The 48,154-nt window shown below is 57.3% G+C and carries 36 protein-coding genes (1 of these 36 cut by a window edge); 8 read left to right on the forward strand and 28 right to left on the reverse strand.

Going from position 1 to position 48,154, the window contains the following annotated elements:
- The 3 genes from asnS to NKJ21_RS18380 all read left to right on the forward strand — a co-directional run.
- Positions 1 to 66, forward strand: partial view of an asparagine--tRNA ligase gene (gene asnS / locus NKJ21_RS18370; RefSeq protein ID WP_012542310.1) — the 3' end only. 1,335 nt of this gene lie to the left of the window's left edge; the window shows 66 of its 1,401 coding nt (coding positions 1,336–1,401); its start codon lies off the left edge, out of view; the stop codon is at positions 64 to 66.
- A 591-nt stretch (positions 67 to 657) separates the two neighbouring features.
- The gene (ompK35, locus tag NKJ21_RS18375) at positions 658 to 1,737 is read left to right on the forward strand and encodes a porin OmpK35 (protein ID WP_008805872.1); all 1,080 of its coding nucleotides are present in this window, start codon (positions 658 to 660) and stop codon (positions 1,735 to 1,737) included.
- Between the two features lie 187 nt (positions 1,738 to 1,924).
- On the forward strand, positions 1,925 to 3,115 hold the full coding sequence (locus NKJ21_RS18380) for an amino acid aminotransferase (protein ID WP_023339853.1): 1,191 nt from the start codon (positions 1,925 to 1,927) through the stop codon (positions 3,113 to 3,115).
- A 76-nt stretch (positions 3,116 to 3,191) separates the two neighbouring features.
- Here NKJ21_RS18380 and NKJ21_RS18385 read toward each other — a convergent pair whose 3' ends face one another.
- The 7 genes from NKJ21_RS18385 to cmoM all read right to left on the reverse strand — a co-directional run bounded on the left by NKJ21_RS18385 (position 3,192) and on the right by cmoM (position 13,951).
- Positions 3,192 to 3,839: an MBL fold metallo-hydrolase gene (locus tag NKJ21_RS18385; RefSeq protein WP_008805870.1), complete on the reverse strand. Its 648-nt coding sequence runs from the start codon at positions 3,837 to 3,839 to the stop codon at positions 3,192 to 3,194.
- Between the two features lie 13 nt (positions 3,840 to 3,852).
- The gene (locus NKJ21_RS18390) at positions 3,853 to 4,404 is read right to left on the reverse strand and encodes a YcbK family protein (RefSeq protein WP_004201403.1); all 552 of its coding nucleotides are present in this window, start codon (positions 4,402 to 4,404) and stop codon (positions 3,853 to 3,855) included.
- A 303-nt stretch (positions 4,405 to 4,707) separates the two neighbouring features.
- Entirely contained in the window at positions 4,708 to 6,498 is a 1,791-nt protein-coding gene (gene ldtD, locus NKJ21_RS18395) for a L,D-transpeptidase (protein WP_012542312.1), read from the reverse strand.
- A gap of 200 nt (positions 6,499 to 6,698) precedes the next feature.
- The gene (mukB, locus tag NKJ21_RS18400) at positions 6,699 to 11,147 is read right to left on the reverse strand and encodes a chromosome partition protein MukB (RefSeq protein WP_172870632.1); all 4,449 of its coding nucleotides are present in this window, start codon (positions 11,145 to 11,147) and stop codon (positions 6,699 to 6,701) included.
- Complete coding sequence (gene mukE / locus NKJ21_RS18405; protein ID WP_032735144.1) at positions 11,147 to 11,851, reverse strand: chromosome partition protein MukE; 705 nt, start codon at positions 11,849 to 11,851, stop codon at positions 11,147 to 11,149. Before mukE ends, mukB begins: the two co-directional genes overlap by 1 nt.
- Positions 11,832 to 13,154, reverse strand: coding sequence for a chromosome partition protein MukF (gene mukF, locus NKJ21_RS18410; RefSeq protein WP_008805866.1), 1,323 nt, complete (start codon positions 13,152 to 13,154; stop codon positions 11,832 to 11,834). Before mukF ends, mukE begins: the two co-directional genes overlap by 20 nt.
- Positions 13,151 to 13,951, reverse strand: coding sequence for a tRNA uridine 5-oxyacetic acid(34) methyltransferase CmoM (cmoM, locus tag NKJ21_RS18415; protein WP_044612970.1), 801 nt, complete (start codon positions 13,949 to 13,951; stop codon positions 13,151 to 13,153). Before cmoM ends, mukF begins: the two co-directional genes overlap by 4 nt.
- 121 nt (positions 13,952 to 14,072) lie before the next feature.
- On the opposite strand from cmoM, the gene elyC reads away from it, so the two are divergent.
- Positions 14,073 to 14,852, forward strand: coding sequence for an envelope biogenesis factor ElyC (gene elyC, locus NKJ21_RS18420; RefSeq protein ID WP_008805864.1), 780 nt, complete (start codon positions 14,073 to 14,075; stop codon positions 14,850 to 14,852).
- Here the strand turns inward: elyC and NKJ21_RS18425 are convergent.
- From NKJ21_RS18425 to NKJ21_RS18485, 13 genes are all read right to left on the reverse strand, one after another.
- The gene (locus tag NKJ21_RS18425; RefSeq protein ID WP_008805863.1) at positions 14,829 to 15,722 is read right to left on the reverse strand and encodes a YcbJ family phosphotransferase; all 894 of its coding nucleotides are present in this window, start codon (positions 15,720 to 15,722) and stop codon (positions 14,829 to 14,831) included. The two genes, elyC and NKJ21_RS18425, sit on opposite strands and share 24 nt — an antisense overlap.
- Positions 15,723 to 15,859: 137 nt before the next feature.
- Positions 15,860 to 16,606, reverse strand: a complete 747-nt coding sequence (gene kdsB, locus NKJ21_RS18430; RefSeq protein ID WP_012542315.1) for a 3-deoxy-manno-octulosonate cytidylyltransferase — start codon at positions 16,604 to 16,606, stop codon at positions 15,860 to 15,862.
- Positions 16,603 to 16,785 (reverse strand): protein YcaR, encoded by a 183-nt coding sequence (ycaR, locus tag NKJ21_RS18435; protein WP_012542316.1) that lies wholly within the window; start codon positions 16,783 to 16,785, stop codon positions 16,603 to 16,605. The genes kdsB and ycaR overlap by 4 nt, the downstream gene beginning before the upstream one ends.
- A gap of 63 nt (positions 16,786 to 16,848) precedes the next feature.
- Positions 16,849 to 18,078: a winged helix-turn-helix domain-containing protein gene (locus NKJ21_RS18440; protein WP_012542317.1), complete on the reverse strand. Its 1,230-nt coding sequence runs from the start codon at positions 18,076 to 18,078 to the stop codon at positions 16,849 to 16,851.
- 54 nt (positions 18,079 to 18,132) lie between these two features.
- Complete coding sequence (gene lpxK, locus NKJ21_RS18445) at positions 18,133 to 19,113, reverse strand: tetraacyldisaccharide 4'-kinase (RefSeq protein ID WP_016160566.1); 981 nt, start codon at positions 19,111 to 19,113, stop codon at positions 18,133 to 18,135.
- Positions 19,110 to 20,858, reverse strand: coding sequence for a lipid A ABC transporter ATP-binding protein/permease MsbA (msbA, locus tag NKJ21_RS18450; protein WP_004201387.1), 1,749 nt, complete (start codon positions 20,856 to 20,858; stop codon positions 19,110 to 19,112). Before msbA ends, lpxK begins: the two co-directional genes overlap by 4 nt.
- Before the next feature lie 36 nt (positions 20,859 to 20,894).
- Complete coding sequence (locus NKJ21_RS18455; RefSeq protein WP_254733116.1) at positions 20,895 to 23,159, reverse strand: ComEC family protein; 2,265 nt, start codon at positions 23,157 to 23,159, stop codon at positions 20,895 to 20,897.
- A gap of 205 nt (positions 23,160 to 23,364) precedes the next feature.
- Positions 23,365 to 23,652, reverse strand: coding sequence for an integration host factor subunit beta (gene ihfB, locus NKJ21_RS18460; RefSeq protein WP_004100704.1), 288 nt, complete (start codon positions 23,650 to 23,652; stop codon positions 23,365 to 23,367).
- A gap of 151 nt (positions 23,653 to 23,803) precedes the next feature.
- The gene (rpsA, locus tag NKJ21_RS18465; RefSeq protein WP_002898162.1) at positions 23,804 to 25,477 is read right to left on the reverse strand and encodes a 30S ribosomal protein S1; all 1,674 of its coding nucleotides are present in this window, start codon (positions 25,475 to 25,477) and stop codon (positions 23,804 to 23,806) included.
- A gap of 133 nt (positions 25,478 to 25,610) precedes the next feature.
- Positions 25,611 to 26,294, reverse strand: a complete 684-nt coding sequence (cmk, locus tag NKJ21_RS18470; RefSeq protein WP_012542319.1) for a (d)CMP kinase — start codon at positions 26,292 to 26,294, stop codon at positions 25,611 to 25,613.
- 174 nt (positions 26,295 to 26,468) lie between these two features.
- Positions 26,469 to 27,752 carry a 3-phosphoshikimate 1-carboxyvinyltransferase gene (aroA, locus tag NKJ21_RS18475; RefSeq protein ID WP_008805857.1) on the reverse strand — a complete coding sequence of 428 codons (1,284 nt, stop codon included), beginning with the start codon at positions 27,750 to 27,752 and terminating at the stop codon, positions 26,469 to 26,471.
- 73 nt (positions 27,753 to 27,825) lie between these two features.
- Positions 27,826 to 28,914 (reverse strand): 3-phosphoserine/phosphohydroxythreonine transaminase, encoded by a 1,089-nt coding sequence (gene serC, locus NKJ21_RS18480; RefSeq protein WP_254733119.1) that lies wholly within the window; start codon positions 28,912 to 28,914, stop codon positions 27,826 to 27,828.
- 188 nt (positions 28,915 to 29,102) lie between these two features.
- The gene (locus NKJ21_RS18485; protein WP_012542321.1) at positions 29,103 to 29,795 is read right to left on the reverse strand and encodes a DUF421 domain-containing protein; all 693 of its coding nucleotides are present in this window, start codon (positions 29,793 to 29,795) and stop codon (positions 29,103 to 29,105) included.
- A gap of 116 nt (positions 29,796 to 29,911) precedes the next feature.
- Here NKJ21_RS18485 and ycaO point away from each other — a divergent pair, with 116 nt between their 5' ends.
- The 4 genes from ycaO to pflA all read left to right on the forward strand — a co-directional run bounded on the left by ycaO (position 29,912) and on the right by pflA (position 36,181).
- Positions 29,912 to 31,672 (forward strand): 30S ribosomal protein S12 methylthiotransferase accessory factor YcaO, encoded by a 1,761-nt coding sequence (gene ycaO / locus NKJ21_RS18490; protein WP_012968619.1) that lies wholly within the window; start codon positions 29,912 to 29,914, stop codon positions 31,670 to 31,672.
- Between the two features lie 385 nt (positions 31,673 to 32,057).
- On the forward strand, positions 32,058 to 32,915 hold the full coding sequence (focA, locus tag NKJ21_RS18495; RefSeq protein WP_008805853.1) for a formate transporter FocA: 858 nt from the start codon (positions 32,058 to 32,060) through the stop codon (positions 32,913 to 32,915).
- A 51-nt stretch (positions 32,916 to 32,966) separates the two neighbouring features.
- Positions 32,967 to 35,249 carry a formate C-acetyltransferase gene (pflB, locus tag NKJ21_RS18500; RefSeq protein ID WP_008805852.1) on the forward strand — a complete coding sequence of 761 codons (2,283 nt, stop codon included), beginning with the start codon at positions 32,967 to 32,969 and terminating at the stop codon, positions 35,247 to 35,249.
- 191 nt (positions 35,250 to 35,440) lie between these two features.
- Positions 35,441 to 36,181, forward strand: coding sequence for a pyruvate formate lyase 1-activating protein (pflA, locus tag NKJ21_RS18505; RefSeq protein ID WP_002898145.1), 741 nt, complete (start codon positions 35,441 to 35,443; stop codon positions 36,179 to 36,181).
- Between the two features lie 165 nt (positions 36,182 to 36,346).
- Here the strand turns inward: pflA and NKJ21_RS18510 are convergent, their stop codons facing one another.
- The 8 genes from NKJ21_RS18510 to ftsK all read right to left on the reverse strand — a co-directional run.
- Entirely contained in the window at positions 36,347 to 37,495 is a 1,149-nt protein-coding gene (locus tag NKJ21_RS18510) for an MFS transporter (RefSeq protein WP_008805851.1), read from the reverse strand.
- Positions 37,496 to 37,770: 275 nt separating this feature from the next.
- Positions 37,771 to 38,634, reverse strand: coding sequence for a dimethyl sulfoxide reductase anchor subunit family protein (locus NKJ21_RS18515; RefSeq protein WP_022066091.1), 864 nt, complete (start codon positions 38,632 to 38,634; stop codon positions 37,771 to 37,773).
- A gap of 1 nt (position 38,635) precedes the next feature.
- Positions 38,636 to 39,253 (reverse strand): DMSO/selenate family reductase complex B subunit, encoded by a 618-nt coding sequence (locus NKJ21_RS18520; protein WP_004201375.1) that lies wholly within the window; start codon positions 39,251 to 39,253, stop codon positions 38,636 to 38,638.
- 10 nt (positions 39,254 to 39,263) lie between these two features.
- Entirely contained in the window at positions 39,264 to 41,702 is a 2,439-nt protein-coding gene (dmsA, locus tag NKJ21_RS18525; RefSeq protein ID WP_042947159.1) for a dimethylsulfoxide reductase subunit A, read from the reverse strand.
- Between the two features lie 200 nt (positions 41,703 to 41,902).
- Complete coding sequence (gene serS / locus NKJ21_RS18530; protein ID WP_008805848.1) at positions 41,903 to 43,195, reverse strand: serine--tRNA ligase; 1,293 nt, start codon at positions 43,193 to 43,195, stop codon at positions 41,903 to 41,905.
- A gap of 91 nt (positions 43,196 to 43,286) precedes the next feature.
- Positions 43,287 to 44,630 carry a replication-associated recombination protein RarA gene (gene rarA, locus NKJ21_RS18535; protein WP_012542326.1) on the reverse strand — a complete coding sequence of 448 codons (1,344 nt, stop codon included), beginning with the start codon at positions 44,628 to 44,630 and terminating at the stop codon, positions 43,287 to 43,289.
- 8 nt (positions 44,631 to 44,638) lie between these two features.
- Complete coding sequence (gene lolA, locus NKJ21_RS18540) at positions 44,639 to 45,250, reverse strand: outer membrane lipoprotein chaperone LolA (RefSeq protein ID WP_046882316.1); 612 nt, start codon at positions 45,248 to 45,250, stop codon at positions 44,639 to 44,641.
- Between the two features lie 122 nt (positions 45,251 to 45,372).
- On the reverse strand, positions 45,373 to 48,154 hold a 2,782-nt coding region (gene ftsK, locus NKJ21_RS18545; protein WP_254733122.1), incomplete at its 5' end, for a DNA translocase FtsK.

Genomic DNA, 48,154 nt, shown 5'->3' on the forward strand with positions numbered 1-48,154 from the left:
ACCGGCGTGCAGAACGTCCGCGATGTCATTCCGTTCCCGCGTACCCCGCGCAACGCGACATTCTAAATTTTTCTGACATAAACCTGAAAGGCCAGCGCAAGCTGGCCTTTTTTTATGTCAATTACTGTTAGCAAAATTCAACAAACTTAAACATCAAGGCCTGGAAATCACATTTATGTTACGCACTGTTTCGGTGCACACCGGTGATGCAGATCGCACTTTATGTTCATATCAGAGCAAAGCCCCTGATAAATTTGCTCATTTTTTAACCATGCGCCGCACGTCTTGCCAAGACAGAGGCTGAATAAAAAGAAGACGAATTCAACACATAAAATGAACGAATTGCCGCTTATCCAAATTAATCATAAATAATTCATATAGATAGATAAGCAATGACGTTTTACCTCATCAGGTGGAACGGAATTTTGATTAAGTTCACAAAGTTCCCCTAAATACACATTTAGTTACATGATTTTTCGTTTTGTTACTCATATGAGATATTCGTAGCATTTTCCGGCTAGCGAAACGTTGTCGCGGATGGAAAGATGCCTTCAGACACCAAACTCTCATCAATGGTTCTGTAAGTTTTTATTGACAGAACTTATTGACGGCAGTGGCACGTGTTCATATAAAAAATATTAATGAGGGTAATAAATAATGATGAAGCGCAATATTCTGGCAGTGGTGATCCCTGCCCTGCTGGTAGCCGGTGCAGCCAACGCTGCAGAAATCTATAACAAAAACGGCAACAAACTGGACTTCTATGGGAAAATGGTCGGCGAGCACGTCTGGACCACCAATGGCGACACCAGCAGCGACGATACCACCTATGCCCGTATCGGCCTGAAAGGCGAAACTCAGATCAACGATCAGCTGACCGGTTACGGCCAGTGGGAATACAACATGGATGCGTCCAATGTTGAAGGTTCCCAGCCGACGAAAACCCGTCTGGCGTTCGCGGGTCTGAAAGCGGGCGAATACGGTTCATTCGACTACGGCCGTAACTACGGCGCGATCTACGACGTCGAAGCAGCAACCGATATGCTGGTTGAATGGGGCGGCGACGGCTGGAACTACACCGACAACTACATGACCGGCCGTACCAACGGCGTGGCAACCTACCGTAACTCTGACTTCTTTGGTCTGGTTGACGGCCTGAGCTTCGCGCTGCAGTACCAGGGTAAAAACGACCACGACCGTGCGGTTCGCAAGCAGAATGGCGACGGCTTCAGCACCGCAGCCACTTACGCGTTCGACAACGGTATCGCACTGTCTGCAGGCTACTCCGGCTCCAACCGTAGCGTCGATCAGAAAGCTGACGGCAATGGCGACAAAGCCGAAGCCTGGGCAACCTCTGCAAAATATGACGCCAACAACGTCTATGCAGCGGTCATGTACTCTCAGACCTACAACATGACTCCGGAAGAAGATAACCACTTCGCGGGCAAAACCCAGAACTTTGAAGCTGTCGTACAGTATCAGTTCGACTTCGGCCTGCGTCCGTCCATCGGTTACGTGCAGACCAAAGGTAAAGACCTGCAGTCACGTGCTGGCTTCTCCGGCGGCGATGCGGATCTGGTTAAATACATCGAAGTGGGTACCTGGTACTACTTCAACAAGAACATGAACGTCTACGCTGCGTATAAATTCAACCAGCTGGACGACAACGATTACACCAAAGCGGCTGGCGTAGCCACCGACGACCAGGCGGCCGTGGGTATCGTTTACCAGTTCTAATCTGCAGTACACCCCTTCGTGATATGCCTTCAAAGCAGGACTTCGGTCCTGCTTTTCTGTATTCGTGAGGCAAAGATCGTATCTTTCGAAAACCTTCTCGCTTTTTGTCGCAAACGGTTGGCAATTCGTTATTCTCCCGTTAACCTGATAGCGGATTTCCCTTCAGTAATCACAATGGAACCTCGTCATGTTTGAGAACATTACCGCCGCCCCAGCCGACCCGATTTTAGGTCTGGCCGATCTGTTTCGTGCCGATGACCGCCCTGAAAAAATTAACCTCGGAATTGGTGTTTACAAGGATGAAACCGGTAAAACACCCGTTCTGACCAGCGTCAAGAAAGCAGAGCAGTACCTGCTGGAAAATGAAACGACTAAAAACTATCTGGGCATCGATGGTATTCCTGAATTTGGTCGCTGCACCCAGGAGCTGCTGTTCGGTAAAGGCAATGCGATTATCGCTGATAAACGCGCCCGTACTGCGCAGACCCCAGGCGGTACTGGCGCTCTGCGTGTCGCGGCTGACTTCCTCGCCAAAAACACCGACGTGAAACGCGTGTGGGTGAGCAACCCAAGCTGGCCGAACCACAAGAGCGTGTTTACCTCTGCCGGGCTGGAAGTGCGCGAATATACCTACTACGACGCCGCTAACCATGCGCTGGACTTTGAGGGTCTGCTGGCCAGCCTGACCGAAGCCCAGGCCGGCGACGTGGTGCTGTTCCACGGCTGCTGCCACAACCCGACCGGTATCGATCCGACGCTCGACCAGTGGCAGCAGCTGGCTCAGCTGTCAGTGGAAAAAGGCTGGCTCCCGCTGTTTGATTTCGCCTACCAGGGCTTCGCCCGCGGTCTGGAAGAAGATGCTGAAGGTCTGCGCGCCTTTGCTGCGCTGCACAAAGAGCTGCTGGTCGCCAGCTCCTACTCGAAAAACTTTGGCCTGTACAATGAGCGCGTCGGCGCCTGCACGCTGGTCGCCACCGATCAGGAGGCCGTGGACCGCGCATTCAGTCAGATGAAATCGGTGATCCGCGCCAACTACTCCAACCCGCCTGCGCATGGCGCCTCCGTGGTCGCCACCATTCTGAGCAACGATGCGCTGCGTGCGATCTGGGAGCAGGAGCTGACCGATATGCGCCAGCGCATCCAGCGTATGCGCCTGCTGTTCGTCAACACCCTGCAGGAGAAAGGCGCGAGCCGCGACTTCAGCTTTATCAGCCAGCAGAACGGCATGTTCTCATTCAGCGGCCTGACTAAAGAGCAGGTGCTGCGCCTGCGTGAAGAGTTCGCCATCTATGCGGTTGCTTCCGGACGTATCAACGTGGCCGGGATGACGCCTGACAATATGGCGCCGCTGTGCGAAGCCATCGTCGCAGTACTGTAAGCGACAGCGTGCTCTAAGCGAGATAAAAGAAAAAGGCCGCGAATGCGGCCTTTTTTATGTGTTCGCGTCATGTCTGTTACCAGACCGGCATCTCATCCTGCAGGAACGGGTTGTTACGACGTTCCTCACCCAGCGTCGACAGCGGACCATGGCCGGGAATAAAGGTCACGTCATCGCCCAGCGGCAACAGCTTATCCTTAATGGCCGCAATCAACTGTCCATGGTCGCCGCGTGGAAAATCGCTGCGCCCCACCCCGCCTTTAAAAATCACGTCTCCGGAAATGAGCAATCGGGAAGCGTCATCAAAGAAGACAACGTGACCCGGCGTATGGCCCGGACAGTGCAGTACCTGCAGCGCCACATTCCCTACATTGACCACATCGCCTTCATTGAGCCAGCGATCCGGACGCAGCGGCTGGCAATCCTCCAGGCCGAACATCCGGCTTTGCGCCGGCAATCCTTCCAGCCAGAACTCATCTTCTTTTTCCGGACCAATAACCGGTACGCCATAATGCTGCGCCAGTTCCGCAGCGGCGCCGACGTGATCGAGATGGCCATGCGTCAGCAGGATCTGCATCAGCGTGACGCCCGCCTCCGCCACCACCGCTTTGATACGTTCAGCATCGCCGCCAGGATCGACCAGCGCCGCCAGGCGGGTTTGTTCGCACCAGATGAGAGAACAGTTCTGCGCGAACGCGGTAACCGGAATAATACGATAGTTCATGACGCTCCTTTCGTTACCAGTGCCTTACGGGACCGGTATCAATATGCACAAAGTTACTACGTGGGTAATATCCTACACCACCTGCGCGCATAGATAACGCCGCTTTGCGAATATTGCTTAACGAAATACCTTCAATATGGAAATCCATTGCCTGCCCCTTGGTGTGATAGCTGTGTTTTGCCACACCACGGCTTCGTGCGCGAAGCTCATCATTGGTATCGAGGGAACGATAACCAGAAATAAGCTGGACAGGTTTGTTGGTGCCAAGCAATCCCTGCAACCGATAAAGATGATCGAACAGATTTGGATCGATGGACTTAATTTTATTCGCGCGGTAATCACGGAAAAAATGATTAAGTCTTGCTAATTCATCCTGAATATAGCCTCTGCCATCGAAAAACTCCGCCTTGAGCGATTCACCGGTATGCAGGTTATTCAGCGTCAAAATACGCGGACGGGGGGTCGAGAGGGTGGCAAATGCCGGCGCAGGGAGAATGGCGGCAGCACCCAGCGCAGCACCACCCAACGCCAGCAATCTGCGGCGATTAGCGTCAAATTTGTCCATGATAATCAGGTCTACAGTCAATGAATCGTTATATACTTTTTCCGCATCGCGCGAGGCTAACCGCCAGCTCGCCATCGCTCGCCACAGCCGTGATGCTGTCCGGCAAAGGAGAGCGTTCGCGCTGACCGCGCTACGCATTGAGCGGAATGATATGTATATGCACTTCTGGCGCACGAAAGGCACCTTACCGGGCATTATTGCCAACGTCAAGGCAGCCTCACCCCAGGAAAATCGGGCGCTGCAGAGGAGCAGCGCCCTTTTTTACCCAGTGCTAGGACAACAAAATCCATTGAACTACTTCATTTACCTGATTAATTGTTCAGCTTTCGTCAGAATTTGTGCACTGGATCGCGCGGTGAGATCGTAATTGTAAATATCTGTTCGATATTGTGTACGTCCATCAGCGTCCACAAAAGCCGTTAAGTAATATAAATTCACCGGTATATTTTGCCGAATATTGACATAGCGCGTGTCCCCTTGCTTCAGGGCATCGGAAATACGCGTGTCGTTCCAGCCCGCGTCCTGCAGCAACATATTGGCCAGCTCCGAGGCCTTATTGACGCGTACGCAGCCGGAGCTGAGCGCGCGAACATCTTTCTGGAACAGATTATGGTTCGGCGTATCGTGCAGATAAATAGCATCTGAACTCGGCATATTAAACTTGTAGCGGCCCAGTGAGTTACGCGCTCCAGGCGCCTGCTGAAAACGGAACGGTAAATTATTCTCGGTGATGGTCGACCAGTCGACCCGATAAGGATCGATGGTCTCTTTACTGTTCCAGCCGCGCATCACGGTGTAGCCATGCTGCTCCAGATAGCCTGGATTGTTACGCACCTTCGGCAGGATATCTTTGCGCGCCAGCGTCGGCGGCACGTTCCACGGTGGATTGACCACCACGTTGTTCAGCGCGCTGCTCATCATTGGCGTTTTGCGGTCCGGACGCCCGACGATCACCCGCGAGGCCAGCACCTGGCTGCCATCCTGGTAATAGACCAGCGAGAAAGCGGGAATATTCACCATAATGCCGGTCGACAGTTTGCCCGGTAGCAGGCGTAAACGCTGAATATTCAAGGCCAGCACCCCCGCACGCTGCGCGGAAGAGACGTTGAGCCAGTCGCGGGTGGACTGGCCAATGACGCCATCCGCACCCAGCCCCTGCATGGCCTGAAAGCGCTTAACCCCCTCCACCAGCTGGCGATCGTACACGCCGCGCGCCGCGGGTTTGCTCTTTTTCTTCGCCGACGGGCTCACCACATCGCCGGGCAGAACGATATTGGCGGTATTGTCCAGCATCCCGGTACGCTGGAGGATCTCGCGCAGGGCACCGATATCATTGCTCCATTCGCCGGGGCGCAGCGAGCCGCTACCGGTCATCTGCGGCCACGGGCGAGAATCAGCCACCAGCGCCAACAACGACTGGTGCATGGCCTCATACTGCGGATGATGCGGCGCCAGGCCAGCGATAAACGCTGGCAGGGAGCCATTGTCCAGCGCCAGCTGCCACTGGTTAATCACCGATAGCGGCGGGGTCGCCATCTTGTACGGCGTCGAGCTATATAGCCAGCGGGTCCCCTGGGTGGGGATGCCGCTGATAAAGTGCAAATAGCCCATCATGGCATCCGACAACACCACATCGCGCGCCATGCCGCTGACGGCGGGATCGGTCAGCAGGCTGACCCAGGTGGTAAACTGCGGCTGAAAACCGGCGATGGCGATCTCCGCCAGCTGCTGCTGGAACGCCTGCACCGCCTCGCGGTTCTCCCACATCGGTTTCATATCCCTGGCGGCGTACAGCGACACCAGCGGATTGATAAAGACAGGTTTGTACCCTGCCGGCAACAGCGCCTCGATCTGGGCGCGACTGTTTGCGGCCGCCTCCATCGACAGCGGCTGCTCACCGGCCAGCTTCGCGACCGCCGGCGATTGCCCATCGCTTTGCGTCAGCGCGACGGAAAGCTCTCCAGGCGTAGCGGAGCTATCACCAGGTACGACTTCAGGCTCTGCGGCCTGGACATTGAACAGCGGAGCAAATGCCAGTGCCAGGCTCAGGCTGAGCGCTGACAATGGACGACCATACCGTTTCTTTAGCAACATCCCTTGCCCCCTGTTGTCACACATTGCCGCCCACAAATTAGTGGGCTTTATCACAGTATATAAAGACGAAAAGGCTTTTGCCTTACCTAATGTAAAGAAGCTTAAAGATTATACCACCCAGACATACCAGGCTGGATAGCAAAAAGGGCAACTTAACGTTGCCCTTTTCAGCGCTTAGCCGCCAGAATTTAGCCGCAGCCTCAGGAGGCGTCGGCCGTTCCCGGCAGTGCTTCCGGTACCGGTGCGGCAAAACCGCGCAGGCCGACAACGTGTACGTGTTCGTGATTATTAAACACTTTACGCACCAGTTTATAGGTCGTGCCTTTTTCCGGGCTGATATTTTCCGGCGCCGCGATAATCAGCTGCATCTCCAGACGTTCGCACAGCTCGAACAACGTGGCGATGGAGCGGGCGTCGAGACGCGCCGCTTCATCGAGGAACAGCAGACGGCAAGGCGAGATATCCTTGCCGCGCAGGCGACGAGACTCATCTTCCCAGCTCTGCACCACCATTACCAGAATCGACATCCCGGTACCGATCGCTTCCCCGGTCGACAGCGCGCCGGACTCCGCGCGCAGCCAGCCGTCGGAGCCGCGGTTAACTTCCACTTCCATCTCCAGATAGTTGCGGTAGTCGAGTAGCTCTTCGCCGATGGTTTGCGGCGTGCGCTGCCCCATGTCGATCTGCGGGTTGAGGCGCTGATACAGCTTGGCCAGCGCTTCCGAGAAGGTCAGGCGATTGCTGTTAAACAGATCCTGATGTTGCTCATGCTGTTCAGACAGGACATCCAGCAGCGTCGAGTGGGTCTCGCGCACGTTGACGTTCAGACGCACGCTGTTGACCTGGCCGAACGACACGCTCTGCAGCCCCTGGTTGAGCATCCGGATACGGTTCTGCTCACGCTGAATGGTTTTGCGAATAATGTTCGCCACGCTGCGGGAACTGATCGCCAGCTTCTGTTCGCGGTTGGTCAGCTCTTCGGTCAGACGACTGAGCTCGATCTCCATCTGCTCGATCGCTTCCACCGGGTCATCGGTACGAATAATATCCTGACGGATACGCTCGCGCAGATGCTGATAGACGGCGACGAAGAACTGGATTTTGCGCTCCGGACGTTTCGGATCTTCCGAAATACGCAGCACGTCGCGCAGATGTTCGTTATCGGCGACCGCCAGACGCAGCGCACCGAGCGCCTTATCCGACATCGAACGCAGTTCGTCGGCAGAGAGATAGGCCAGTTCGCGGCGATGCAGACGACGTTCGACGCCATTGTCTTTCACCAGACGCATCACCGCGCACCAGCCCGCCTTGGCGCTGACAACCTGCTCACGCATTTCGCAGTAATCGCGTTCCAGCTTGCGCAGTTTACGGGTCAGGTTGTCCATTTCCGCTTCGCAGAAGGTCAACGCTTTTTCCAGCTGATTGCGACGGGAGCGGTTGTTGCTCAGCTGCGTGTGCAGCTCGTCACGACGCTGACGCGCGCGCTCTTCCGCCCCGGCATCGGCACGCACGCCGATATCCTGCAGCTCTTTATACAGATCGTTGAGCAGCTCTTTTTTGGTGTCATACGAGCTCTTCAGCGACGCCAGCACCTGGTTGTACTGGTTCAACTGCGCAACGTGGCTACGCATCGCTTCGCGCGCGCGGCTACGCTCAGATTCCGCTTGTTGCAGACGCTGGCGCAGCTTCTCGTTGAGATCGCTGTTGCCACTGAGCATCTCCGCCGAATCGGAGTAGCTGAAGTGGGCCCGGCGCTGCACGACTTCCGCCAGCGCAAAGGCCTGCTGACGCGCATCGCGCTGGGTTTGCTGCGCATAGGCGTAATCTTCTTTCAGCTGCTCAAACTGCTCCGGATCGCTCTGCAATACCGAGACGATCGGCTCCAGCTTCGCCAGCTGATTGCCATGCTGCTGAATAAAGCGCACTGCCTCCTGCGCTTCGTCCAGACGTTCCTGGATCTCGTCCACGCGGTCAGCCAGCGTATCATCCGCCAGCAGGTTCAGGCGCGGCAGCAGGCGGTTGAGCGCCGACACGCCCTCTTTCGCCTGCTCATACTGCACGCGGTTCTGTTGGTTATCGCTCTCATGGGCGTTCAGCGCACGCTCCAGCTCGCCGCGGCGGCTGTTAAGCTTGCGGATCTCTTCTTCCGGATCGTCCTCGAAAGCCACCGCCAGATGGCTGCCAATGAAGCGGCTGAAAGCCTGGTGAAGACGCTGGGTTTTCTGCACGTCGAACGACAGGGTCGCGAAACGCTCGGAGAGACTCTCACGCTCAGCATGCAGTGTTTCGATGCGATTTTCGCGCGCCGCGCGACCAAACAGCGGCAGCGTTGGGAAACGTGAATAACGCCACTGGCGGTCGGCAATCTTCACCACCACCGCTTTTTCCAGCTCGTCAACGCTGAACACGCTGTCGTCGAAGGACTGCGGATCGCCTTCGATCAGATACAGGTCTTCCGGACAATCTTCCAGCCCTTCGAGCTGCTCCGCCACCTGCGACAGATCCGGCACCACGATCGCATGGCGCGATGGGCCATACAGCGCGGAGAAGTACGGCGCATCTTCGAGGCTAACGTCGTCATAAATTTCCGACAACAGGACGCCGCCAAAGCGCTCCGCCAGCGCGTTCAGACGCGGGTCTTCAGAGCCGCCCGGCTGACTGAGTCGCTCGATCTCTTCGTCGATGGCACGCTTGCGGGCGCCGACCTCGTCACGTTCAACGATAGCCTCACGCTCACGCTCCAGCAGCTGCTGCAGGTATTCGGTGACCTCCTGGCCGGACTCAAACTGTTCGCCGCTCTGCTCGCACAGCTGGTTGAGACTGTTCTGCGCCGCCAGCCAGATCGGCGCCCGGCGCATCAGCGTCTGGGTGCGCGACTGCAGTTGCTCCAGCTCCTGACGCAGGGTCATGCGCTGTTCCTGAGCGTTAGAGACGCTGTCGGCCAGCGACGCGATGCGCGCTTCCAGCTCCTGATGCAGCGTTTCCAGATCGTCGATATCGTAGCGTTTGCCCTGGCGTTTGCAGAACTCAGCCAGCTGACGCTCGGCGTCCTGCTGCTCGCGCAGACGCTGTTCCAGCTCGTTGAGACGGCTGCGCAGCCCCTGCGCCTGCTCGGCCTGGTGGCGCTGGTTAACGCCGTCGCGCAGCAATTCGCGCGCCACGTCCCAGGCTTCATTACGCGCCAGCGGGCCGTTAATCGCCGCCACCAGCTGGTACGCCTGTTCGAACTGGCTGTGCGCGGTTTGCGCCACGCTCATTTTCTGTTCCAGCGACAGCATTTTCTCCGTCGCTTCCTGCTCTTTCGCCTGGAAGGTTTCCAGCCACTCGTCGGCGCTCTCTGGCGTCAGATCCGGCAGATGGCACAGCGCCTTCGCGCGCTCCAGCGCCTGCAGCGCCTGGTTATACTGAATGGCGCGGGTCTGCTGGACGTCGAGCGCCTGCTGATAGTCGGCGAGCTGGTTTTTCAGCTCATCCACTTCCAGTTCAGCGGCTTCGGCGCGGGCTTCGTTCTCTTCCTGCAGGTCGGTGGCTTCCGCCACCACTTCATTCTGCTCTTCCAGACGGATCTGCAGCTCATCGAGATCCGCTTCGTAGCGCTCAATTTTTTCCTGCTGACGCAGGGCGGTCTGCACCAGGTTCAGGTGATCGCTGGCGGCCTGGTAATCGGCTTCCAGATCGCCCTCCGCGCCGTTGTGCTCCTGCAGCTCGCGCGCCATCTCGACGTGCTTATACTGCTCGGCCGCCAACTGCGAACGCGAGGTAAAGAGATCGCGACGATACTCCAGCGCCTTATCCAGGTGAATGCGCCGCTCGTTGGCGTGACGCATATAGTCCGCCGCCACGTAGTTGGTGGCTTCGCTGATCAGGTGTTTAAACAGATCGCGGTCAGACTGGGTTACGCGAATGGCTTCCAGCGTCATGCGGTTTTCCCGCAGCGCCGCTTCCATATCCTGGAACGCTTTACGCACGCCGCTGTTTTCCGGCAGCAGGTAGTCGCGCAGCGAGCGGGTAATGGTGCTGGAGATCCCGCCGTACAGCGAGGCCTCAATCAGGCGGTAGTATTTGCTACGATCGGAGGCGGAACGCAGACGACGCGCCACCACGCCCAGATCGAACATTAGCGAGTGATATTCGGTGATCGAGTTGAACTGTTTAAACTGGACGCCTTCCATCGCCTCGAGTTTGTCTTTCAGCTCATTGAGACTGACCACGCGCGCCTGACGATCGTTCAGCGTTTCGGTCAACAGCTGGGTCGGCAGGATAGAGGTCGGCAGTCCCTGAATGGCGAACGGCTTAATATCGACTTTACGATCGCGTCCGGCGACCTGTTGTAGGCGCACGCCGACCACCACGCGCTGGTGGCGGGAGTTGATCACATCGAGTACCGAGTAACACACCCCGGCGCGCAGCTTACCATGCAGGCCTTTATCGCGTGAGCCGCTGGTGGCCCCCGCTTCAGTGGTGTTACGGAAGTGCAGCAGGGTTAAATCCGGGATCAGCGCCGTGACGAAAGCCGCCATGGTCGTGGACTTACCCGCGCCGTTCCCCCCGGAGAGGGTGGTCACCAGTTCATCAAGATCAAAGGTCCGGGCAAAGAAACCGTTCCAGTTCACCAGCGTTAGCGAGCGAAACTTACCGCGTTCAATCATTACTCTTCCTCCCCGCTATCCGGCTGGTTTTCTTCATTCTCATCATTGAGCTGCAGGTGATTTTCCAGAGCCATCGCTTCCCCGTCGCGGATCAGGCGGCGCTGCGCCTCGCGCGGGTCGTCGCCGGCGCGCACATCGGCGCCAAAGCGGAATACCGATTCGGTAATGCGAAACTTGCTGCTGTCATGGCCCATAAACCACACCATCCCCAGGCGGCGCAGGCGGTTAAGCGACGCGCGCATTTTTTCCTGCAGCTTCTGGCGGTCCAGATCCGAACCGGTGGAACGATTGTTCACCAGCTTCAGCAGCCTGGCTTCATCCGCCAGGGTCAGCAGTTCGTCATAGAGCTCCTGCTGGGTGAAAATCCCTTCGTTTGCCAGGCGCTCCGGGCTGAGATAGAGATAGCAAAGAATTTTGCCCACCATCATATCCAGCTCCGACAGCACCGAGCGCGAAATCAGCGTGGTGGAGCGCGGGCGCAGATAGAAGAACCCTTCCGGTGCGCGGATCAACTCGACGTTATAGCGAGCGTAAAATTCTTCCAGGTAATCCTGGAAATCCATCAAAAATGCGTGATTATCCAGCTCGTCGAGACCGATATGACGGCCCGCGCGCAGGGCGCTGTCCAGCGCCGGAAATAACGGATTGGCCAACGCCTGCGCCAGCTTAACCGGCATCACTTGTTCAATATTTGTCAATGACATGCGCCTGTACCTTGGCTCCGTAATCATTAATCGGCTGCCATTTTGCCGGCAGTCCGGTGAAATCTGCCTGGGCGACGCCCAGCTGTACCGCCTGATCCACGACGATCCGCGCCACGTCGAAGTGACGTCCGCGCGGATACTGCGCCAGGAACTCCCGCGCCACCAGGCCGAGGTCCAGCGGTATTCCCTTCTCTTTATAGACCGCCAACTGCGCTTCGATCAGCGCCGCCAGCTGCTCGCGAATTTCGTTAAACTCTTCAAATTCGAGATCCGCCGGCAGTTCGCCGGTGACCTCTTCATCGCGCAGCGCCATCTCTTCATCGCGCATATCCAGCAGACGGTCGGCGTTGGCGTAAGTCAGCGCCCACGGTTCATCAAAATAGGTCTGTACCGACTGGCGCAGACGCTGGGCGAAGACGCGGTTCTTATCCATATCGATAGCGGTACGGATAAACTTGTGCACATGGCGGTCGTAGCCGATCCACAGGTCAATCGCCTGCTGACCCCAGCTGACGATGCGGTCGAGTTTGCTTTGCAGGTCGAATACCAACCGGTCGACAAAATGCAAATCGTCGCGCGCCATGGTCGAATCCTGAATGCGCAGCAGATTCGCCTGCAGTTTATCCCCCGCCGCATCCAGCGTATCCTGCAGTTCGCGCAGGGTGCCAGAGGTTTCCGACAGCAGCAGTTCACAGCTGGAAATCGCCGCGCGCCAGTCTTTATTTAACAACTGTGCGATATCGTCTTTCACCAGCTGCTGCTGCTCATCCATAATGCGCTGCGTCAGGTCGATGCTGTCGAAAATTTCCGCCACGGAATATTTCAGCGGAGCGAAAACATTGCGATGCCAGTGGAACTCATCCCCGCCCTCTTCTGCCGCATCCGCCGCACGCTTCAGCTCGCCGGCGACGATCGACAGCTGCATCGAGAGACGCAGCGTCGAGAATTCACGCTGACGGATATAGTAATCGGTGATCCCGATCCCCAACGGCGTCAGGCGATAGATCGCATTGCCTTCGGTAATTTCGCTGGTAAAGCGGTTCAGCAGACGCTGGCGCACCAAATCGTTGATCGCATTATTGGCGCGCTGGCTGATGGTTTCGCTGGTCTGCTCAAACGCATCACTGACGTGGCGGAACGCATCCACCAGTTCTCCCTCGCTCATTTCCCCTTCCAGCCGTTCGCCGTTCAGCGTGGCGACCGCCAGCAGAAAAGAGAGTCTGTCGACCGGCAGCGAGATAGAAAAATCATTTTTCCTGGCCCAGGCAACCAGTTCGGGGACTGTCTGGGAAAATTCACTCATACTTTATCCTTGCATCTGCGGCTATGAGCCTGGCTCTTAAGCGCGGTGACATGAATATAACGGCCCAGGCTGAGATACGGCTCCTGACGACAGTAGCGCGTTTCCAGCTCCAGCAGCGCCGCATAGCTGTCATGCTGTTGGCGTTTTTCACGCAGATAATCATGAAACACCCGCACGCCGGTTTTGCTGACAATCTGCCAGCCAATCTCTTCCAGCCAGTGATAAACCTGCTGCGGCTCACGCGGATAATCCGGCGACAGCGTGCGTTTTTTCTTTTTTGGCATGCCCAATTGTACGTAATCGAAATTACCGGCCACCATATTGTGCATCAGCAGGCCGTTAGCATTGTAGAACATCAACGACAGCCCACCGCCAGGACGCAGTGTCGACCACAGCGTACGCAGCACCTCCTGGGGCTCCGCCACCCACTCCAGCACCGCATGAAACAGTACCAGATCAACCGGGCTTTCCAAATGCTGCGCAATATCCTGAGCCGCGCATTGTACAAAATGCATGTTGTCGATCACACCTTTATCGACGGCCGCCTGGCGGGCGCGCGCCACCATTTCAGCGGAGAGATCGCACAGCGTCACCTGATGGCCCAGTAGCGCCACTTTAATGGCCGTTTGCCCTTCGCCGCCGCCGGCATCCAGCACCCTCAGCGGTCCCGGCCCCAGCTGCGCCAGCAGCGGTTCCAGATCCTGCCAGAGGATCGCCTGGCGCAGCTGACCTTTTGTGGTGCCGTAAATATTGCGCGAAAACTTTTCAGCAATGTCATCGAAATTGCGATCCTGCACGGGCGACTCCACAAGCCAACACAAAACCGCTATTTTGTCATACCCACGCCGAGAATGAAGCGATCTGTTATAAGATCCGAACATAACTTTGGTTATATGGTTAAAAAAGGAACCATCTGGCATGCTTTTCACGCTAAAAAAGATCGTCGGCGGTCTGCTGTTGCCGCTTCCCGCCCTGCTGTTGCTGATCGGGATCGGGATCGCGCTGTTATGGTTCAGCCGCTTTCAACGTACCGGCAAGCTATGCGTGAGCCTCGGCTGGCTGCTGCTGGCGCTGCTGAGCCTGCAACCGGTGGCCGACAGCCTGTTGAAACCGATTGAAGATAGCTACCCCACCTGGCGCGGCGAGCAGCCGGTGAGCTACGTGGTGGTGTTGGGCGGCGGCTATACCTGGAATCCGGAGTGGGCGCCAAGCTCTAATCTTATCAATAACAGCCTGCCGCGCCTGACGGAGGGCATTCGCCTGTGGCAGGCGAATCCCGGGTCGAAAATGATCTTCACCGGCGCGGCAGCGAAAACGAATCCCGTCAGCACGGCAGAAGCTGGGGCGAGAGTGGCCGAGAGCCTCGGCGTACCACGCAGCGATATCATCGTGCTCGATCGGCCGAAAGATACAGAAGAGGAAGCGCAGGCGGTGAAGCGCGCCATCGGCGATGCGCCCTTCCTGCTGGTCACTTCGGCGTCCCACCTGCCACGGGCGATGATTTTCTTTCGTCATGCCGGTCTGGATCCCCTGCCCGCGCCGGCAAATCAGTTAGCGGTGACCTCGCCGCTTAATCCGTGGGAGCGAGCCATCCCCTCCCCGGTATGGCTGATGCACAGCGACCGGGTCGGCTATGAAACCCTCGGTCGCGTCTGGCAATGGCTGAAAGGTGGCTCAGGCGAGCCAGGGCAGGAGTGATTTTGTCGCGAGGTCGAAACGGGCGCGGTCAAAGCGCCCGGTATTGACCAGATTATCCACCTCATCCCACAGCAGATAGAGCCAGCGCCGCCAGACAAAGGCCTCGGAAACTGGCGCCTGCTGCAGGTAGCGCCACAGCAACTGTTCCGCCTGGCCGCCTTCTGCAAGGCGGAACAGTTCATACTCGCGTGGCGCCCACAGCATCATCCCCGGGCCCACCATCGCCAGCAGCTGATCGCTGCGTGGGTCTTTCAGCATACTGCGCAAGGTGAAATTACCGTGTACCAGCACGGCATTGTCATTGAAATCGCGAAACAGCTCCGGAAGGCACTCGCGGGAGCGGAACAAAATACGCTTATCCTGCATCGTCAGGCCGGTATCCTGATACAGGTTCAGGGTGCTCCACAGCATCTCTACCCGCTGGCGGTACCAGTTCGACCACAGATTGTCCTGGGTATTGTCGACCATTCCTACGCAGCCGCCGCTGTCCTGACGATGCCAGGCGAGCAGCGCCTCGACGATTTGCTCCTGCAGTTGCTCCCAGCGCGCTGGTGTGCGCGTGGGGGCCTCCACCGGAACGCCGCGCAAGCGCTCAAGCAGCAGCACATCCGGCCCGGGATGCTCTTCATGCGTCATCACGCCGTAAACCACCGGCATGCGCACTGTACCACTGCGCGCGAGGGTGGAGATCTTCCATGCCAGTTGCCGCGCCACACCGGGCGTGGTGAAACTGCGCGCCAGCAGCGGCATCGGGTTTCCCTGCGCGTCGTACAGGGACCACAGCGCCGTAGCGGGTTTTTCACTGACACACTCCACCCGGCTCAGCTTTTCGCCAAGCAGGTGACTGAGTTCGGTTCGCAACTGTTCCATTGTCGATTACCCCTATGAACACTACTGGTTTCATAATGAGCGCCCGCACCTGGGTTGTCATCGAATAAGATCAAAAAGGGACAAAAAAAGCGAAAAACCGGCGGGGATATCCCCCCCTGCAAGGAGGGGACAGGGGATTAACGCAGTTCAGCGCGGACGCGCTCCAGATCTTCCGGGGTATCCACACCGGTGCCGGGCACTTCTGCCGCCACGGCAACATGGATTTTCTCGCCATACCACAGCACCCGCAGCTGCTCGAGCATTTCAATCTGCTCCAGCGGGCTCGGCGCCCAGCTAACATAGCGGCGAATAAAGCCAGCGCGGTAGCCATAAATGCCGATGTGACGCAGCAGGGAATCACCGATGGTCTCGCGGGAGTGAGCAAAGCGATCGCGATCCCAGGGTATGGTGGCACGGGAGAAATAAAGCGCATAACCTTGCGCATCCATCACCACTTTCACCGCATTTGGATTAAACGCCTCTTCCGCATCGTGGATCGGTACCGCCAGCGTCGCCATTCCACTGCTGCTGGACGCCAGATTCTCCGCCACCTGGCGGACGATCGCCGGGGGGATCATCGGCTCATCGCCCTGAATATTGACGATAATAGTGTCATCGCTGAACGCGCACTTCTCCACCACTTCCGCCAGCCGTTCGGTGCCGGACTGGTGATCGGCGCGGGTCATGCACACTTCACCACCCGCCGCTTCAACGGCGCTGGCTACGTCCGGATGATCGGTGGCGACAATAATGCGATCCGCGCCGGATTCGCGCGCGCGCTCCAGCACGTGGACAATCATCGGTTTGCCGTTAATGTCCTGCAGTGGTTTTCCCGGCAGGCGCGTAGAGGCGAAACGCGCAGGAATAATAACCACGAAACTCATGAGTGACTCTCTTCAACCGTCAGCGCTCGGGCCTCTGTCTCCAGCAGCACAGGAATACCATCGCGCAGCGGAAACGCCAGACTATCAAGTTTGCAAATAAGTTCTTGCTTATCCTGACTGTAATACAGCTTACCGTTACAGACCGGGCAGGCGATGATTTCAAGTAAACGGTGATCCATGTTTCCTCCTGATGGACCGGATAGATTTCACAGCAGCATATCACAGGAAGGTCGGCGCCGGGATCAATCGGCGTTGATTTCCCACCCCTGCTCCTGGCCGACAAACAGCCCTTCCGGCAAGCGTCGGCACAGGATCCGCTCCGCCGATTGCCATCGCGCGAAGTCGTTAATCGCCCGGCGCAGCCCCTGCTCAAGGCCACGGGTGATCTTCACCCCCTCCTCCAGCCACAGGGAGAAGATCTCCAGCTCCTGGCTTTTGCGATGTATTTTACTGTCCATCCGCCCAACCAGTTTTCCCTGGTGCAGCAGGGGCAGTACGAAGTAGCCATACTGCCGCTTCGGCGCTGGGGTATAGCACTCCAGGCGATAGCTGAAGTTGAAGAGTTGCTCCGCGCGTTTCCGATCCCAGACCACCGGGTCAAAAGGAGAGAGCACGGCGCTATGGCTGGCGATCAGCTTACCGCCAGGCGCTGACTCAAGCTGCGCCAGCGCGTCGCGATGCAACCACATCTCGCCGAGTGCTTCCACGTTAACCGGCACCACCAGGCCCTCTTCCTGCCAGGCAGCCAGCAGACCCGGTAGCGACGGCTGGCGCAAGCGATAGTAATCGGCCAGCCACTGGGGACGAAAGATACCGAGGCTGCGGGCGCTGTTGCGCAGCATGATGGCCTCTGCGTCTTCGCGGGACAGCGCGTCGCGTTCGTCATCCCAGTCCGGCATCACCCGCTGGGTTAAATCATACACGCGGTGAAAATTGCGTCGTTCCACCACCATCACTTCGCCGGCGGTAAACAGCCCTTCCAGATGGCGCTTATGCGGTTTCCACTCCCACCAGCCGCTGGCGCCTTTGCGCGGGTGGATAAAATCCGCCGAGCGAACCGGGCCGTTTTGCCCGATATGCGCCAGCAGCTCTGCAATACTCCCGGCATGCTCCTCCATCCACGCGCGATGGTATTTCCAGCCCATATTGTCGGGATTCAACATGCGATGGCGCACCAGGGCGAAATCGCTGCGCGGTAGAAAGCAGGCTTCATGCGCCCAGTATTCCATTAGCTCGCCGCTGCGCAACGACTCATCCAGCCAGTGCTGCGGATAGCTGCCGAGGCGGCTGAACAGCACCAGATAGGGGCTGCGGGCCACCACGTTGATGGTATCGATTTGCAGCAGCGACATCTGCTGGATGGTGGAAAGAATGTCTTTCGGGCGAGCGCGACGTCGGGGCTTCTTTAACAACCCCTGCGCCGCGAGATGGAGGTGGCGCGCCTCGTTAAGCGATAATTGCAATACCGACATGCAGGTTCTCCGTCAGGAATTCCAGCACAGCGGCGAGCAAAGCCGGCGCGTCAGTTAACGTTGCGCCAACGTCGCTAAGTCCGCAAGCAACCGCTGTGCGCGTTCATCGGCCATTATGGCGTCGACCGGTAAATACCACCAGTTTGCGGCGGCGAAATCGCGACATTTCACCGCGTCTTTCTCGGTCATTAGCAGCGTCTGCCCGGTGGTTACCAGGGCGGCGACATCGGCCTGGCTCAGCGCCTGATGGTCTGCCAGCGCCACGGTTTTGACCGGCTGGACGCCACAGCTTTCAAGGGTGGCGAAAAAGCGCGGCGGATGGCCGATGCCGGCCATCGCCACTACGTTCGTGAAAGTCGAGACATCGCGACGTTCGCCGGTAAGCAGGTTAACCGCCATCCCTGGACGCAGTTGCATCGGGATCTCCCCCGGACGCGCCACGCCGCCGTTAACGATAACCGCATCAACGCTTTGCAAGCGCGACGCCCGCTCGCGCATCGGCCCGGCAGGCAGCCACCAGCCGTTGCCAAAGCGGCGCACGCCGTCGATAACGACAATTTCTCTGTCCCGCGCCAGCTTATAGTGCTGCAACCCGTCGTCGGTCACGATAATCTGCAGATCGTGCGCGCTGAGCAGCGCTTTCACCGCGTCGCTGCGCAGCGGAGAAACCGCCACCGGCGCGCCGGTACGCTGATGAATTAACACCGGCTCATCACCCGCCTGCGCCGTACTGGTCCGGTCAGTTAATACCAGTGGGTAGCGGTCGGCTTTACCGCCGTAGCCGCGAGAGACCACCCCCACGCGAATACCGCGCTGCTGCAGCTGCTCCACCAGCCAGATCACCACCGGCGTTTTACCATTGCCGCCGGCGGTCAGGTTACCGACCACCACCACCGGCACCGGCGCGCGCCAGGCTTTTTGCCACCCCAGCTGATAGCTGAGGCGAATCACCGCGCTCACCAGGCCATACAGCCAGGAGAGCGGCAGCAGCAGGCGCCACAGCGGCGATTCCCCGGACCAGATGCGCGCGATCATTCGCCGAATTGCATCTTATGCAGCTGGGCGTACACGCCCTTATGCTCCAGCAGATCGTGGTGCGTTCCGCGTTCCACGATCCGCCCATCTTCAACCACCACGATTTCATCAGCCTGCTCAATGGTCGACAGACGGTGGGCGATAACCAGCGAGGTGCGGTTTTTCTGCAGCTCATCCAGCGCCGCCTGAATGGCTCGCTCGGACTCAGTATCCAGCGCCGAGGTGGCTTCATCAAGGATCAGGATCGGGCTGTTACGCAGCAGCGCACGGGCGATAGCAATACGCTGGCGCTGGCCACCGGACAGCATTACGCCATTTTCACCAATGATCGTATCCAGACCATTGTCCATCTTGTTGATGAAATCCATGGCGTAGGCCATTCGCGCGGCCTCTTCAATCTGCTCGCGGCTGTACTCTTCGGTACGGGCATAGGCGATGTTGTTGGCGACAGTATCGTTGAACAGATGCACGTTCTGTGAAACGAGTGCCACCTGGTCGCGCAGCGAGCTCAGCTTGTACTCGCGCAGGTCGTGACCATCCAGCAGGATCTGGCCGTCGTCAACATCGTAGAAGCGGGTGATCAGGCTGGCAATGGTCGATTTACCCGACCCTGAGCGCCCCACCAGCGCGACGGTTTTCCCTTCCGGGATATCGAGATTGATATTGCGCAGCGCGGCCACTTCGCGGCCCGGATAGGTGAACGTGACGTTCTCAAACTTGAGATTGCCTTTGGCCCGCTCAATGACCCGCGTACCTTCGTCTTTTTCCTGCTCGGAATCGAGGATCGCAAACAGCGTCTGGCACGCCGCCATCCCACGCTGGAACTGGGCATTGACGTTGGTCAGCGACTTCAGCGGGCGCATCAGCGCAATCATTGAGGAGAAGACCACGGTAATGGTCCCGGCGGTCAGGGTGTCCATTACGCTCGGGAAGCTGGCGGCATACAGGACAAAGGCCAGCGCCAGCGACGCGATAAGCTGAATGATCGGGTCGGAGATAGACGAGGCAGAAACCATCTTCATCCCCTGCAGACGCATTTTATTGCTGACCTTATCAAAACGTTTGGTTTCCACCTCCTGGCCACCAAACATCAGCACCTCTTTGTGCCCTTTCAGCATCTGCTCAGCGCTGGTGGTGACCTGCCCCATCGTGTTCTGCATATTCTTACTGATATTACGAAAACGCTTGGAGACCACGCGGATTGCTACCGACACGATCGGCGCCAGTACGATCAGGATCAGCGACAGCTGCCAGCTGTAATAGAACATCATCACGAACAGGCCGATAATCGATGCCCCTTCGCGGACCACGGTGATCAGCGCGCTGGAGGAAGATGAGGCGACCTGCTCAGAATCATAGGTAATGCGTGACAGCAGCGTCCCGGTAGACTGCTTGTCAAAGAAGGCCACCGGCATGCCCATCATGTGGCCGAACAGGCGACGACGCATGGTCATCACGACTTTGCCGGAAACCCAGGAGATACAATAGCTCGAGATGTAGCTGGTGATCCCACGCAGCACCATCAGCCCGATAACCACCAGCGGCATCCATAGCAGCACTGAGCGATCCGTTTTACCAAAACCATCATCCAATAACGGTTTAAGAAGCGATAACATGAAGGTGTCACTGCCCGCGTTAAGCACTAACGCCACCGCCGCGACGATTAGCCCGGCTTTAAACGGTGCAATAATCGGCCAAAGTCGGCGGAAGGTCTGCCACGTGGAGAGATCTTTATCGTTCTGCATTCAATAAACCAGCTTGTGTTGAAATAGCCGCATATTCTACCCGTTATCGGCGGGCGCGCCAAACCACTGATGATACCAACGTGGTAAAACTTGATCCCGTAAGCTATGGATTTGCCACCCTTCTGCGGAAAAAACCACCGTTATCTGTCCCTGCTGCGGCGTGGCGAACCAGCGATACCCCCGCTGGCGATAGCGCTGAACCACCTTGTACGAGGGCATCCGCCACGCATTGTAGCGCGAAGCGGATGCCAGCGCGGCCGCACCCTCTACCCGGTGGACCAGCAATTCGCTGGAGGAGGTGTTGCTACCGTGGTGGGGAACCTGGATAAGTGTAGACGTCAGATGCTGCCAGTAACGGCTGATCATCGCCTGCTCCGCCTGACGTTCTATATCGCCGGTGAGCAGGATGCTGGAGCGACCATCATCGATGCGCACCACGCAGGAGTGATTATTACCCTTTGCCGTGCTGCCCGGCAGCGGCCACAGGGCCTGGAAGTTGAGTCCCTGCCATTGCCAGCGCTCGCCGCGATGACACGGCAGATGACGCGCCCAGCCTAAAGGGCTGCGCACCCACGCCTGCGGCCATGCCTGTAGCACTGAATTAAGGCCGCCGCGATGATCCAGATGCTCGTGGCTTAGCACAATGCCCTGCAGCTGCAGATGATGCCAGCGCAGCCACGGGATAATCACCTGCTGACCGCTGTCGCCCTGCGGCCATGCTGGCCCGGTATCATAGAGGAGCGCCTTGCCGTGACGTTCGATAACCATCGCCAGCCCCTGCCCGACATCCAGCATCGTCACCCGCCATTCGTCCGCGGGAAACGGCCTCCAGAAGGGCCGCATCAGCAGGAACAGCACGCTCAGACACAGGGCCGGGAAATGCCGCCAGCTCTGAAAGCGCCAGCCCATCACCAGCAGCCACGGCAGGCTACTGATCCAGAGCCAGCGGGCGTCCAGCGGCAGCCAGCCGTCCGGTAAACGCCGTAATGCCCAGAACAGCAGCGCCAGCACGCGATCGGCCGCCAGCCAGAGCAGCGACTCCACCATCCCCGGTCCCGTGAGATGCAGCAGCATCGCGCCGAGAATAAGCGGCACCGCCAGCAGGGTCACTAAGGGTACCGCCAGCAAATTGGCGGCCATGGACGTCAGGCTGACGCCATGGAAGAGCAGGAGCTGGAGCGGCATCAGCAACAGCGTCACGCCAGCCTGCAAATGAACGAGGGCGAACAGTGCCTTCCATGGCCAGCGCCAGCGACCGGCAGGCAGCGGTACCCACTGAAACCAGAAGATCAGCCCCGCCACGGCGAAAGCGGATAGCCACAGGCTTTGCGACAGCACCGCCAGCGGGTCGGTAACGAGTATCGCCCCCAGACAGCAGAGCCACACCTGCCACGCCGTCCAGCGCTGGCCCGACAAGCGTAAGGCGCAGCACACGCCCAACCCTACGCAGGTGCGCAGCGCCGGCGGCTGCATGCCGGTCAGCCAGGCATAGCAGACGGCGCCGGCCAGCCCGGCCAGCAGCGGCAACCGCCAGCCGATCCAGCGGCCCGGGAGAATATACTGCACGCCGCGCAGCAGGAGCACGATAAGGGAAGCCGCGAGGGCGATATGGAGACCAGAGATGGCCATCAGATGGGAGGTGCCCGTGTTCTGCATCAGGACTTTAATCGCCGTCGGCAGGGCCAGCCGCTCCCCCATCCCCAGTCCCAGCATCACCGGATGCCAGGGATAAGTCTGCAGCCGTCGGGTCAGCGACGCCAGATAGCGGGCGCGCAGGCTGCAGCGGGGATCCAGCGCGGAAGCTGCGACAATTCCCCCGCTCAGCGGCCGGTGCTGCGCCAGCGCATAACGCTGGCTGTCGAAGCCCCCGTCGTTGAGCTGCCCGTGCACCGGGCGCAGGCGCAGCGTCATCAACCAGTGCTGACCCGCACAGGCGGGCGCAGGTGTAAGTTCCCCGTACAGCGTCACGCCCACCGGGGGAAACAGGTAGTGGCCCGCCAGGCGCACAATCTGACCACGGTGCAGGGCCTGGCCATCCGTCTCGCTGAGGATCACTTCCGCCTGCCGGATGGCGCCGGTAAGGTGCCGGGTCGGCCACAGCGCCTGATGCGCGCTCAATACTCCCCAGATCATCAGCAGAAGCGTCATCGCCACACAAGCCATGGCCGTTCCGCGCAGGCGGGTCAGCAACAGCGCCGCAAGGCACGCGCTCGCCAGAACGTGCGGGCCCGGCAAGACGGGTAGCCAGAGTAGCGGCAGCATCGCGATGCTGGCGCATCCGGCAAGCCATGGTAGACGCATAAACACCTCCCTGTGAGCAGGCAGTGTTACGCAAAGCGACGGTGGCGTCCCGCCGCCGAATTCAGGCGTGCGTAGCGCCTTCCAGACAATCGTATCTGTTGCAGTCAGGCACGGTTTTTTTGCGAAGCTGGAGGTAAATCGCGGACACAAAAAAAGCACCCGCAGGTGCTTTTTTTATCATCAGGCAGGTTGCACGTCGTGCAACTTACTCTTCATAAATATTGGCGCGGTCACGTAATTCTTTCCCGGGCTTAAAGTGCGGAACGTACTTACCTTCCAGTTCGACTTTATCACCAGTTTTCGGGTTACGTCCGGTGCGAGGTGCTCGATAGTGCAGAGAGAAGCTGCCGAAACCGCGGATTTCAATGCGCTCACCTTGAGCAAGCGTTGAGGCCATATGTTCCAGCATTTCTTTAACAGCATCTTCCACCGCTTTCGCCGGAATGTGAGATTGCTGGCTGGCAAGTCTTTCAATCAATTCTGACTTGGTCATTATTCCTCCGGTTTCCTTCAAGGCAAAAATTAGCTAACAGCTTAAACAAGGGCGGCCGTAGCCGCCCTTTGTGCTTGATTACAGGACGAATCCTGCAATCTGTCAAGTAAACTCGTCACTATTCAGGTTGTTATTGCCTGAATGACAAAGATTACTCGCCTTTCGCTGCTTTGAACGCTTCAGCCATAGCGTTGTTGGAGAAGTTCGCGTCTTCCTGCTTGTTCACGGTAGCGATAGCGTCTTTTTCTTCCGCTTCGTCTTTCGCACGTACAGACAGGCTCACTACGCGGTTCTTACGATCCACGCCGGTGAATTTCGCTTCAACTTCGTCGCCAACGCTCAGAACCAGAGTTGCGTCTTCAACGCGGTCACGGGATGCTTCAGAAGCACGCAGGTAACCTTCTACGCCGTCAGCCAGTTCTACGGTTGCGCCTTTAGCGTCAACTGCAGTGACTTTACCAACAACGATAGCGCCTTTCTTGTTCAGAGCAACGTAGTTGTTGAACGGATCTTCCGCGAGCTGTTTAACGCCCAGGGAGATACGCTCACGCTCTGCGTCAACCTGCAGAACAACTGCTGCGATTTCGTCGCCTTTTTTGTATTCACGAACTGCTTCTTCGCCTGCAACGTTCCAGGAGATGTCAGACAGGTGAACCAGGCCGTCGATGCCGCCGTCCAGGCCGATGAAGATACCGAAGTCAGTGATAGACTTGATTTTACCTTCAACACGGTCGCCCTTGTTGTGGGTTTCCGCGAACTGCTGCCATGGGTTAGATTTGCACTGCTTCAGACCCAGGGAGATACGACGACGCTCTTCGTCGATATCCAGAACCATCACTTCCACAACGTCGCCAACGTTAACAACTTTGGACGGGTGGATGTTTTTGTTGGTCCAATCCATTTCGGAAACGTGAACCAGGCCTTCAACGCCTTCTTCGATTTCAACGAAGCAGCCGTAGTCGGTCAGGTTGGTCACGCGACCGGTCAGTTTGGTACCTTCCGGATAACGTTTAGCGATAGCTACCCACGGATCTTCGCCCAGCTGTTTCAGGCCCAGGGATACACGGGTACGCTCGCGGTCGAACTTCAGCACTTTAACAGTGATTTCGTCGCCAACGTTTACGATTTCGCTCGGATGCTTAACGCGTTTCCAGGCCATATCGGTGATGTGCAGCAGGCCGTCAACGCCGCCCAGATCAACGAATGCACCGTAGTCAGTGAGGTTCTTAACGATACCTTTGACTTCCATGCCTTCCTGCAGGTTTTCCAGCAGCTGATCGCGCTCTGCGCTGTTTTCGGATTCGATAACGGCACGACGAGAAACAACAACGTTGTTACGCTTCTGGTCCAGCTTGATGACTTTGAACTCAAGCTCTTTGCCTTCCAGGTGCAGCGTGTCGCGCACCGGACGAACGTCTACCAGGGAACCCGGCAGGAACGCACGAATACCGTTCAGCTCAACAGTGAAGCCACCTTTAACTTTGCCGTTGATAACACCGGTAACAGTTTCAGCGTCTTCGTAAGCTTTTTCCAGCGTGATCCAAGCTTCGTGACGTTTAGCTTTCTCACGGGACAGCAGAGTTTCACCGAAGCCGTCTTCTACTGCATCCAGAGCAACGTCAACTTCGTCACCAACCTGGATTTCCAGCTCGCCCTGGGCGTTTTTGAACTGCTCAGCCGGGATGGCGGACTCAGATTTCAGACCAGCGTCAACCAGTACTACGTCTTTGTCGATAGCAACAACAACACCACGAACGATGGAACCCGGGCGGGTTTCGATTTCTTTTAAGGATTCTTCAAACAGTTGAGCAAAAGATTCAGTCATGTTTAATCTTCAGGTTAATATTAACGTCCACCTGGCTCCGTGCCGGATGGGGTTGTTTCACATACCCGCTGACCATCCATTGCCGCGGGGTACTGCTATAATTCGGAGGCTTCGGCGCGCTACCGGTTAAGGCTCACGCAACGGCCAATTTTTCGCGCGCATATTGTAGCGCTTTTTCAATCACTTGCTCAATGTTTAGTTCTGTTGAATCGAGAACTAATGCATCGGCAGCCGGGACAAGCGGCGCCACGGCGCGATTTCGGTCGCGATCGTCACGCTCTTTTATCTCGGACAAAAGACGTTCAAAGTTAACATCAAAGCCCTTTTCCTGCAACTGCCGCATGCGGCGATGCGCCCGCTCATCGGCCGAGGCATCGAGGAAAATTTTCACCGGCGCGTCCGGGAAAACCACCGTGCCCATATCGCGCCCGTCGGCGATGAGCCCCGGCAGTTCACGGAAAGCACGCTGGCGGCGCAGCAGTGCTTCGCGAACGCGGGGGAAAGCGGCCACTTTCGAGGCGGCATTGGCGACCTCCTGAGTGCGAATTTCGCCGCTGACATCTTCCCCTTCCAGCACCACTTCCAGGGTGCCGTCAGTAGAAATAAAGCGCACGTCAAGATGGGCCGCCAGGGGCACCAGCGCCTCTTCGGACTCTACGTCAACATGATGATGCAGCGCCGCCAGCGCCAGAACGCGGTAGATCGCGCCTGAATCTAACAGATGCCAGCCCAGCGCTTCCGCCATTGCCTTGCACAACGTACCTTTACCCGCACCGCCAGGCCCATCAATGGTGATTACCGGAATATTCGCCGTCATCTTTTTCTCCTTCAGCAAGGCGCATGGAATATAAACGCCGCGCATTATACGCATCAATACGCCGGAAAGTGAGCATTGCTTGTAAATTACGGACTACAGGAAATGAAAAGCAGAAGTTTTGCGCAATTATAGCGGGCTGACAGGACATCAGCCCGCGGGATGACAAAGTTTTACTCAGGCGAGGGTACTGATCCGCGCCAGTTGCTCAAAATAGTCCGGGAACGTTTTGGCCGTACATTTGGGATCAAGGATGGTCACCGGCGTATCAGACAGCGCCACCAGCGAGAAGCACATCGCCATCCGGTGGTCGTTATAGGTGCCGATTTCAGCATATTTCAACTTTGCCGGCGGGGTGATGCGAATATAATCTTCACCCTCTTCCACCTCGGCGCCCACTTTACGCAACTCGGTCGCCATGGCGAACAGACGGTCCGTCTCTTTGACCCGCCAGTTGTAGATATTGCGCAGCGTAGTGGTCCCTTGCGCGAACAGCGCGGCGGTAGCGATGGTCATCGCCGCGTCCGGGATATGGTTCATATCCATATCGATAGCCTTGAGCTCGCCGCGGGTGCAGGCGATAAAATCGTCGCCCCAGGTCACGGTAGCGCCCATTTTCTCCAGGACGTCGGCGAAACGGATATCGCCCTGCACACTGCCGCGGCCGATACCGGTGACTTTTACCGTGCCGCCCTTAATGGCGCCAGCGGCGAGGAAATACGAGGCCGAGGAAGCATCGCCTTCCACCAGGTAATCCCCTGGCGACTGATACTGCTGCTTGCCGCGCACCACAAAACGCTGATAAGACTGATTGTCCACCTCAACGCCGAAGGTTTTCATCAGGTGCAGCGTAATGTCGATATAGGGTTTCGACACCAGATCGCCCTTAATGGCGATCACGGTATCCTGCGGCGCCAGCGGCGCGGTCATCAGCAGCGCGGTCAGGAACTGACTGGAGACGCTGCCGTCAACCTCGACGTTCCCGCCCTGAAAACCGCCGCGCAGGCGTAGCGGTGGATAATTTTCCTGCTCAAGATAGTCGATCTGAGCGCCGCCCTGACGCAGGGCATCCACCAGATGGCCGATCGGGCGCTCTTTCATCCGCGGTTCGCCGGTCAGCACAATATCGTTGCTGCCAAGGCACAGGGCCGCCGCCAGCGGACGCATCGCGGTTCCGGCGTTGCCGAGGAACAGCTCCAGCGCCGCAGCAGCGCGCAGCGGGCCGCCGTTGCCGGTCACTTCGCAGCGGGTGCGGTCGGCAGACAGGGTATATTGAACCCCCAGCGCACTCAGGGCATTCAGCATATGGCGCACATCGTCGCTGTCCAGCAGGTTGGTCAGCACCGTCGTGCCGCGGGCCAGAGCGGCCAGCAGCAGCGCGCGGTTGGAGACGCTTTTCGAACCTGGCAGGTTCACGGTGCCCTCTACGCGTGCGATGGGTTGTAACGTCAGGGATTCCATCAAACTTCACTCTCAAACAAACAGAATAAAAACCCCGCAGACAGGCCGCGGGGAGGAAGAAAGAAACAGGCGATTAACCGTGGCGGCGTTCGAAGTCCAGCATAAAGTCGGTTAACGCCTTCACGCCGTCCAGCGGCATCGCATTGTAGATGGAGGCGCGCATGCCGCCCACCACGCGGTGGCCCTTCAGCGCGTGCAGCCCGGCGGCAAACGACTCTTCGAGGAACAGTTTGTCCAGTGCGCTGTCCGCCAGCTGGAACGGCACGTTCATGCGTGAGCGGTTGGCTTGCGCCACATCGTTACGGTAGAACCCGCTGTTATCGATCACGCCATAAAGCAGTTCGGCTTTCTGCTGGTTGATTTTATCCATCGCAGCGACGCCGCCCTGCTGTTTCAGCCACTTAAACACCAGACCAGCCAGATACCAGGCGAACGTCGGCGGCGTGTTAAACATCGAGTCGTTCTCGCTTAACACGGTATAGTCGAGGATCGACGGACAGGCCACGCTGGCTTTGCCCAGCAGATCTTCACGCACGATGACCAGCGTCAGCCCTGCCGGGCCAATATTTTTCTGCGCGCCGGCGTAGATTACACCGAAGCGGTTGACGTCAATTTCGCGGGACAGAATGGTGGAGGAGAAATCAGCAGCGACGATGATGTCGTCGCCGAAATTCGGCGTATCATCAATCGCGATACCGTCAATGGTTTCGTTCGGGCAGTAATGCAGATAGGCCGCGCCCGGCGTCAGCTGCCACTCGCTCATCGGCGTAACAGCTCGCTTGCCATCGACAGTGATTTTCGCGTCGATAACGTTCGGCGTGCAGTATTTCTTCGCCTCTTTGACCGCGCTGGCGGCCCAGTAGCCGGCGTCCACATAGTCAGCGACGTTTTTATCGCCGAGGATGTTCAGCGGGATCCCCGCGAACTGGCCGCGGCCGCCGCCGTGGCAGAACAAAACTTTATAGTTGGAAGGGATATTCAGCAGAGCGCGGAAGTCCTGTTCTGCCTCTTCTGCCACCTGGATAAACTCCTTACCACGGTGACTGATCTCCATGACCGACGTACCCAGACCGTGCCAGTCGCACAGTTCTTGCTGAGCCAGTTTGAGTACTTCCGCCGGCAGCATTGCCGGGCCCGAACTGAAGTTATAGACCTGAGCCATTTCCCCTCACCACGTTGCTATGTTGTTTTGCCCGCGAACCGCCGCGGGCATAAGTTATTCCTGTGGCTATCGGTTTTATCATTCAGTGACACGGTCCGCAATGGCTAAAACTCGCCGACGGTAAAACGCGGCCACCGTCACACAACAGAATCTATCGGCTTGACGTAATAAAACCGACATATTTGCTGTCAGGTGAGTCGTTTCGCTCGGCTGGCCTTCGACCATTCTGCATTTGCGCAGCGGGAACATATTCGCTTTTCTCCCGCCTGCATCGCCATCACGATGCTGCAGCGTACGCAGGCATAGATCCCCTCCTGCGGAATCGTGGTGTAACGCGCAGTACAGTGGGTAGGCAGGATAGACAACCCCGCTCTGACCTCTTCATCCGGATAATAAAACACGCTGATCTGCCCGTTGGTTTCAAGGATCGCCAGCCGGACCTGGCCAAGCTGCTCGACGCTGTTGACCCGCAGCTCCATAAAGAATTCGAATTCGGTCATGTTTTCCGCATGCAGCTTCTCCCACGCCAACTGCCCCTCCTCGACCACCACGATAGGTTTACCTTCCAGGAGATCCTCCAGCTTTTCGCTGTGCCCCATCAGCCACATGATGCCGCGATACAGCAGCGCCAGCGTGATGAAGACCACCAGCACCGGCAGTAGCGGTACATCGTCATAAAACGCCACGTCCCCTGCCGCCGAACCGAGGGTCAGAATAATCAACACCTCGAACAGCGACATCTGCCGCACGCCGCGCCGTCCGGTAATCTTGAGGAAAATAAAGACCAGAACGAAGGTATAGAGGCTGCGCAACGCCACCTCGGCAAGAAACTCCACCGGCACTTTATCGAGCGCCATCCGCTGCCAGTCAAAGGCTTTCATCTATCATCTCCCTGTGGGTCATAAGTTGCCTCTAAGCATAGCCAGATGATGGAGATAGCACCTGTCAGATAAAAGCCGTATCATTGCGCGCTTTCCGTACGACAAAAGTGATCGCCATGACCCAAACGTTTATTCCCGGCAAAGATGCCGCCCTGGAAGATTCCATCGCTCGCTTCCAGCAGAAATTGCTCGACCTCGGATTTGATATCGAAGAGGCCTCGTGGCTGAACCCGGTGCCGCACGTGTGGTCCGTTCACATTCGCGATAAAGAATGCGCGCTGTGCTTTACCAATGGTAAAGGCGCCACCAAAAAGGCAGCCCTGGCCTCCGCGCTGGGCGAATATTTCGAGCGCCTGTCCACCAACTATTTCTTCGCTGACTTCTGGTTAGGCGACACTATCGCTAATGGCCCGTTTGTTCACTACCCGAACGAAAAGTGGTTCCCGCTGACCGAAAACGACGATGTCCCGGAAGGTCTGCTGGATGCCCGTCTGCTCGCGTTCTACGATCCGGACGATCAGCTGACCGCCAGCATGCTGGTGGATCTGCAGTCGGGGAACGATGAGCGCGGCGTATGCGGCCTGCCCTTTACCCGCCAGTCCGACGGCGAAACCGTCTATATTCCGATGAATATCGTTGGCAACTTGTACGTATCCAACGGTATGTCTGCAGGGAATACCCCGAATGAAGCACGTGTGCAGGGCCTGTCAGAGGTCTTTGAACGTCACATAAAAAACCGCATCATCGCAGAGAGCATCAGCCTGCCGGAGATCCCGGCGGAAGTCATGGCGCGCTATCCTGGCGTCGTGGAGTCGATCGCAAAACTTGAAGCCGAAGGCTTCCCGATTTTCGCCTACGATGGTTCGCTGGGCGGCAAATACCCGGTTATCTGCGTCGTGCTGTTTAACCCGACTAACGGCACCTGCTTCGCTTCCTTTGGCGCCCACCCGGACTTCGGCGTGGCGCTGGAGCGTACGGTCACAGAACTGCTGCAGGGTCGCAGCCTGAAAGACCTTGATGTCTTTACGCCGCCGACCTTTGATGACGAAGAAGTCGCCGAGCACGCGAACCTCGAAACCCACTTCATCGACTCCAGCGGCCTGATCTCCTGGGATATGTTCAAGCAGGATGCCGACTATCCGTTCGTTGACTGGAGTTTCTCCGGCACCACCGAAGAAGAGTTCGCCACCCTGATGGCCATCTTCAAGGCCGAAGATAAAGAAGTGTACATTGCCGACTACGAGCATCTGGGCGTTTACGCCTGCCGTATCATCGTTCCGGGCATGTCGGATATTTATCCGGCAGAAGACCTGTGGCTGGCAAACAACAGCATGGGCGCCCATCTGCGGGACACCATTCTGTCTCTGCCGGGCAGCGAGTGGGAAAAAGAAGATTATCTGGCGCTCATCGAACAAATGGATGACGAAGGCCTGGATGATTTCACCCGCGTTCGCGAACTGCTGGGCCTTGCCACCGGGAAAGACAACGGCTGGTATACCCTGCGCGTCGGCGAGCTGAAAGCGATGCTGGCCCTGGCTGGCGGCGATCTGGAACAGGCGCTGATCTGGACCGAATGGACCATGGAATTCAATGCCTCTGTCTTCAGCCCTGAGCGCGCAAACTACTATCGCTGCCTGCAGACCCTGCTGCTGCTGAGCCAGGAAGAGGAGCGTCAGCCGCTGCAGTATCTGAACGCCTTCATCCGTATGTATGGCGCCGATGCGGTCGAAGCCGCCAGCGCTGCGCTGAGCGGCGAAGCCCCGTTCTATGGCCTTCAGGCTGTCGACAGCGATCTGCAAGCCTTCCCGGCTCATCAGTCGCTGCTGAAAGCGTATGAAAAGCTGCAGCGGGCGAAAGCGGCGTTCTGGGCAAAATAAGCCCCCATTACGCCAACATGCTTGCCAACAACGGAGCCTGATGCGGCTCCGTTATTTTAACCTGGCGAGGGAGCCACTATAGTTTGTAGTTGTAAAGTTAATTAATAGTAAATATCGCACTTATATCATTTACCAATTGTTAATTTAAAATAAAATACTCCATTTTAATTAACTCAAATACTGGGGCAAAAACGAAAAAATTCAACATAACTTATAAATTTTAAAATTTATTTTCCATAAAAAATTCAAATAGTTAAGCATCAAACAAGCAAAAACCACACACTAAAAAGGCATATAGTTCCGGTGAGATATGATCTATATCAATTTCCCTTCTATAATGCTTTGTTAGTATCTCACCGCCAACTTATATAAAGAGAGAGTTAGTGTGAAAGCTGACAACCCTTTTGATCTTTTGCTCCCTGCCGCGATGGCGAAAGTCGCCGAAGAAGCAGGTGTCTATAAAGCAACGAAGCATCCGATGAAGACCTTTTATCTGGCGATCACCGCTGGCGTTTTCATCTCCATCGCTTTCGTATTCTATATCACCGCGACCACCGGCACTGCCGCGATGCCTTTTGGGATTGCCAAGCTTATCGGTGGGGTCTGTTTTTCCCTGGGTCTGATTCTGTGCGTTATCTGCGGCGCTGACCTCTTTACCTCTACTGTGCTGATCGTGGTGGCGAAAGCCAGCGGTCGAATCACCTGGGGGCAACTGGCAAAAAACTGGCTCAACGTCTATTTTGGTAACCTGGTGGGCGCACTGCTGTTTGTGCTGCTGATGTGGTTATCAGGCGAATATATGACTGCCAACGGCGGTTGGGGGCTAAACGTCCTGCAGACCGCTGACCACAAATTGCACCATACTTTTGTGGAGGCCGTGAGCCTGGGTATCCTCGCTAACCTGATGGTTTGTCTCGCCGTATGGATGAGCTATTCCGGTCGTAGCCTGATGGATAAAGCGATGATCATGGTCCTGCCGGTAGCGATGTTTGTTGCCAGCGGCTTTGAGCACAGCATCGCCAACATGTTTATGATCCCGATGGGTATCGTAATCCGCAATTTTGCGAGCCCGGAATTCTGGACCGCTATCGGTTCAACTCCGGAAAGTTTCTCACACTTGACCGTTATGAACTTCATCACTGATAACCTGATTCCGGTGACTATCGGGAACATTATCGGCGGAGGTTTGCTGGTCGGGTTGACATACTGGGTCATTTACCTGCGTGGCAACGACCATCACTAAGGGTTGTTTCAGGCAGTAAATAAAAAATCCACTTAAGAAGGTAGGTGTTACATGTCCGAGCTTAATGAAAAGTTAGCCACAGCCTGGGAAGGTTTTGCGAAAGGTGACTGGCAGAATGAAGTCAACGTCCGTGACTTTATTCAGAAAAACTACACCCCATATGAAGGCGACGAATCCTTCCTGGCTGGCGCAACTGAAGCGACCACCAAGCTGTGGGACACCGTAATGGAAGGTGTAAAACAGGAAAACCGCACTCACGCGCCTGTTGATTTTGACACTGCCCTGGCTTCCACCATCACCTCTCACGACGCTGGCTATATCGAGAAAGGTCTGGAAAAAATCGTTGGTCTGCAGACCGAAGCGCCGCTGAAACGTGCGATCATCCCGTTCGGTGGTATTAAAATGGTTGAAGGTTCCTGCAAAGCGTACAATCGCGAGCTGGATCCGATGCTGAAAAAAATCTTTACCGAGTACCGTAAAACCCACAACCAGGGCGTATTTGATGTTTACACCAAAGACATCCTGAACTGCCGTAAATCCGGCGTGCTGACCGGTCTGCCGGATGCTTACGGCCGTGGTCGTATCATCGGTGACTACCGTCGCGTTGCGCTGTACGGTATCGACTTCCTGATGAAAGACAAATACGCTCAGTTCCAGTCTCTGCAAGAAAAACTGGAAAGCGGCGAAGATCTGGAAGCGACCATCCGTCTGCGTGAAGAGATCTCTGAACAACACCGTGCACTGGGTCAGATCAAAGAGATGGCGGCTAAATATGGCTACGACATCTCCGGTCCGGCAACGACTGCTCAGGAAGCTATCCAGTGGACCTACTTCGGTTACCTGGCTGCCGTGAAATCTCAGAACGGCGCAGCAATGTCCTTCGGTCGTACCTCCAGCTTCCTGGATATCTACATCGAACGTGACCTGCAGGCCGGTAAAATCACCGAGCAAGACGCGCAGGAAATGGTTGACCACCTGGTCATGAAACTGCGTATGGTTCGCTTCCTGCGTACCCCGGAATATGATGAACTGTTCTCCGGCGACCCGATTTGGGCAACAGAATCCATCGGCGGTATGGGTGTTGACGGCCGTACTCTGGTCACCAAAAACAGCTTCCGCTTCCTGAACACCCTGTACACCATGGGGCCGTCTCCGGAGCCGAACATTACTATCCTGTGGTCTGAAAAACTGCCACTGAGCTTCAAGAAATTCGCGGCTAAAGTGTCCATCGATACCTCTTCTCTGCAGTATGAGAACGATGACCTGATGCGTCCGGACTTCAACAACGACGACTACGCTATCGCATGCTGCGTAAGCCCGATGGTTGTTGGTAAGCAAATGCAGTTCTTCGGTGCTCGTGCTAACCTCGCGAAAACCATGCTGTACGCTATCAACGGCGGCGTGGATGAAAAACTGAAAATGCAGGTAGGTCCGAAATCTGAACCGATCAAAGGCGACGTCCTGAACTTCGACGAAGTCATGGATCGCATGGATCACTTCATGGACTGGCTGGCGAAACAGTATGTCACCGCGCTGAACATCATCCACTACATGCACGACAAGTACAGCTACGAAGCCTCTCTGATGGCGCTGCACGACCGTGACGTTATCCGCACCATGGCGTGTGGTATCGCTGGTCTGTCCGTTGCTGCTGACTCCTTGTCTGCTATCAAATATGCGAAAGTTAAACCGATTCGTGACGAAGACGGTCTGGCTATCGACTTCGAAATCGAAGGCGAATACCCGCAGTTTGGTAACAACGATGCTCGCGTCGATGACATGGCCGTTGACCTGGTTGAACGTTTCATGAAGAAAATTCAGAAACTGCACACCTACCGCAACGCTATCCCGACTCAGTCTGTTCTGACCATCACCTCTAACGTGGTATATGGTAAGAAAACCGGTAACACCCCAGACGGTCGTCGCGCTGGCGCGCCGTTCGGACCAGGTGCTAACCCGATGCACGGTCGTGACCAGAAAGGTGCTGTTGCCTCACTGACTTCCGTTGCTAAACTGCCGTTTGCTTACGCGAAAGATGGTATCTCTTACACCTTCTCTATCGTGCCGAACGCGCTGGGTAAAGATGACGAAGTTCGTAAGACCAACCTGGCCGGTCTGATGGATGGTTACTTCCACCACGAAGCGTCCATCGAAGGTGGCCAGCACCTGAACGTGAACGTCATGAACCGCGAAATGCTGCTCGACGCGATGGAAAACCCGGAAAAATATCCGCAGCTGACCATCCGCGTATCTGGCTACGCCGTACGTTTTAACTCCCTGACCAAAGAACAGCAGCAGGACGTTATTACCCGTACCTTCACTCAGACCATGTAATTCCCAGTCTGACTGAAAAAGCGTACAATAAAGGCCCCACATCAGTGGGGCCTTTTTAACAAGTGATCCCCGCCCCAGCCTGCTTTGCCAGTTATCTATACTTTGGGTACCTGTCAAAACAGACTCGACGCAGCCGCTGAGCTGTGCACCAACACGGCCCCGGATGGGCCACATCTGGAGAAAACACCGCAATGTCAGTTATTGGTCGCATTCACTCCTTTGAATCCTGTGGCACCGTTGATGGCCCGGGCATCCGCTTTATTACCTTTTTCCAGGGCTGCCTGATGCGCTGCCTGTACTGCCATAACCGTGACACCTGGGATACCCACGGCGGCAAAGAAATCACCGTTGAAGAGTTAATGAAAGAGGTGGTGACCTATCGTCACTTTATGAATGCCTCCGGCGGCGGCGTCACGGCATCAGGCGGCGAAGCGATCCTGCAGGCGGAGTTTGTTCGCGACTGGTTCCGCGCCTGTAAAAAGGAAGGTATTCATACCTGTCTCGATACCAACGGCTTTGTCCGTCGCTACGATCCGGTTATCGACGAACTGCTGGAGGTGACTGACCTGGTCATGCTGGATCTTAAGCAGATGAACGATGAGATCCACCAGAACCTGGTCGGCGTTTCCAACCACCGCACCCTCGAGTTTGCCCAGTATCTGGCGAAAAAGAATATCAATGTCTGGATCCGCTACGTCGTGGTTCCGGGCTGGTCAGACGATGATGACTCCGCGCACCGCCTGGGCGAATTTACCCGCGATATGGGCAACGTCGAGAAAATTGAACTGCTGCCCTACCATGAGCTGGGCAAACACAAATGGGTAGCGATGGGCGAAGAGTACAAGCTGGACGGCGTTCATCCGCCGAAAAAAGAGACCATGGAGCGGGTGAAAGGCATTCTTGAGCAGTATGGTCACAAGGTGATGTACTAAGAGCCTCATCAGGGTCGGTGGTGCGCTTACGCCGGCCCGAAGCGACACTGGAAATCATTCCAGCCCCGCCGTTGATCCTCATGAAAAGCGCAATGCCGTCTCTCTGCAGTGGAAAACATGCGATAGAAACAGATGACGTGCAGCCTTCGCTGCACGTCAGAATGGTTATGCGTGCGCCACCGGCGTCGGATGATGCCCGGCTTTACGCAGCAGGGTCAGCAGATAGATAAACGACACGCTGGCGATCATGATAAATAACAGATTGTCTGAGAAATTCTGCATCAGCATTGCTGTCAGGGTCGGGCCCAGCAGACTGCCGATGGTATAACTCATCAGCAGCGCCTGATTCATCGCCACCAGTTGGTGATGTTCGACTTTTTCGCAGGCCCAGGCCATCGCCACCGGATACAGCGTGAAACCGGATGCCCCAAGCACAAACAGCGCCGGGGCCATTGCCGCCTGACTCAGCATCGCCATACAGCCCAGAATGACCACAAAGACCTGCACCCGCAGCACCAGCAGACGGCCATAGCGGTCAGCCAGGCGCCCTACCGGCCACTGGCCGAGGATCCCCGCGCTCACCATCACCGCCATCCAGAAGCCAATGCCGGCGTCGCTGACGCCCTGATGGTTCAGCCACAGCGGCATCAGGCCATACAGCGAACCGAGGACAATCCCCGAGATAATACAGCCATTGACCCCGTGGCGCGCCTGGCGCAGCTTCAGCATTGGCCAGATACGTACCGTTTCGTGCGGCTCTTCAGCCTGTCCCATAATACGGGTGAACAGCAGCGGAAGGATCGCCGCCAGCGCCAGGCCAGTCACCCACGGCAGGACGCTCATTAAATCGGTAGGTAACTTACTGACCATCAGCTGGCCCAGTACGGTACCGACATAATAGACCATCATGTACGCCGCCAGCAGACGGCCGCGGCTGCGGGAAGTCCCGCTGCAGACCAGCGCGCTTTCCACCACCACCCAAATCATCGCGCAGCCTACGCCGGCGATAAACCGCCAGCTCAGCCACGTCCAGAAGCCAACGGTAATCCCCAGCCCTACGCAGCCGACGGCGAAAATTAACGACGCGAGATAATAGCTGCGGTTAAACCCAAGGCGCTTAATCACCCAACCAGCCAGCAACGTACCGGCCAGGTTGCCGGTAAAATAGGATGACCCCACCATGCCGACCTGCCAGGTTGGCATATTTTCATGGGCGAGCCAGAGCGGGACGAGCGTATTCAGCACCGCTATCGCCAGGGTCAATAAAAGCAGGCCACAGAGCAGCATTTGCACTGGCCGGGTGTAGATGGTCATGGGTAAAAAACCGTGAGGAATGTTCAGATCGCGAGCGCATCATGCCACCGCTAAAAACATTGTCAATCCACCTGAAATCAGGCGTGATGCGGTTTTGCAGGCTACGATAGAAGTTTTTTATCCACAGAATGGGTAAAGGTGAGGCAACAGATAATACACTGTTGTTTTTCTTAATTTATTAATAAATGTCGACGTTGATTTCAGTTGAAAAATTTCATCTATCGACAGCACGTTTTCATCATGCCGGCGTATGACCGCCGGCATGATGACGCCGATTAACTGGCGATAGCCATCCCCACGGTCATATGCAGACCATAGAATACGCCGCGGCCAATCATCTCTCCCGCCAGCACCAGAACAAACGCCAGGCTAAGCAGCGAGACCGCCGGCTTGCGGCCGCGGATCTGCGGCACGCACCAGCAGGCCAGGGCCAGCGCCAGCAGCACCATACGCCAGGCCATAAGCAACCCATAATCCGGCACCAGAGCGGAGGCCTGCTGGATTGAACTGCGGATAGTGGCGAGTTCACTCCCCTGCATCAGGACCACGACAATACTCGCCAGCAGCGCCAACAAAGTAACCACCGGCAGCAAGCGCAGCGCCCAACCGTCAACGCCTGCCACGCGCAGCAGCAGGTAGCCCAGCAGCGGACCGCCGATAAACAGCGTCAGGAAGAAGCTCAGCGGCGTCCAGACGGTGTACCAGGTCGGCACCGTGTCGATAGTGTTGTATACCCGCACCATCATCCAGACGAAGATCACGCCCAGCACCATGGTGACTATCAGCCACAGGCTACGCAGGCCGGCAGGCAGTTTTTTACACACGGCCAGCAGCCAGCCAATCCCGCCGACGGCGAAGAAGATCGCCCCGCTGGCTATCTCATTACTCAGCGACGAGGCTCCCACGCGATTCAGCGAGTTAAAGGCCCGTAGCGGCGAACCGAGGTGCATTGTCGAGGCGATAAACCCGATCCCCATCAATACCCACAGGCCAAACATACTCCCCACCACGCGCTGCTCCTGCTCGCGAGAAAGATTGCCCGTCATCAGCGCCAGGGCCATGACGATAAACCCGCCCGCGACGCACTGGCCGAAGACCGTAAAGATCATCAGCGGCCATTCATGCCATCCGTTTCCCATCTCACACCTCCTTCGGATTCGCCAGGTAACCGGTGGTATCGCCACACGGCCGGGCATTGGCGTTAGGTTTAATAACGATACTCGGCCTGGTAAAGTGCGCCGACGGCAGCGGGGCTACCGCGGCCAGCTGGCCGTGCTTGGCGCGCAGCTCGGCAATCGGCCCGAAATCAAGCGCCCGCAGCGGGCAGGACTCGACGCAGATCGGCTTTTTCCCCTCGGCGACGCGCTCATGGCAACCGTCGCACTTGGTCATGTGGCCCTTGTCGGCGTTGTACTGCGGGGCGCCGTACGGGCAGGCCATATGGCAGTAACGGCAGCCAATGCACACCTCTTCGTTGACCACGACAAAACCATCTTCACGCTTGTGCATTGCCCCGCTCGGACAGACCTTGGTGCAGGCCGGATCTTCGCAGTGGTTACAGGCGATGGAGAGGTAATAAGCAAAAACGTTCTGATTCCAGACACCGTTATCCTCCTGCCAGTCGCCACCGGCATACTCATAGATGCGGCGGAAGCTGACCTCCGGGGTCAGGTTCTTGTAATCCTTACAGGCCAGTTCGCAGGTCTTGCAACCGGTGCAACGGGCGGAATCAATAAAAAATCCATACTGAGTTGTCATCGGTTACTCCTTACAGCTTCTCAACCTGGACGAGGTTGGTATGCGACGGGTTCCCCTTCGCCAGCGGCGACGGACGCTGGGTGGTCAGCACGTTAATGCTGCCCGCCTGATCCACCCGTGAAGCGTCCGGGTTATACCAGGCCCCTTCCCCCAGCGCGACAACGCCCGGCATCATGCGCGGCGTCACCTTCGCTTCAATATGCACTTCTCCGCGGTCGTTGAAGATGCGAATGCGATCGCCGTTGGCAATGCCGCGTTGCTTCGCGTCGATCGGGTTAATCCACATCTCCTGCCGACAGGCGGCCTTCAGTACATCGACGTTGCCGTAAGTTGAGTGAACGCGCGATTTATAGTGGAAGCCGGTCAGCTGTAGCGGGTATTTCGCCGTCAATGGATCGTTGTAGTTTTCGAAGCCCGGGGTGTAGATCGGCAGTGGATCGATAACATCCCCTTCCGGGAGTTCCCAGGTAGCCGCGATTTTCGCCAGCGCCTGCGAGTAGATTTCGATCTTGCCCGACGGCGTGGTCAGCGGATTGGCCTGCGGATCCTCGCGGAAGGCTTTGTAGGCCACATGGTGTCCTTGCGGATCGCGCTGCTTATAAATGCCCTGCTGGCGGAAGGTGTCGAAATCTGGCAGATCGGGAATCGCTTTCTGCGACTGCTCATACAGATGGCGCATCCAGCCTTCCTGGGTACGGCCTTCGGTAAACTGCTGCTCCACGCCGAGGCGTTTTGCCAGCTCGGTGGTCATCTCATAGATGGTTTTGCATTCGAAACGCGGCTTGATGGCCTGATCGGCAAAGATGACGTAGGACATGTTGCCGCAGGAGGCATCCAGCGCGAAATCCATCTGCTCGGAGGCGGTGCAGTCCGGCAGCAGAATATCGGCGTATTTCGCGGACGAGGTCATATGGCAGTCGATGACTACGATCATCTCGCACTTCTTGTCGTCCTGCAGGATCTCGTGGGTACGGTTGATCTCTGAGTGCTGGTTAATCAGGCAATTGCCCGCATAGTTCCAGATCATTTTGATCGGCACGGCGAGCTTATCTTTGCCACGAACGCCGTCGCGCAGGGCGGTCATTTCCGGACCACGCTCGATAGCGTCGGTCCACATAAACATCGAGATACTGGTCTGAACCGGATTCTCCAGCGTCGGCATGCGCTCAAAGGGCAGGCTGTAAGAGCCCTCGCGCGCGCCGCTGTTGCCGCCGTTGATCCCGACGTTACCCGTCAGGATAGCGAGCATCGAGATAGCCCGGGTGGCGATTTCGCCGTTGGCGTGACGCTGCGGCCCCCAACCCTGGCTGATATAGGCCGGTTTGGCGGTGGCAATTTCGCGCGCCAGTTTAACAATGCGTTCGCGCGGAATACCGGTAATCGTCGAGGCCCACTCCGGCGTTTTGGCTATACCGTCCGTGCCCTGGCCAAGAATGTAAGCTTTGTAGTGACCATTGGCTGGCGCATCGGCGGGCAGCGTTTTCTCGTCGTATCCCACGCAGTATTTATCGAGGAACGGCTGATCGACCAGATTCTCGGTGATCATCACCCACGCCAGACCCGATACCAGCGCCGCATCGGTGCCGGGGCGAATCGGGATCCATTCATCTTCGCGTCCGGCGCCGGTGTCGGTATAGCGTGGATCGATAATGATCATCCGGGCATTGGATTTCTGCCGCGCCTGCTCAAGGTAGTACGTCACCCCGCCGCCGCTCATCCGCGTTTCGCCGGGATTATTGCCGAACAGCACCACCAGCTGGCTGTTTTCAATATCCGATGGGCTATTGCCGTCGGCCCAGCCGCCGTAGGTATAATTGAGGCCCTCGGCAATCTGCGCCGAAGAGTAATCGCCATAGTGGTTCAGATAACCGCCGCAGCAGTTCATCAGACGGGCAATCAGCGTTTTTCCTGGCGGCCAGGAACGAGTCAGCGTGCCGCCGAGCGTACCGGTGCCGTAGTTCAGATAGATGGATTCGTTGCCGTATTCTTTAATCAGCCGCTGCATATTGCTGGCGATAGTATCGAACGCCTCTTCCCAGCTGATTTGCTCGAATTTCCCTTCCCCGCGTTTGCCAACGCGCTTCATCGGGTACTTCAGGCGATCCGGGTTATAGACGCGGCGGCGCATCGAACGCCCGCGCAGGCAGGCGCGGACCTGGTGCAAACCGTCATAGTTATCGTCACCGGTATTATCGGTTTCGACGTATTTAATCGCGCCATCCACCACGTGCATGCGCAGCGGGCAGCGGCTGCCGCAGTTGACGGTACAGGCACTCCAGACCACCTTCTCGTTGGCGGGTGCCGGCGTATCGGCGGCATGCGCCAGTCGGGTAAAGGGTAATGTTAGTGCGTTGCTGGCCAGCGCCAGGCCGCCTATTGCCGTGGTTTTCATCAGACCACGGCGGCTTACCTCAGCAGCCAGTAAAGCATCGGGGGCTTTAATTTTCATGGATACTCGCTTTGGTTGCTCACAATAAACTGACAAGCGCTATATAGTCATATATATATTGCTTTGAAATATTATTGGTTTTTTATGCTGATTTAATCCAAAGGGAGTATCACTGCATTCGTAGAATGGATTATTGCCCGGTATCAATAAGGGCGTAAAAAAAGCGCCCGCAGGCGCTTTTAAAAGAGAGGAAGAAAAAATTACCCGATATATTCGAGGCCACGCATATACGGGCGCAGAATTTCCGGGATCTCAATACGGCCATCGGCCTGCTGATAGTTTTCCATCAGCGCCACCAGGGTACGACCTACCGCCAGACCAGAACCATTCAGAGTATGAACGAGGCGAGTCTTCTTGTCGGACTTGCTGCGGCAGCGGGCCTGCATACGACGCGCCTGGAAATCCCAGACGTTAGAGCAGGAAGAGATTTCACGGTAGGTGTTCTGCGCCGGAACCCACACTTCCAGGTCGTAGGTTTTGCAGGCGCTGAAGCCCATATCGCCGGTGCACAGCGCGACCTTACGGTACGGCAGACCCAGCAGCTGCAGCACTTTCTCGGCGTGACCGGTCATCTCTTCCAGCGCGGCCATGGAGTCTTCCGGACGCACGATCTGCACCATTTCAACTTTGTCGAACTGGTGCATGCGGATCAGACCGCGGGTGTCGCGACCATAGGAACCGGCTTCAGAGCGGAAGCACGGCGTATGGGCGGTCATTTTGATCGGCAGGTCGTCTTCGTCGATGATTTCATCGCGTACCAGGTTGGTCAGCGGCACTTCCGCCGTCGGGATCAGCGCGTAGTTGCTGCTGTCGGCTTCTTCTTCCAGCGGACGAGTATGGAACAGGTCGCCAGCGAATTTCGGCAACTGGCCGGTGCCATACAGCGTGTCCTGGTTCACCAGGTACGGGACATAGTTTTCGCTATAGCCATGCTGTTCGGTGTGCAGATCCAGCATGAACTGCGCCAGGGCGCGGTGCAGACGGGCCAGCTGGCCTTTCATCACCACAAAACGCGAACCAGTCAGCTTAACGGCGGCGGCAAAATCCAGCCCCCCGTGCATTTCCCCCAGCGTCACGTGATCGCGCACTTCAAAATCGAACTGGCGCGGCGTGCCCCAGCGGCTGACTTCAACGTTGTCGTTTTCGTCACGGCCAACCGGCACATCATCATGAGGAATATTCGGGATCGCCAGCGCGATATCGCGAATTTCCGCCAGCAGCGTTTCCAGCTCGGACTTTGCAGCATCCAACTGTTCGCCGAGTTTGTTCACTTCCAGGCGTAATGGCTCGATGTCTTCCCCGCGCGCTTTCGCCTGGCCAATGGATTTCGATCGGGAGTTACGCTCCGCCTGCAGGTTTTCCGTTTGCACCTGCAGAACTTTACGACGCTCTTCAAGCGCGCGAAGTTTATCTACATCCAGCTTAAAGCCCCGGCGTGCCAGTTTTTCTGCGACTGCGTCTGGCTCGGTACGCAGCAGATTGGGATCGAGCATGCTTATCCTGTGCTTATCGAATTAAATAAAGAAAAGTGGCCGCAGACTACGACCACGGAAATAGAGTAATAACCTTACCGCAACGCCTCAATTAGCGGTAGCGTTTTATCGGGCTATTTTGATCCTGTTCAGCGAGCCAGGCGAGCTTTTCGCCAATTTTGCCCTCAAGCCCCCGGTTTGTCGGGTGATAATAGCGCGTTTGCGCCATTTCCTGCGGGAAGTACTGTTCGCCGGCGGCGTAGGCGTTGGGTTCGTCATGAGCGTAACGATACTCCTGTCCGTAACCCATCTCTTTCATCAGCTTCGTCGGCGCATTGCGCAGATGCACCGGAACGTCGTAGTCAGGACGATCCCGCGCGTCGGACAGCGCCGCTTTAAAGGCGGTGTAGACGGCGTTACTTTTCGGCGCGCAGGCCAGATAGACAATGGCCTGGGCAATCGCCCGTTCGCCTTCCGCCGGCCCGACGCGGGTAAAGCAATCCCACGCCGAAATGGCGACCTGCATCGCCCGTGGGTCGGCGTTGCCGACATCTTCCGAGGCTATCGCCAGACAGCGGCGGGCAACGTACAGCGGATCGCCGCCGGCGGTGATGATCCGCGCATACCAGTAAAGTGCCGCATCCGGCGCGCTACCGCGCACCGACTTATGCAGAGCAGAAATCAAATCGTAGAACCGGTCGCCTTTGTTATCAAAGCGCGCGCTGCGCTCGCCAGCGATCTCGGTCAGCAGTTCCGCCTTCAGCACCCGCTTGCCCGAGTCATCGCTCTCGGCCATATCAGCCATCATTTCCAGGGTATTCAGCGCCCGCCTCGCGTCGCCGTTCACCAGTTCGGCGATGGCCTTGCGGGTCTCTTCCGGCAGAATAATATCCTGCCCGCCGTAGCCGCGGGACTTATCGTTCATCGCCTGGTCAAGCACCCGCTCGATATCGTCGGTGGTCAGCGATTTCAGTAAGTAGACGCGGGCGCGGGAGAGCAGCGCTGAATTAAGCTCAAAGGAGGGGTTTTCGGTGGTCGCGCCAATAAAAGTGATGGTGCCGTCTTCAATATGGGGCAGAAAGGCATCCTGCTGGCTTTTATTAAAGCGATGCACTTCGTCAACAAACAGGATGGTCCGCCGGCCGGCGTTGCGATTTTGCCGCGCGCGCTCAATAGCCTCGCGAATCTCTTTCACCCCTGAGGTCACCGCCGAGATCCGTTCGACATCGGCGCTGGCGTAGCGGGCAATCACTTCCGCGAGGGTGGTCTTGCCGGTGCCCGGCGGCCCCCAGAGGATCATTGAATGCAGGTGCCCGGCTTCAATCGCCCGCGGCAGGGGTTTACCCGGCGCCAGCAGATGCTGCTGGCCAATATACTGCGCTAAATTTTCTGGCCGCATGCGAGCGGCCAGAGGTTGAAACGCGTTGTCGGAAAAATCGAGCGACAGATTGCTCACTTTCGCCTCTACTTACGTTGATCGTCCACCGTCACCCCTTTCGGCGGCGTAAAGGTGAACTTAGATGCGTCGACGGCGCCGTTCTGCTGCGACTTCAGCTGATAGCTGCTGCGCTGGTCATCCTGCTCGACGGCGCTGAACTGATGGATGGTGCCGTCCCGACCGACGTTGATCGTGAACTGCTTCAGGTTACCGCTGCCGCTTTTCGGCGTCAGCACAAAATCATCGCCGTTTTGTTTGATATTGTACTGCTGCCAGTCACTGGACTGGTTGCGGGCAATCAGCATAAACGGCGTGTTGCTGGTAGCATCTTTCAGCCAGGTCGCCGTAGCCTGCTCAACGAACGGGTTGTAGAACCACAGCGTTTTGCCATCCGAGACAAGAACGCTTTCATCTGGCTGGGTCATATGCCAGTTAAACAGGTTCGGGCGTTTTACCCACAGGTCGCCCTGTCCGTCCTGAACGGCGTTACCGCTGCCGTCGGTGACTTTCTGCGTGAAGCTGGCATGGAAGCTGCTCACTTTATCAAGACGGCTTTTTAAGTCGCTGGCCGCATCTGCCCAGACCTGGCTGACGACCATACCAGACACTAATGCACAGGTGATTGCGAGTTTTTTCATTGTTATTCCTTAATGTGCGTCACTCCCGACGCGGGAGCCTCTTCTGTCCCTAATGTAGGACCGCCGACGGCGGCGGAACAGAAGAATTGGCTGATTTTGCGCTTATTTACCCAACTTTGCACTCATTCAAAGGGCGGCGGCGCCAGCACTTCGCGGTTACCGTTATGGCCCTGTTCGCTGACGATCCCCTGCGCTTCCATCTGTTCGATAATGCGTGCTGCACGGTTATAGCCAATGCGGAACTGACGCTGGACCCCGGAAATCGACGCTTTGCGCTTCTCAGTCACAAAACTGACCGCTTGATCGAACAGCGGGTCCAGCTCTTCACCACCGTCGAAACCACCGCCGCCGCCTTCGCTTTCGCTGTCGGAGGTAATACCATCGACGTACTGCGGACGGCCGCGGGCTTTCCAGTCCTGAACCACAGCGTGGACTTCCTGGTCGCGTACAAATGCCCCGTGGACGCGCACCGGCGTGGTAGAGTTCGGTCCGGAGTAAAGCATATCCCCCATACCCAGCAGCGATTCCGCGCCGCCCTGATCGAGAATGGTACGCGAGTCAATTTTACTCGACACGGTAAAGGCGATGCGCGTCGGAATGTTGGCCTTAATCAGGCCGGTAATAACATCTACCGACGGACGCTGCGTCGCCAGCACCAGGTGGATCCCCGCCGCACGCGCTTTTTGCGCCAGACGGGCAATCAGCTCTTCCACCTTCTTGCCGACGGTCATCATCAGGTCGGCGAACTCGTCCACCAGCACCACGATATACGGCAGTTTTTCCAGCACCGGATGTACGGCATCCATGCTGTCGCCCGGCTTCCAGTACGGATCCGGAATCGGACGCCCCATGCGCGCGGCCTCGGCGATCTTCTCGTTATAGCCCGCCAGGTTACGCACGCCCAGCGCTGACATCAGCTTGTAGCGGCGCTCCATCTCGTTGACGCTCCAGCGCAGCGCATTGGCGGCGTCTTTCATGTCGGTGACCACTTCCGTCAGCAGATGCGGAATACCTTCGTAGACCGACAGCTCGAGCATTTTTGGGTCGATCATGATGAAACGCACATCTTCCGGCTGCGCTTTGTAGAGCATGCTGAGGATCATGGCGTTCACACCGACTGACTTACCGGAACCGGTAGTACCAGCAACCAGCAGGTGCGGCATTTTCGCCAGGTCAGCTACCACCGGGTCGCCAGCGATATCTTTACCCAGCACCACGGTCAGCGGCGATGGGTTATCGCGGAACTTGGCGTTGTCGAGCACTTCACGCAGATAGACGGTCTGACGCTTTTTATTCGGCAGCTCAAGACCGACATACGGTTTACCCGGGATCACTTCCACCACGCGCACGGCAACCGTCGACAGCGAACGCGCCAGATCGCGTGACAGGTTAGAGATTCGAGCCGCTTTGACGCCAGGCGCCAGATTCAGTTCGAAGCGGGTGATCACCGGCCCCGGCGAGTAGTTCACCACATCCGCTTTAATGCGGAAATCGGCCAGACGTGCTTCCACCAGTCGCGCCATCTGCTCGAGAGCAAAGGTATCCACCGGCTCGACTTCACTGGGTGGTGGGGTTAACAGATCCAGCGACGGCAACGGCGTGGTCGGTCTTTGCAGCGGACGGCTATCGCCATTGCGCATCAGCAGCGGGTGGATCAGGCTCTCCTGCGGCGCGGGCGCGGCAGGCTGATGCCCCTGCGGGACAACCGGCTGTTGCTGCTGCACGGGCTGCGGTGCAGTCTGGTAAGGCTGCGGCGGCACTGGCTGAGGGTGTACCGGCTGGTGCTGCGCAGGTTGATAACCCTGCTGCGGAGCGGCGGCCGGTTGTTGATAGTGCGGGGCCGGTTGTTGCGGCTGGACTTCCGGCGTCGGCGTAAACAGCGGCTCGCTCGGCCCCTCATTGACCAGCGTTTTCATCGGCGAGAATTCATAATCCGCCGGCGAGAACGGATTAGCGCCCGGCGGCTGCTCAGCGGAGTAGCGCTGCTGCTGGGTGGCGGCAAACTGGCGCGCCAGCTCCGCTTCCGCCGCAGTGTCGGCGTCATCGTCATCAGTCGCGTTATCGTCTTCCCAGCGATGGCCATAGCGCTGCTGCTGGGTGGCGGCGAACTGGCGAGCCAGTTCATCCTGCTCCATAGCATCCGCTTCCTCATCCGAGAGCAGCTCATCGTCATAATGGGGGTCGCGCTCCGCCTGCCGCGCACGCTGTTCCGCCTCCCGTTGCGACGGTAGCTTGATGCCGTAAGAGGCCAGCTCCCGACGCGTCGGGACACGAACGCGGTTTGGTCGCGGTAGTTTTGGACCAATACCTTCTTTCACCTGGACCCGCGGTCCGCTGGATGCCGGGCTGAACAATGGCGCAGCCGCAGCGGATGCGGCCGTCGCCGAGGTTGCCGCCGCCGCGCCGCCGCTGGCGGCCGTTGCCTGATGCACCCCTGCCGCGACCGCAGAGACCACGGTTGTCTCCACTGGCGGTTTGGACGAGGAGGCTGGCGGCGTCAGCGGTTTAGTGGCAATCGGACTTTCCGGCTCCGGAATTGGCTGATACCAGGAGGCCAGCAGCTCGCGTTCACGTGCCCGCTTCTCTTCGACTTCTTCGAAGTAATAGAGCGGTGGACGTTTCACCTCTTCCGGCGCAACCTCTGGTTCTGGCTCCGGTGACGGCACTGGCGCGCTTTGCGGCTGATACGCCTGCGGCGCAGGCTGAGCGGCATGCGGATCGTAAGTCGGCTGCTGATACGGCGCCGGCTCTGGCTGATACCCTTGCGGCGCAGGCTGAGCGGCATACGGATCGTAAGTCGGCTGCTGATACGGCGCCGGCTCTGGCTGATACCCTTGCGGCGCAGGCTGAGCGGCATACGGATCGTAAGTCGGCTGCTGATACGGCGCCGGCTCTGGCTGATAC

Origin of the sequence: Klebsiella sp. SWET4, assembly GCF_024296565.1 — a bacterium.
GTDB lineage: Bacteria > Pseudomonadota > Gammaproteobacteria > Enterobacterales > Enterobacteriaceae > Klebsiella > Klebsiella variicola.

What these genes read in the sequence shown, in the direction of transcription:
- ompK35 (WP_008805872.1), top strand. Translation starts at nt 658, where the DNA reads ATGATGAAGCGCAATATTCTGGCAGTGGTGATCCCTGCCCTGCTGGTA.
- NKJ21_RS18380 (WP_023339853.1), top strand. Translation starts at nt 1,925, where the DNA reads ATGTTTGAGAACATTACCGCCGCCCCAGCCGACCCGATTTTAGGTCTG.
- NKJ21_RS18385 (WP_008805870.1), bottom strand. Translation starts at nt 3,839, where the DNA reads ATGAACTATCGTATTATTCCGGTTACCGCGTTCGCGCAGAACTGTTCT.
- NKJ21_RS18390 (WP_004201403.1), bottom strand. Translation starts at nt 4,404, where the DNA reads ATGGACAAATTTGACGCTAATCGCCGCAGATTGCTGGCGTTGGGTGGT.
- ldtD (WP_012542312.1), bottom strand. Translation starts at nt 6,498, where the DNA reads ATGTTGCTAAAGAAACGGTATGGTCGTCCATTGTCAGCGCTCAGCCTG.
- mukB (WP_172870632.1), bottom strand. Translation starts at nt 11,147, where the DNA reads ATGATTGAACGCGGTAAGTTTCGCTCGCTAACGCTGGTGAACTGGAAC.
- mukE (WP_032735144.1), bottom strand. Translation starts at nt 11,851, where the DNA reads ATGTCATTGACAAATATTGAACAAGTGATGCCGGTTAAGCTGGCGCAG.
- mukF (WP_008805866.1), bottom strand. Translation starts at nt 13,154, where the DNA reads ATGAGTGAATTTTCCCAGACAGTCCCCGAACTGGTTGCCTGGGCCAGG.
- elyC (WP_008805864.1), top strand. Translation starts at nt 14,073, where the DNA reads ATGCTTTTCACGCTAAAAAAGATCGTCGGCGGTCTGCTGTTGCCGCTT.
- NKJ21_RS18425 (WP_008805863.1), bottom strand. Translation starts at nt 15,722, where the DNA reads ATGGAACAGTTGCGAACCGAACTCAGTCACCTGCTTGGCGAAAAGCTG.
- kdsB (WP_012542315.1), bottom strand. Translation starts at nt 16,606, where the DNA reads ATGAGTTTCGTGGTTATTATTCCTGCGCGTTTCGCCTCTACGCGCCTG.
- ycaR (WP_012542316.1), bottom strand. Translation starts at nt 16,785, where the DNA reads ATGGATCACCGTTTACTTGAAATCATCGCCTGCCCGGTCTGTAACGGT.
- NKJ21_RS18440 (WP_012542317.1), bottom strand. Translation starts at nt 18,078, where the DNA reads ATGTCGGTATTGCAATTATCGCTTAACGAGGCGCGCCACCTCCATCTC.
- lpxK (WP_016160566.1), bottom strand. Translation starts at nt 19,113, where the DNA reads ATGATCGCGCGCATCTGGTCCGGGGAATCGCCGCTGTGGCGCCTGCTG.
- msbA (WP_004201387.1), bottom strand. Translation starts at nt 20,858, where the DNA reads ATGCAGAACGATAAAGATCTCTCCACGTGGCAGACCTTCCGCCGACTT.
- NKJ21_RS18455 (WP_254733116.1), bottom strand. Translation starts at nt 23,159, where the DNA reads ATGCGTCTACCATGGCTTGCCGGATGCGCCAGCATCGCGATGCTGCCG.
- ihfB (WP_004100704.1), bottom strand. Translation starts at nt 23,652, where the DNA reads ATGACCAAGTCAGAATTGATTGAAAGACTTGCCAGCCAGCAATCTCAC.
- rpsA (WP_002898162.1), bottom strand. Translation starts at nt 25,477, where the DNA reads ATGACTGAATCTTTTGCTCAACTGTTTGAAGAATCCTTAAAAGAAATC.
- cmk (WP_012542319.1), bottom strand. Translation starts at nt 26,294, where the DNA reads ATGACGGCGAATATTCCGGTAATCACCATTGATGGGCCTGGCGGTGCG.
- aroA (WP_008805857.1), bottom strand. Translation starts at nt 27,752, where the DNA reads ATGGAATCCCTGACGTTACAACCCATCGCACGCGTAGAGGGCACCGTG.
- serC (WP_254733119.1), bottom strand. Translation starts at nt 28,914, where the DNA reads ATGGCTCAGGTCTATAACTTCAGTTCGGGCCCGGCAATGCTGCCGGCG.
- NKJ21_RS18485 (WP_012542321.1), bottom strand. Translation starts at nt 29,795, where the DNA reads ATGAAAGCCTTTGACTGGCAGCGGATGGCGCTCGATAAAGTGCCGGTG.
- ycaO (WP_012968619.1), top strand. Translation starts at nt 29,912, where the DNA reads ATGACCCAAACGTTTATTCCCGGCAAAGATGCCGCCCTGGAAGATTCC.
- pflB (WP_008805852.1), top strand. Translation starts at nt 32,967, where the DNA reads ATGTCCGAGCTTAATGAAAAGTTAGCCACAGCCTGGGAAGGTTTTGCG.
- pflA (WP_002898145.1), top strand. Translation starts at nt 35,441, where the DNA reads ATGTCAGTTATTGGTCGCATTCACTCCTTTGAATCCTGTGGCACCGTT.
- NKJ21_RS18510 (WP_008805851.1), bottom strand. Translation starts at nt 37,495, where the DNA reads ATGACCATCTACACCCGGCCAGTGCAAATGCTGCTCTGTGGCCTGCTT.
- NKJ21_RS18515 (WP_022066091.1), bottom strand. Translation starts at nt 38,634, where the DNA reads ATGGGAAACGGATGGCATGAATGGCCGCTGATGATCTTTACGGTCTTC.
- NKJ21_RS18520 (WP_004201375.1), bottom strand. Translation starts at nt 39,253, where the DNA reads ATGACAACTCAGTATGGATTTTTTATTGATTCCGCCCGTTGCACCGGT.
- dmsA (WP_042947159.1), bottom strand. Translation starts at nt 41,702, where the DNA reads ATGAAAATTAAAGCCCCCGATGCTTTACTGGCTGCTGAGGTAAGCCGC.
- serS (WP_008805848.1), bottom strand. Translation starts at nt 43,195, where the DNA reads ATGCTCGATCCCAATCTGCTGCGTACCGAGCCAGACGCAGTCGCAGAA.
- lolA (WP_046882316.1), bottom strand. Translation starts at nt 45,250, where the DNA reads ATGAAAAAACTCGCAATCACCTGTGCATTAGTGTCTGGTATGGTCGTC.